The sequence below is a fragment of the Dyella nitratireducens genome (assembly GCF_014642835.1).
GTDB classification, from domain to species: Bacteria; Pseudomonadota; Gammaproteobacteria; order Xanthomonadales; family Rhodanobacteraceae; genus Dyella_B; species Dyella_B nitratireducens.
On the sequence record NZ_BMJA01000001.1, the window covers coordinates 286,744 to 344,414 of the forward strand.

Annotated in this window: 55 protein-coding genes, 1 tRNA gene and 1 pseudogene (2 of these 57 only partly in view); 27 read left to right on the forward strand and 30 right to left on the reverse strand. The window is 60.8% G+C overall.

The genetic code is table 11. The features are described 5' to 3' along the window. The 16 genes from IEX75_RS01395 to IEX75_RS24045 form a co-directional block, all read right to left on the reverse strand. On the reverse strand, nt 1-2,477 hold the 5' portion of the coding sequence (locus tag IEX75_RS01395) for a hypothetical protein (protein WP_188792475.1). 1,642 nt of this gene lie to the left of the window's left edge; 2,477 of the gene's 4,119 nt are visible here — the first part of the coding sequence; it begins with the start codon at nt 2,475-2,477; its stop codon lies beyond the left edge, outside the window. A gap of 138 nt (nt 2,478-2,615) precedes the next feature. After that, nucleotides 2,616-3,017, reverse strand: a complete 402-nt coding sequence (locus tag IEX75_RS01400) for a DUF6165 family protein (protein ID WP_188792476.1) — start codon at nt 3,015-3,017, stop codon at nt 2,616-2,618. A gap of 46 nt (nt 3,018-3,063) precedes the next feature. Continuing rightward, nucleotides 3,064-4,065, reverse strand: coding sequence for a tetraacyldisaccharide 4'-kinase (lpxK, locus tag IEX75_RS01405; RefSeq protein WP_188792477.1), 1,002 nt, complete (start codon nt 4,063-4,065; stop codon nt 3,064-3,066). Between the two features lie 2 nt (nt 4,066-4,067). After that, nucleotides 4,068-5,858: a lipid A export permease/ATP-binding protein MsbA gene (msbA, locus tag IEX75_RS01410; RefSeq protein WP_188792478.1), complete on the reverse strand. Its 1,791-nt coding sequence runs from the start codon at nt 5,856-5,858 to the stop codon at nt 4,068-4,070. After that, entirely contained in the window at nt 5,855-6,286 is a 432-nt protein-coding gene (locus IEX75_RS01415) for an ExbD/TolR family protein (RefSeq protein WP_188792479.1), read from the reverse strand. The genes msbA and IEX75_RS01415 overlap by 4 nt, the downstream gene beginning before the upstream one ends. A 3-nt stretch (nt 6,287-6,289) precedes the next feature. After that, a complete protein-coding gene (locus IEX75_RS01420) occupies nt 6,290-6,940 on the reverse strand; it encodes a MotA/TolQ/ExbB proton channel family protein (RefSeq protein ID WP_188794278.1) in 651 nt (216 codons plus the stop codon). A gap of 98 nt (nt 6,941-7,038) precedes the next feature. Next, nucleotides 7,039-9,369 (reverse strand): DNA internalization-related competence protein ComEC/Rec2, encoded by a 2,331-nt coding sequence (locus IEX75_RS01425; protein WP_188792480.1) that lies wholly within the window; start codon nt 9,367-9,369, stop codon nt 7,039-7,041. A 130-nt stretch (nt 9,370-9,499) separates the two neighbouring features. Beyond that, complete coding sequence (gene lolD, locus IEX75_RS01430) at nt 9,500-10,186, reverse strand: lipoprotein-releasing ABC transporter ATP-binding protein LolD (protein ID WP_229720588.1); 687 nt, start codon at nt 10,184-10,186, stop codon at nt 9,500-9,502. Nucleotides 10,187-10,190: 4 nt separating this feature from the next. Further along, complete coding sequence (locus IEX75_RS01435; protein WP_188792482.1) at nt 10,191-11,435, reverse strand: lipoprotein-releasing ABC transporter permease subunit; 1,245 nt, start codon at nt 11,433-11,435, stop codon at nt 10,191-10,193. Nucleotides 11,436-11,532: 97 nt separating this feature from the next. Then, nucleotides 11,533-11,964: a YgfX family protein gene (locus IEX75_RS01440; protein ID WP_188792483.1), complete on the reverse strand. Its 432-nt coding sequence runs from the start codon at nt 11,962-11,964 to the stop codon at nt 11,533-11,535. Beyond that, complete coding sequence (locus tag IEX75_RS01445; RefSeq protein WP_188792484.1) at nt 11,936-12,184, reverse strand: FAD assembly factor SdhE; 249 nt, start codon at nt 12,182-12,184, stop codon at nt 11,936-11,938. Before IEX75_RS01445 ends, IEX75_RS01440 begins: the two co-directional genes overlap by 29 nt. Before the next feature lie 90 nt (nt 12,185-12,274). Further along, entirely contained in the window at nt 12,275-13,057 is a 783-nt protein-coding gene (locus IEX75_RS01450) for a succinate dehydrogenase iron-sulfur subunit (protein ID WP_188792485.1), read from the reverse strand. Nucleotides 13,058-13,081: 24 nt separating this feature from the next. Further along, the gene (gene sdhA, locus IEX75_RS01455) at nt 13,082-14,869 is read right to left on the reverse strand and encodes a succinate dehydrogenase flavoprotein subunit (protein WP_188792486.1); all 1,788 of its coding nucleotides are present in this window, start codon (nt 14,867-14,869) and stop codon (nt 13,082-13,084) included. Nucleotides 14,870-14,874: 5 nt separating this feature from the next. Next, nucleotides 14,875-15,270 (reverse strand): succinate dehydrogenase, hydrophobic membrane anchor protein, encoded by a 396-nt coding sequence (gene sdhD / locus IEX75_RS01460; protein ID WP_188792487.1) that lies wholly within the window; start codon nt 15,268-15,270, stop codon nt 14,875-14,877. Further along, nucleotides 15,267-15,662: a succinate dehydrogenase, cytochrome b556 subunit gene (gene sdhC / locus IEX75_RS01465; RefSeq protein WP_188792488.1), complete on the reverse strand. Its 396-nt coding sequence runs from the start codon at nt 15,660-15,662 to the stop codon at nt 15,267-15,269. Before sdhC ends, sdhD begins: the two co-directional genes overlap by 4 nt. 100 nt (nt 15,663-15,762) lie before the next feature. Next, a complete protein-coding gene (locus IEX75_RS24045; RefSeq protein WP_229720589.1) occupies nt 15,763-15,930 on the reverse strand; it encodes a DUF1674 domain-containing protein in 168 nt (55 codons plus the stop codon). A 138-nt stretch (nt 15,931-16,068) separates the two neighbouring features. On the opposite strand from IEX75_RS24045, the gene ygfZ reads away from it, so the two are divergent. Continuing rightward, entirely contained in the window at nt 16,069-16,884 is an 816-nt protein-coding gene (gene ygfZ, locus IEX75_RS01475) for a CAF17-like 4Fe-4S cluster assembly/insertion protein YgfZ (RefSeq protein WP_188792489.1), read from the forward strand. 443 nt (nt 16,885-17,327) lie between these two features. After that, nucleotides 17,328-17,762, forward strand: a complete 435-nt coding sequence (locus tag IEX75_RS01480; RefSeq protein WP_188792490.1) for a cell wall hydrolase — start codon at nt 17,328-17,330, stop codon at nt 17,760-17,762. A gap of 83 nt (nt 17,763-17,845) precedes the next feature. Here IEX75_RS01480 and IEX75_RS01485 read toward each other — a convergent pair whose 3' ends face one another. Continuing rightward, on the reverse strand, nt 17,846-18,316 hold the full coding sequence (locus IEX75_RS01485; protein ID WP_188792491.1) for an outer membrane lipoprotein: 471 nt from the start codon (nt 18,314-18,316) through the stop codon (nt 17,846-17,848). 144 nt (nt 18,317-18,460) lie between these two features. Here IEX75_RS01485 and IEX75_RS01490 point away from each other — a divergent pair, with 144 nt between their 5' ends. The 20 genes and pseudogenes from IEX75_RS01490 to IEX75_RS01580 all read left to right on the forward strand — a co-directional run bounded on the left by IEX75_RS01490 (nt 18,461) and on the right by IEX75_RS01580 (nt 36,542). Continuing rightward, a complete protein-coding gene (locus IEX75_RS01490) occupies nt 18,461-19,228 on the forward strand; it encodes a TatD family hydrolase (protein ID WP_188794279.1) in 768 nt (255 codons plus the stop codon). Nucleotides 19,229-19,438: 210 nt separating this feature from the next. Then, complete coding sequence (locus IEX75_RS01495) at nt 19,439-19,936, forward strand: MarR family winged helix-turn-helix transcriptional regulator (RefSeq protein ID WP_188792492.1); 498 nt, start codon at nt 19,439-19,441, stop codon at nt 19,934-19,936. Then, entirely contained in the window at nt 19,933-21,468 is a 1,536-nt protein-coding gene (locus IEX75_RS01500; protein WP_188792493.1) for an efflux transporter outer membrane subunit, read from the forward strand. Before IEX75_RS01495 ends, IEX75_RS01500 begins: the two co-directional genes overlap by 4 nt. A 2-nt stretch (nt 21,469-21,470) precedes the next feature. Then, nucleotides 21,471-22,676: an HlyD/EmrA/EmrK family protein gene (locus IEX75_RS01505; RefSeq protein ID WP_188792494.1), complete on the forward strand. Its 1,206-nt coding sequence runs from the start codon at nt 21,471-21,473 to the stop codon at nt 22,674-22,676. A 21-nt stretch (nt 22,677-22,697) separates the two neighbouring features. Next, nucleotides 22,698-24,251, forward strand: coding sequence for a DHA2 family efflux MFS transporter permease subunit (locus IEX75_RS01510; RefSeq protein ID WP_188792495.1), 1,554 nt, complete (start codon nt 22,698-22,700; stop codon nt 24,249-24,251). Nucleotides 24,252-24,327: 76 nt separating this feature from the next. Then, entirely contained in the window at nt 24,328-24,828 is a 501-nt protein-coding gene (gene phaR / locus IEX75_RS01515; RefSeq protein ID WP_188792496.1) for a polyhydroxyalkanoate synthesis repressor PhaR, read from the forward strand. A 75-nt stretch (nt 24,829-24,903) separates the two neighbouring features. Next, the gene (gene phbB / locus IEX75_RS01520) at nt 24,904-25,665 is read left to right on the forward strand and encodes an acetoacetyl-CoA reductase (RefSeq protein ID WP_188792497.1); all 762 of its coding nucleotides are present in this window, start codon (nt 24,904-24,906) and stop codon (nt 25,663-25,665) included. A gap of 392 nt (nt 25,666-26,057) precedes the next feature. Next, a pseudogene (locus tag IEX75_RS01525) lies at nt 26,058-27,416 on the forward strand (FAD-dependent oxidoreductase); the annotation flags it as partial. 84 nt (nt 27,417-27,500) lie between these two features. Further along, a complete protein-coding gene (locus IEX75_RS24395) occupies nt 27,501-27,854 on the forward strand; it encodes a DUF3293 domain-containing protein (protein WP_425490524.1) in 354 nt (117 codons plus the stop codon). A gap of 21 nt (nt 27,855-27,875) precedes the next feature. Then, nucleotides 27,876-28,502: a cytochrome c biogenesis heme-transporting ATPase CcmA gene (ccmA, locus tag IEX75_RS01530; RefSeq protein WP_423373156.1), complete on the forward strand. Its 627-nt coding sequence runs from the start codon at nt 27,876-27,878 to the stop codon at nt 28,500-28,502. Beyond that, nucleotides 28,495-29,190 (forward strand): heme exporter protein CcmB, encoded by a 696-nt coding sequence (gene ccmB / locus IEX75_RS01535; protein WP_188792500.1) that lies wholly within the window; start codon nt 28,495-28,497, stop codon nt 29,188-29,190. Before ccmA ends, ccmB begins: the two co-directional genes overlap by 8 nt. 2 nt (nt 29,191-29,192) lie before the next feature. Further along, the gene (locus tag IEX75_RS01540) at nt 29,193-29,951 is read left to right on the forward strand and encodes a heme ABC transporter permease (protein ID WP_188792501.1); all 759 of its coding nucleotides are present in this window, start codon (nt 29,193-29,195) and stop codon (nt 29,949-29,951) included. A gap of 11 nt (nt 29,952-29,962) precedes the next feature. Further along, nucleotides 29,963-30,160 (forward strand): heme exporter protein CcmD, encoded by a 198-nt coding sequence (ccmD, locus tag IEX75_RS01545; protein ID WP_188794280.1) that lies wholly within the window; start codon nt 29,963-29,965, stop codon nt 30,158-30,160. Between the two features lie 8 nt (nt 30,161-30,168). Further along, nucleotides 30,169-30,639, forward strand: a complete 471-nt coding sequence (gene ccmE / locus IEX75_RS01550) for a cytochrome c maturation protein CcmE (protein WP_188792502.1) — start codon at nt 30,169-30,171, stop codon at nt 30,637-30,639. Next, a complete protein-coding gene (locus IEX75_RS01555; protein ID WP_188792503.1) occupies nt 30,636-32,609 on the forward strand; it encodes a heme lyase CcmF/NrfE family subunit in 1,974 nt (657 codons plus the stop codon). Before ccmE ends, IEX75_RS01555 begins: the two co-directional genes overlap by 4 nt. After that, on the forward strand, nt 32,606-33,148 hold the full coding sequence (locus IEX75_RS01560; protein ID WP_188792504.1) for a DsbE family thiol:disulfide interchange protein: 543 nt from the start codon (nt 32,606-32,608) through the stop codon (nt 33,146-33,148). Before IEX75_RS01555 ends, IEX75_RS01560 begins: the two co-directional genes overlap by 4 nt. Continuing rightward, complete coding sequence (locus tag IEX75_RS01565; RefSeq protein ID WP_188792505.1) at nt 33,148-33,597, forward strand: cytochrome c-type biogenesis protein; 450 nt, start codon at nt 33,148-33,150, stop codon at nt 33,595-33,597. The genes IEX75_RS01560 and IEX75_RS01565 overlap by 1 nt, the downstream gene beginning before the upstream one ends. Continuing rightward, complete coding sequence (locus IEX75_RS01570) at nt 33,594-34,643, forward strand: tetratricopeptide repeat protein (RefSeq protein WP_188792506.1); 1,050 nt, start codon at nt 33,594-33,596, stop codon at nt 34,641-34,643. Before IEX75_RS01565 ends, IEX75_RS01570 begins: the two co-directional genes overlap by 4 nt. A 226-nt stretch (nt 34,644-34,869) precedes the next feature. Beyond that, nucleotides 34,870-35,970, forward strand: a complete 1,101-nt coding sequence (gene metX / locus IEX75_RS01575) for a homoserine O-acetyltransferase MetX (RefSeq protein WP_188792507.1) — start codon at nt 34,870-34,872, stop codon at nt 35,968-35,970. 158 nt (nt 35,971-36,128) lie between these two features. Further along, the gene (locus IEX75_RS01580) at nt 36,129-36,542 is read left to right on the forward strand and encodes a DUF3597 domain-containing protein (RefSeq protein WP_188792508.1); all 414 of its coding nucleotides are present in this window, start codon (nt 36,129-36,131) and stop codon (nt 36,540-36,542) included. Between the two features lie 62 nt (nt 36,543-36,604). Here IEX75_RS01580 and IEX75_RS01585 read toward each other — a convergent pair whose 3' ends face one another. Next, nucleotides 36,605-36,940: a hypothetical protein gene (locus IEX75_RS01585; protein ID WP_188792509.1), complete on the reverse strand. Its 336-nt coding sequence runs from the start codon at nt 36,938-36,940 to the stop codon at nt 36,605-36,607. A 113-nt stretch (nt 36,941-37,053) separates the two neighbouring features. Between IEX75_RS01585 and IEX75_RS01590 the strand changes: the two genes are divergently transcribed. Next, nucleotides 37,054-37,641 (forward strand): cysteine dioxygenase family protein, encoded by a 588-nt coding sequence (locus IEX75_RS01590; protein ID WP_188792510.1) that lies wholly within the window; start codon nt 37,054-37,056, stop codon nt 37,639-37,641. Between the two features lie 26 nt (nt 37,642-37,667). After that, nucleotides 37,668-37,753 (forward strand) — tRNA-Leu (locus IEX75_RS01595). A 56-nt stretch (nt 37,754-37,809) separates the two neighbouring features. On the opposite strand, the gene IEX75_RS01600 is transcribed toward IEX75_RS01595, so the two are convergent. The 7 genes from IEX75_RS01600 to IEX75_RS24050 all read right to left on the reverse strand — a co-directional run bounded on the left by IEX75_RS01600 (nt 37,810) and on the right by IEX75_RS24050 (nt 46,846). Continuing rightward, nucleotides 37,810-38,667, reverse strand: a complete 858-nt coding sequence (locus IEX75_RS01600) for a LysR family transcriptional regulator (RefSeq protein WP_229720590.1) — start codon at nt 38,665-38,667, stop codon at nt 37,810-37,812. 384 nt (nt 38,668-39,051) lie between these two features. Beyond that, a complete protein-coding gene (gene pgaD / locus IEX75_RS01605) occupies nt 39,052-39,495 on the reverse strand; it encodes a poly-beta-1,6-N-acetyl-D-glucosamine biosynthesis protein PgaD (RefSeq protein ID WP_188792511.1) in 444 nt (147 codons plus the stop codon). Beyond that, the gene (gene pgaC, locus IEX75_RS01610) at nt 39,492-40,742 is read right to left on the reverse strand and encodes a poly-beta-1,6-N-acetyl-D-glucosamine synthase (RefSeq protein WP_188792512.1); all 1,251 of its coding nucleotides are present in this window, start codon (nt 40,740-40,742) and stop codon (nt 39,492-39,494) included. Before pgaC ends, pgaD begins: the two co-directional genes overlap by 4 nt. A 2-nt stretch (nt 40,743-40,744) precedes the next feature. Beyond that, complete coding sequence (gene pgaB / locus IEX75_RS01615; protein ID WP_229720591.1) at nt 40,745-42,613, reverse strand: poly-beta-1,6-N-acetyl-D-glucosamine N-deacetylase PgaB; 1,869 nt, start codon at nt 42,611-42,613, stop codon at nt 40,745-40,747. 2 nt (nt 42,614-42,615) lie between these two features. Then, nucleotides 42,616-44,691, reverse strand: a complete 2,076-nt coding sequence (locus IEX75_RS01620) for a tetratricopeptide repeat protein (protein ID WP_188792514.1) — start codon at nt 44,689-44,691, stop codon at nt 42,616-42,618. Nucleotides 44,692-45,070: 379 nt separating this feature from the next. Beyond that, nucleotides 45,071-46,270: an ROK family protein gene (locus IEX75_RS01625; RefSeq protein WP_188792515.1), complete on the reverse strand. Its 1,200-nt coding sequence runs from the start codon at nt 46,268-46,270 to the stop codon at nt 45,071-45,073. A 198-nt stretch (nt 46,271-46,468) separates the two neighbouring features. Next, nucleotides 46,469-46,846 (reverse strand): hypothetical protein, encoded by a 378-nt coding sequence (locus IEX75_RS24050; RefSeq protein ID WP_229720592.1) that lies wholly within the window; start codon nt 46,844-46,846, stop codon nt 46,469-46,471. 140 nt (nt 46,847-46,986) lie between these two features. Between IEX75_RS24050 and IEX75_RS01630 the strand changes: the two genes are divergently transcribed. After that, nucleotides 46,987-47,919: a glycoside hydrolase family 18 protein gene (locus tag IEX75_RS01630; protein ID WP_229720593.1), complete on the forward strand. Its 933-nt coding sequence runs from the start codon at nt 46,987-46,989 to the stop codon at nt 47,917-47,919. 105 nt (nt 47,920-48,024) lie between these two features. Beyond that, nucleotides 48,025-49,965 carry a glycoside hydrolase family 9 protein gene (locus tag IEX75_RS01635; RefSeq protein ID WP_188792517.1) on the forward strand — a complete coding sequence of 647 codons (1,941 nt, stop codon included), beginning with the start codon at nt 48,025-48,027 and terminating at the stop codon, nt 49,963-49,965. A 114-nt stretch (nt 49,966-50,079) separates the two neighbouring features. On the opposite strand, the gene lspA is transcribed toward IEX75_RS01635, so the two are convergent. The 4 genes from lspA to murJ form a co-directional block, all read right to left on the reverse strand. After that, entirely contained in the window at nt 50,080-50,562 is a 483-nt protein-coding gene (gene lspA / locus IEX75_RS01640; protein WP_188792518.1) for a signal peptidase II, read from the reverse strand. A 194-nt stretch (nt 50,563-50,756) separates the two neighbouring features. Continuing rightward, nucleotides 50,757-53,615 (reverse strand): isoleucine--tRNA ligase, encoded by a 2,859-nt coding sequence (gene ileS, locus IEX75_RS01645; RefSeq protein ID WP_188792519.1) that lies wholly within the window; start codon nt 53,613-53,615, stop codon nt 50,757-50,759. A gap of 177 nt (nt 53,616-53,792) precedes the next feature. Continuing rightward, the gene (locus tag IEX75_RS01650; protein WP_188794282.1) at nt 53,793-54,761 is read right to left on the reverse strand and encodes a bifunctional riboflavin kinase/FAD synthetase; all 969 of its coding nucleotides are present in this window, start codon (nt 54,759-54,761) and stop codon (nt 53,793-53,795) included. Between the two features lie 16 nt (nt 54,762-54,777). Next, complete coding sequence (murJ, locus tag IEX75_RS01655; RefSeq protein ID WP_188794283.1) at nt 54,778-56,370, reverse strand: murein biosynthesis integral membrane protein MurJ; 1,593 nt, start codon at nt 56,368-56,370, stop codon at nt 54,778-54,780. Between the two features lie 263 nt (nt 56,371-56,633). Between murJ and rpsT the strand changes: the two genes are divergently transcribed. Beyond that, nucleotides 56,634-56,897 (forward strand): 30S ribosomal protein S20, encoded by a 264-nt coding sequence (gene rpsT / locus IEX75_RS01660; RefSeq protein WP_188792520.1) that lies wholly within the window; start codon nt 56,634-56,636, stop codon nt 56,895-56,897. 147 nt (nt 56,898-57,044) lie between these two features. On the opposite strand, the gene IEX75_RS01665 is transcribed toward rpsT, so the two are convergent. After that, nucleotides 57,045-57,671: the 3' portion of a copper homeostasis protein CutC gene (locus IEX75_RS01665; RefSeq protein ID WP_188792521.1), read on the reverse strand. Its footprint extends 102 nt past the window's final position; the window shows 627 of its 729 coding nt (coding positions 103-729); the start codon falls outside the window, past its right edge; its stop codon occupies nt 57,045-57,047.

A 57,671-nucleotide genomic window follows, 5' to 3' on the forward strand; every position in this document is an offset into this window, starting at 1 on the left:
TTGGCATGACCATCCACCGCTACGCTGAGGAGTTGCAAGCCGGTATCAGCCTGCGGCAACGGCAGCGCAATCGGCGCGCCCACATGCACCTCCAGCGCGATGGCGACCTGGTCGTCTTTCGCCTGCATGGTGGCCGCGGCAACCACCGCGCAATCGGGCGCGCACTTGGGCGCTTCCAATAGACGTGTCTGCAATTGCCTGAGCAAATCTGCGCTCGGCATTGCTTGCGCCCGAGCCATATGCGGCATGCTTGCTAGCAGCAAGCACGCCGCTGCCGTGCCGCCCAAACGCCAGATTCGCCATGATGCATCCGACGGCCTGGTAAAACTTCGCGCAAGCCTGCCCAGCAATACCACCAACAAGCCGAGCATCAATACGCGCAGCAGCCGAACCAGCCAGGCCGGTGCAATCACCAGCCGCATGCTTTGTCCCGAGGTCACGGGGCCTGACCAACTTAGGTGGTAATTGTTGCCGACGTCCCAGCTTGGTTCACCCGCACCGGCCTGGATGATGCTGTGACTATCGACGGCAACCGCAGGAACAGAACTCGCCAGCGAACCTCCCAATATCCTGACATTCAAGCTTTGGCGCGGTGCCGAAGCTGGCGCAAACTGAAGGGCTGGAGCCGGAGCTGGAGCAGCCGGCTCAGGTGACGGCGGAGGTGCCGGTGCCGCACTCGTTTCGGCTTGCTCCTCCCGCGCAACCATCTCCTGTTTCGCTTCCTGTTTTGCATAACCAACAGCCGCCATGCGCTGCATCAACGCCGAATAAGCGCCATTTCCTTCCAGCTGAGGATGCAAAGCATTTTCCAACTGGGTCTTGGCAAACGGTAACGTCCATACGACGGCCAATGCCAATGCAAGCATGCTGGCCATCTGCGCCCACTGCCGCAAACGCCCCGCAGGCAGAGCACGCATCAACAAGGCAAACGCCAACGCCACACCCAGCGTCCAGCGTGGCGCGCCTGCTTCGTGCTGCGACAGGATCAAGAACAACGCAGCGATCACTGCCCAATGCCAACCGAGCAGTCGTCCAGCCAACAAAGCCATCAGTGCGACGACGAACAGATCCAGCAGGCTCCACTGCGCAATCCACGAATCCGGTGAGCGATCCACTCCGCCTGCACCGATCAGGCGATAGCCATAGGGCAGATGCAAAACAGCATTGATGTTTTCCAGCGGAGCAAGCCATCCTGCGCTAGGCAAGGAGCCGCTGCGATCAGCCACGCGCAAGCCGGCTTGCAGATTCAGATCCGAGCTTCGCAGCTCGACGCCCGTCCGCCCTTGACCCAGGTCGGTAATCAACAAGGGAGTTGCGCCCTGCATGGCGCGCTGCAATTGCCAGGGTGCCGCCACATCCAGACGCTGCGTATGCAGCAGGGTGCCGGTGAGATGATCGCTGACGTTGAAACCACGGCCATCGAAATCGAGCCAGATCTGGCGATCGAGCTGAATCTGATCGCCAGCCTCTCCCTCACCACCACGCGTACCTTGTTGGATGGCTAAACCATCGCTTTGGTCGAGTACATACGCTGGAAGTTCGCGCCAATCACCCGGCACACCCGCTTGCGCCGCATCGGTGGCGCGACCTTCAACACGCGTGCTGCGCAGCGACGGATCATCGCTATAACTCCAAATCTCCTGCTTCGGCCAGACGTTGTCGGCAGGTGCAGCCAGGCTCACGTCGCGCAACGTATCCATGCCGCGGGCAGCCAGGTGCACCGTCCACTGTCCCGGACGAAGCTGCAGGCGCAGGCGGCCATCGGGCTCCCATTGTGCGGGTACATCGCTATCCAGCGAGGTCGCCACGAAGCCCCTGGGCAAGGCAGGCCCCAGCAACTGCTCGCGCGCGCTGCCCGTGACGTTCAATTGCAGTTGTGTATCCAGCAGAGCAGGCATGCCATCGGTCAGATGACGATAAACACGCACCGACAACGCATCGGCCTGGCGCTGCGCTACCGCGGCCTCGCCCAGCGTAAGCTGATCGCCGTTGCGCTCGATGCGGTCGACCGCAGCACCATCCACACTGAGCGACACCAATCCAATCGACAAGGGGACGCGCAGACGTGCGGGACGCGTATCCCAGGGCAGGCTCCCTTGGATGGTGTAGTCGCCAGACTCCAGCCTGAGCGCCGGCTGCCCATCCCGGCTCAGCACCGGCCAGGCCTTGTTGTTCACCGCGACCTGCTGCGGCCAACTGTGCTCATCGCCGGGCAACGCGACCCAGCCGGGGGCATCCACCTGTACGTCGAGGCTGAAATGGCCGCCGCTCTTGCCGGCATCGATGCTCAGGCGACCGGGCCAGATGCACTGGCGGCTGTCCGCATCTGGAAGGCTATTGGCCAGGAAAGGACAGCCGTGCTGAGGGACGTCGTGCAGCACCCATCCCTGCCAATCGCGGAGCGCAGGAGGAACGTCCTGTGCCAACAAGGGTGACACGACAAACAGCAGCCCCAACAACCCCTTCCATCGGCGCATATGGTGAACTCCCCCGTGGCGTTTCACCCAGCCGTAGGTTGGGTTAGCGCAGCGTAACCCAACATCGTTCGGGGCGATATTGTTGGGTTACGCTGCGCTAACCCAACCTACGTCAACACCTTTGCTTACGCGAAAAACTCACTTCGCCGTACGGTAATCCTGATACGACTTCTCTTCCACCAGCTGCGAACCAAGCTTGAGATTGATCTCGCGCTTTACCGCCGCACGTTCGTCGTTCTGGAAATACACCGAACGCGCCAGTTCGATGAATTCGGCATCGAAAGCTTGCGCCTTTTCCTTCAAGCGAATGCGATCTTCGATATCCCACAGTGCTTCGTTCACAGCGAGCAGACGCGCACGCTCCTTGCTGATGTCCGCCTGTGAAGCGTGGTCATTAGCCCACGTGGCATTGAGCAGGTTCAGCTCGTTGTGCACATTGACGAGCTTGGCGGGATCGGAAATCTGGCGCGCCTTGATCTCAAGGATCGTGATCTTGTCGATCAGCTCGCCAAAGGAGACCGGTACCTGGATCAGGCTCATGCAAAACCTCACGAGAAAAGACCGGCAAGCCGCCGGGAAACGGCGCCTATGATAGCGCCATCGGTGATATACGTGCTTTGGCGGCAAGTCGTGTGTAGAAATCGTCGTAGAAACTCGTCGGCAGCTCAGCCTTGACCGGCACGCTCCACCAGTGCGGTTGAATGAACGCCCAGCACTTCACCGCGTCCTTTTCCGTCATCAGCACGGGCAGATCATCACCAAACGTAAGATCCGCCGGCATAAAAGCATGATGATCGGGAAATGGATGCGGGATCACATCCAGACCATGCTCGGCAAGGCTCGCAAAGAAGCGCTGGGGATTGCCGATGGCAGCCACCGCATGCACGCGTTTTCCCGAGAAGTTTGCAATGGGCTGCTCATGTCCATCCGATAGCGCACGCACCGAATCACCTTGGAGGCGCATGGGTATCTCACCAGTCTGCGGATGAACACCGTTGCAGATACGAAAATCCACCTGCGCCATGCGGCTCATCGGTTCGCGTAGCGGTCCCGCCGGCAACAACCACGCGTTGCCGAAACGTCGTGCACCATCGATGACGCAAATTTCGATATCGCGCGCCAGTCTGTAATGCTGGAGACCATCGTCCGCAATCACGACATTGCAACCGGCATCAAGCAGCAATTGCGCGGCAATGGGACGATCCTGACCAATCGCAACGGGAACACCGCTGGCGCGTATCACGCAGGGCTCATCACCCACTTCAACCGGGTCTGGCGAATCACCAAGCAGCATCGGTTCTTGGTTGCTACCGCCATAGCCGCGACTTACGACGCCGGGACGGTAGCCACGCGCACGTAATGCTTCAGCCAATGCCAAGGTAAGCGGCGTTTTCCCCGTACCGCCCGCTGTGATATTGCCAACCACGATAACGGGACATGGCAGCCGTACCGATCGGAACCAGCCATGCCGATACAATATCCACCGAACCTCAACGACAGCACCGTAAAGCTTCGACAGTGGATAACACCACCACGGCAGTGGTTTTCCCTCATACCAGCCGGCCTGGAGCGTGTCGGCCAGGCTCATCGTCAGTCGGCAGCAACCGCGGTAGGACGTTCGTTGAACTGCATGCGGTGCAGCGCGGCGTAATGACCGCTCAGGGCCATCAGCTCGGCGTGCGTGCCGCGCTCGATGATGCGGCCCTGCTCCATCACCGCAATCTGGTCGGCGTGTTCGATGGTGGATAGGCGATGTGCGATCACCAGCGTGGTGCGATCGCGCATCAGTCGTTGGAGAGCTTGCTGGATCAATCGCTCGGATTCGGTATCGAGCGCACTAGTGGCTTCATCCAGCACCAGGATCGGTGCGTTCTTGAGAATCGCGCGCGCAATCGCGATGCGCTGTCGCTGCCCGCCGGAAAGCATGTTGCCGCGTTCACCGATCGGACTATGGATACCCTTCGGCATGCGTGCAATGAATTCCATCGCATTCGCCGCTTCGGCGGCGGCAATGATCTCCTGCTCACTTGCGCCAGCCAGTTCACCGTAAGCAATGTTTTCGGCCACAGTGCCATCGAATAACACGACGCTTTGTCCCACCCAGGCGATTTGCCGGCGCAACGAAGGCAAGGTGTAGCTTTCGTAATCGGCACCATCGAGCAGGATGTGCCCGCTGCTTGGCGCATTGAACCGCGGCAGCAAGCTGACAAGGCTGCTCTTGCCGCTGCCGGAACGTCCCACCAGTGCCGTCACGCTGCCAGGAGGGCAATGCAGATTCACGCCGGCCAAGGCTTGGAAATCGCCACGCGGATAGACCAGGCGCACGTCCTCGAAACGCAGATCACCCCGGGTGCGTTCAAGCACCTGCATACCGTTGTCCACTTCAGGTGGTAGGTCCATCACTGCAAACAGGTTTTCGGCCGCTGCAACACCCGTCTGAATGGTCGATTGCACGTTGGCCAAGCGCTTTAGCGAAGGCAGCATACCGCCCATGGCGGTAAGGACGGCCACAAACATACCGGCCGAAATGCTGTCGATCACCGAAGGACGCGACGCCAGGAAAATCAGACCTGCCAGGCCGAACGAAGCGACTGTCTGGATAGAAGAGCTGGAAGTGGCCGCCGTGGCAACGATCTTGAGGTTCAGATAGCGCGCCCGGCTGGAAACGTCCTTGAAACGCTCCCCCGCCTGCTGCTGACCGCCATAGATGCGCACTTCGCGGTGCCCCTCAATGGCTTCTTCCACGGTGCCGGTCACCGAGCCCATCATGTTCTGGATACGTCGGCTGATTGAGCGATAGCGGCGGCTGACGAACATGGCGATCAGCATGATCGGCGGAATGAGCAGGAACAGCACCATGGTGAGATACGCGCTCTTGCTCAGCATCACATAGAACATGCCGAGCACCGTCACGCTTTCCGTCACCACTACCTTCAAGGCATCCGTGGAGGCGCCGGCCACCTGTTCGCTGGTATAGGTGATGCGCGAAATCTGATGGCCGGAATGTTCATGGCCAAAGAACGTGGCCGGCAAGCGCAAATAGGCACCGAACACGTCGCGCTGCATGGATTGCACTACATTGCGCCCGATGTAGCCGATGCCGTAGTTGCTGATGAAGGTGGCAAAGCCGCGCGCCACAAAGATGCCGATGATCCAGATGGGCATCCAGAAGATGAGATACGGATCTTTCTTGGCAAACAGATCGTCGATGATCGGCTGCAACTTATCGGTGAAAATCGCGAGGCAGGCGCCATCCACCGCAAAGCCGATGATCGTGATCAGCGCCACCGGCCAGTAGCGTGCGGAGTAGCCGAGCAGCCGCTTGTATGTGCGCCGGCTCTCCGCATCCCACAACACAACCTTCTTTTTGCTTTCGCTCATTTACCCGTTTCCGACTGGGTCGGCGTCGTAGCGATGGAAAGATGAGTAAAGCCGAGCTGGCCCAGCGCATCCATGGCGGTGACCACGTTCTGGTGCGCCGTCATCGCGTCGGCACGGATGGTGACGGTCTGGTTACGGTCGTCGCCGGCCACATGCGCAATGGCCTGCTTGAGCGCATCCACGCTGCCGCCCACCACTTCGTCGCTGCCGACGTAGAAATGCCCTTCGCGATCCACCATCACGGTGATTGCAGGCGGCTGCATGTCGCGGTCTTCCGCGCTGGCTTGCGGCAGGTTCACCTTCAAGCGCGAATGCTGCACGAAGGTGGTAGTGAGCACGAAGAACATCAGCAGGGTCAGCAGCACATCGATCAACGATACGACGTTGATCTCGAAATCGTCGCTGCGGCGGTCGTTACCGATACGCATGGTTCAGACCGAGGCCTTGTCGCCGGCAGCGACCGGTGTGCGGCGTGCACGCGGCGCAGTGCTGGGGGCGGAGAGCGTGAGATCGTCCAGTAGCAGCGTGGCCTGCTTTTCCATATCCACCACATAGCCGGCCACCTTGGAACGGAAATAGCGGTGCAGCACGTAGGCGGGAATGGCTACCGTCAAACCAGCAGCCGTGCAGATCAACGCCTCACCAATACCACCGGCCATCTTGGTGGGATCGGCCATGCCACCCACCATCACTTGCATGAACATGCGGATCAGGCCAATCACGGTACCGAACAGGCCGAGCAGTGGGCCAATCAGGGCGATGGTGCCGAGCGTGTTCAGATAACGCTCCATACGGTGCACCACATGACGGCCGGTATCCTCGATGCGCTCCTTGATCAGCTCGCGCGAGTGATGGCGCACAGCCAACGCGGCAGCCAGCAATTCACCCAGCGGCGAGCCGGTCGCAAGTTTTTCCAGATGGGCCGGATCGAGCTGATCGGAACGCGCCCATTCGCGTACTTCTTGTGCCAATCCGGGTGGCAATACGTAGCTGCGCCGCAAGGTCCAGCACCGCTCCAGCACGATCGCCAGCGCCACCGCCGAGCAGATCAGGATGGGCGCCATCGCCCAACCACCTGCCATCAGAATCTGACCTAAATCACCCACGGAAAAACTCCCGGCCCTGCCGCCTGCGCAAGCCAACATCATAGCAGTGATGCCGAAACGTACCGTGCGGCCAATCACTCCCGCCAATAGCGCCGTTGTAGCAAGCGCCAGCGTGCCGCTACATAGGTGGGCGCCGCAGCCGGAAACTCAATCTGAACGGCACCGTCCACCGCGGTATTGAATACCGGCACACCCGCGGCCGCGTAGCGCTGCATGACCTCCGGGCGCGGATGGCCGAAACGATTGCGCCAGCCGGCAGAGACCACGGCGAGTTCAGGCTGGACGGCTGTGATGAAGTCCGCGCTGGAGGAACCGTTGCTGCCATGGTGAGGCACCTGCAGCACCGGTCGCGGCCCTGGCCCCAATGACGTGGCGACCGATGGTTCCGTATCCATGGCGATATCGCCGGTGAGCAAAAGACGCCCCGCTCGCCCCTCGACCAGCAGCACACAGGAATGATCGTTCGCCGACGCGTTCGGCGTGGTCGCAGCGGGACTCAACACGCGAAAGCGCACGTCATCCCATATCCATTGCTGTCCAGCCAGGCATTGCGCCATCGATATCGACATGCGCCCAGGTTCACCGGAGTAGCGCTGCGCTGCTGGAAACGCCGCTGCCACGGCAGGCGCACCGCCGGCATGGTCGTTGTCGGCATGGCTGATCATCAGCATGTCCAGCCGATCGATACCCAGCGCGTACAGCGAAGGAATGACCACGGCGGCGCCCAGATCGTATTCCGATGGATAACGCGCGCCCGCGTCATAGACCAGAGCGTGATCGCGTGTGCGCACGATGACAGCAAGCCCCTGCCCTACATCCAATACCCAGGCTTGGAACGCACCTGCGCTAGGTAGATGACGAACTGGCCAAAGCAGCGGCAAAAACAGGAGCACGCCCAGCATGCGCAGTGGTACACCGCGCGGCATGAACAACCACACCGCGCCTAGCGTGGCGAACACGAGTGCCCAGGGTGCTACCGCCGGTAGATACCAATGCGCACCAGGCCATGTCGCGCTCTGTTCAAGCATCCACCATTGCGCATGCGTCAGCCATTCGGCCACGCGCAGCACCGGTGCTGCCAACGGCGGGCAAATCATCAGAAACAACATACCCAACAAGGCGCAAGGCACGATGACGAAACTCACGAAGGGCACCGCGACAAGATTGGACAAAGCACCCACCAGAGAAGCTTCGCCGAAGAACCACATCGTTAACGGCAGCAAGGCAACCGTCATCACGATCTGACCCAAGGTCAGTTCACGCAAGAAACCGCGCAGGCCACGTCCTTTTGCATCCATGCAAAGGATCAGGAACGCCACACCAACGAACGAGAGCCAGAAGCCTGCTTCCAGCACGGCAGTAGGGTTCACCAGCAGAATCGCGATCATCGCCATCGCCAGCGCGTGCGCCGAACCGGCGGCACGCCGGCTGCAACGTGCCAAGGCAAAAGCGCCGATCATCAGCATCGTGCGCACGGTGGGCATGCCCAAGCCGGCCAACGCACCGTAGGCGCTGGCCGCCGCCAATGCCGACATGGCTTGCACCTGTACGCGAGGGCATCGCAGCGCAAGCCAGGGCCATAGCCAATAAACGGCATAACACGACCACACGCCAAAGACGGCGGCAACGCCCACGTGAAAACCGGAAATGGCGATCAAGTGTGAGACGCCATTCGCACGCGCCACATCCCAGTCGTGCCGTTCAAGGCCACGCGTGTCACCGACCGTAAAGGCACGCAGCAAGGCAGCGTCATGTGGGTCTCGCACTCGTGCCTGGATGCCGTCAGTAAGCGAACCACGTAAGCGATCCAGGCACCATGGCGCCACGCTCAAGCGCCCGTTGCCTGGATCGTCACGCACGTAGCCAATCGCTGCGATGCCGTGCGCGAGTGCGCTGCGCTCGCTATCGGCGCCGCCCGGATTGATCGTTCCACGTGGCCTGCGCAGACGCAGCAGCAGTTGCCAGCGCGAACAAGGTTCCGGTTCCGCGGATGGCTTGCCATACCAACTAATGCGCGCGCGTCCTTGCCATGCCATGGTTTGCCCGTCGTGGGTGGCTTGCTCGATATCGAACTGCACGCTGGTGGCGCCTGCCTTGGTTTGCGCCAAACCCACCACGTGGCCAACCACACGGAAATCCTGACCTTCCCAGTCTTTTGGCAAGCGCGCATCCATCGCCGAACTGCCTTGCCATACAGCCCATGCAAATCCGAACAGCAACAAGGACACCCAGCGGAAACGCGGAAGACGCCAGGCAAACATCAACGCGCATGCCACCAGGCTTGCCATCAGCCAACGCGGAGGCAGTACGGGAAGCCATTGGACGATGGATATGCCAGCCAATAGCGCCAGCGCCGATGCGATTGCGCTTGGCCATGCTCGCGCTTGTATTGCTCCCTCTGCCATGCATGGAAGCTAGCGCAGGCAGAACGTGGAGCTTGTAGGGGCACGCGTAGGTTCGGGTGAGGTGCAGCCGAACCCCAACGTGGCGATAGGCATGGCAATGTTGGGGTTTGCACCCCAACCTACGATTGCTTTACGCCTTGTCGCGCAACTCGCCGTTATGCAATTCCAGCGTGCGGTCCATCCGCGCAGCCAGGCGACTATCGTGGGTGACGAGGATGAAGCTGGTGCCGATCTCGCGATTCAATTCCAACATCAGCGCATACACCTGCGCGGCATTGTCTTCATCGAGATTACCGGTAGGCTCATCGCCCAACACGCAGGAGGGGCGCGTCACCAGTGCACGCGCCACGGCACAGCGCTGACGCTCACCGCCGGAAAGTTCGGCCGGCTTGTGCTCCAGACGCTTGCCCAGTCCCACGCGTTCCAACAGGGCCTTGGCCTGCTTCTGCGCTTCGGGAATACCGGTGCCGCGGATCATCAGCGGCATGCATACGTTTTCCAACGCGGTGAATTCGGGCAACAAGTGATGAAACTGATAGATGAAGCCCATCGAACGGTTGCGCACACGCCCGCGTTCGGCGTCAGACAGCTTGGAAAGCACCTGACCTTCCACTTCCACCTCACCGTTGGTGAGCGTATCCAGGCCGCCGATGATGTGCAGCAGCGTGCTTTTACCGGAACCCGAAGCACCGACGATGGCCAGCGTTTCGCGCCGCTTGAGGGCAAAGCTGACGTCGGACAGCACCGGCGTGCGCAGATCGCCCTCCTCATAGGTTTTGGCAACGTGGCTGGCGCGCAGAACGATATCGTTGGTCATGGGATTACTCATAGCGCAGTGCCTGGGCCGGTTGCGTACGCGAGGCGCGCCATGCGGGATACAGCGTGGCAAGCAGAGAGAACAGGAAGGTGACCAGCGACACCCAGATCACGTCGTGCCAGTCGAGTTTGCTAGGCACTTCGCTGATGTAATAAACGTCCGGCGAAAGGAAGGTCACGCCCGTGACGTGTTCGATCCATTTGGCAATGGTGGGCAACTGCCATGAAAGCAGCGAACCCAGCCCCACGCCGAAACCGATACCGACAAACCCCACCAGCACGCCCTGCACCATGAACATGCCCATGATGCTGCGTGGTGTCGAACCCAAGGTCCGCAGGATGGCAATGTCCGCCTGCTTGTCGGTCACCAGCATCATCAACATCGAAATCAGGTTGATCACCGCCACCAGGATGATCAGCGAGAGGATGATGAACATCACCTTCTTCTCCATCGAGATGGCGGTGAAGAAGTTGGCGTGGCTGTCCATCCAGGTAGTCACCATGTAGACCTGGCCCAGCGAATCGGCCAACTGGCGTGCTACAGGTTGTGCGTTGTACAGATCATCCAGCTTCAGGCGAATGCCGGTCGGGCCATCGATGCTTTTCAGCTGTTCTGCGTTGTGGAGGTTGATCAGGCCGAGGCCGGAATCGAACTCCTCCATGCCCATCTCGAAAATACCGCTTACGGTGAAGCCACGGATGCGCGGTACCGCGCCCAATGGCGTCGCACGCAGCTCCGGTACCACCATGGTGACCTTGTCGCCCACGTTTAAACCAAGCTGCAAGGCGAGATCCTTACCGAGGACGATATTCCAGTCATCCGACTTAAGCGAATCGAACGAACCGGCAATCATGTGCTTGTTGATATCCGACACATCCGGTTCTTTTGCGGTATCAATGCCGCGCACGATCGCGCCGCTGGAGCGCTGTCCTTGCAGGAAGGACTGAATCTCTACATAAGGCGCGGCGCCACGCACGTGCGGGTTGGCTTTTACTTGCTGCAAGGCGTACTGCCAGTTCTGCACCGGCTCGCCCGGCAGGCCGGACACCGTGGCATCGGAAATCGCACCGAGAATGCGTGAACGAAGCTGGGAATCGAAACCGTTCATCACCGACATCACCGTGATCAAGGCCATCACGCTGATGGTGATGCACACAATGGACACGGTGGAGATGAATGAAATGAACTGGTTGCGCCGCTTGGCGCGGACGTAGCGCAGGCCGATGAAAAGCTCGAGCGGTCGGAACATGGAGGCTTCGCTTGTGGGATATGGGCGGCGGGCCGTAGGAATCCGTGAGACCGCGCCGCGCGCGCAGAGTGCCCGAAGCGGGGCAATGCGGCAACCGTCAGGCCGGTTCCTCGGTGGCTTTCCGCATCACGGCTAGTCGCATTCGCAGACGTCGCCGGATGTCCGAATCGGTGTTGTCGGGCATCAGCCAGAGCGTGAGCTTGCCGTAGCGGCTACTGGTCAATCGAAGCAGCACCAACTGGCGGACGATTCGGAACGACACCAGCGTGGCCACATCATCCCCGCCATCCAGCCCTCGCAAGGTCCAACCGCTTTGGTCGGCCCAGCCTACCGCGTAAATCGGCAATGACAGGCGGCGGATGGCGTGCACACACCCCGCAACCGACGCCAACATCAGCACCAAGCGAGCAAGCAACGGTAGGCCCGATACGACTGTGGCCAGTAGCGCCAGACCCGTGACACCTGCGAACAGACGCGGCACCCAGCGCGAAGGCCGGTATTCAAAGCCGATGGCGGGCGCGGATGTCATCGATGATCGCCTGCCAATCAGCGCGTGACGGTTTGGCGTGGCCCATGACCCAGTCCCACAGGTCCGGGTCTTGCACGTCGAGCAGTTCGTCGAAAGCTTGTTGCAGGGCTGCGTCGGCAGTAGGAAACGAGGTTTCCAGCCAGCCGCCGAATAGGGCGTCCAGTTCGCGCGTGCCGCGGCGGGTGCGCCAGCGCAGGCGTTTTAGGCGGGCTTCGTCCATCTACCCTCATCCATTAGGAGTTGAGGCATACCCTCAAACTTCCGTGCCGTCATTCCCGCGAAAGCGGGAATGACGGCACGGGGATACCCATCAAGTTGACCGCCGCTCGACCAGCAACTTCTTGATCTCCGCAATCGCCTTGGCCGGATTCAATCCTTTCGGGCACGTGCGCGCGCAGTTCATGATGGTGTGGCAGCGATACAGCTTGAACGGATCTTCCAGATCATCCAGACGGGCGCCGGTGTCTTCGTCGCGCGAGTCAACGATCCAGCGGTAGGCCTGCAGGAGGATCGCTGGGCCCAGGTAACGGTCGCCGTTCCACCAGTAGCTCGGGCAGCTGGTCGAGCAGCAAGCACACAGAATGCACTCATACAGGCCGTCGAGCTTCTTGCGATCTTCCGGCGATTGCAGGCGCTCACGATCCGGCGCCGCACTCTGCGTACGCAGCCACGGACGGATCGAGGCGAACTGAGCGTAGAAGTGCGTGAGATCCGGTACCAGATCCTTCACCACCGGCATATGCGGCAGCGGGTAGATCTTCACATCACCCGACGCGCACTCTTCGATGGACCGGGTGCAGGCCAGCGTATTGGTGCCATCGATGTTCATCGCGCAGGAACCGCAAATGCCTTCACGGCAGGAGCGGCGCAGCGTGAGCGTGGGATCGATCTCGTTCTTGATCTTCAGCAGTGCGTCCAGAACCATCGGGCCGCACGCGGCCAGATCGACCTCATACGTGTCGATACGCGGGTTCTGGCCATCGTCCGGCGACCAGCGATAAATGCGGAACGTCCGCGGTTTCTTCGCGTCCTTCGCCGGATAGTGCTTGCCCGGCTGGATTTTCGAATTCTTGGGTAGCGTGAACTCGGCCACGATTGCCTCTCCAGTCGGTAATGCTTAATAGACGCGCTTCTTCGGCGGCACAACCTCGACCTCACCGGTCAAGGTGTACATGTGCACCGGGCGGAAATCGAAGCTGACCTTGCCATCGTTATCGACGCTGGCCATGGTGTGCTTCTGCCAGTTGTGATCGTCGCGGTCAGGGAAGTCCTCATGCGCATGCGCACCGCGGCTTTCGTGACGCTGTTCGGCCGAATACATCGTGGCGACCGCCTGGCCCAGCAGGTTGGACAGTTCCAGCGTTTCGATCAGGTCCGAGTTCCACACCATCGAACGATCGCTGACGCGCACGTCCTGGAACGAGTCGTATACCTGTGAAATTTTCTTGCAGCCCGCCTGCAGCGATTCGCTGGTGCGGAACACCGCGGCGTCATCCTGCATGGTGCGCTGCATGTTGGCGCGAATCTTCGCAGTCGGCGTGCCGCCATTGGCGTGGCGTAGGCCGTCAAAGCGCGATAGCGCCTTGTCCAATGCACTGGATGGCAGATCCTTGTGAGCCTGGCCCGGCTTGACGATTTCAGCGCAGCGATGCGACACGGCGCGGCCGAACACCACCAGGTCGAGCAGCGAGTTGGAGCCGAGACGGTTGGCGCCATGCACCGATACACACGCAGCCTCGCCGATGGCGAACAGGCCCGGCACCACGGCGTCGACGTTGTCGCCCTTCTTCTGCACGACTTCGCCGTGATAGTTGGTCGGGATGCCGCCCATGTTGTAGTGCACGGTCGGCAACACCGGAATCGGCTCCTTGGTGACATCCACGCCCGCAAAGATGCGCGCGGATTCGGCGATGCCCGGCAGGCGCTCGTGGATCACTTCCGGACCGAGGTGCATCAGGTTCAGATGCACGTGATCCTTGTGTTCGCCTACGCCACGCCCCTCGCGGATCTCCATGGTCATCGCGCGGCTGACTACGTCGCGCGAGGCGAGATCCTTGGCGCTCGGTGCATAGCGTTCCATGAAACGCTCGCCCTTGGCGTTGGTGAGGTAACCACCTTCGCCACGCACGCCTTCGGTGATCAGGCAGCCGGCGCCGTAGATGCCGGTGGGATGGAACTGCACAAACTCCATATCCTGCAGCGCGAGACCGGAACGCAGCACCATGCCGCCGCCGTCGCCCGTGCAGGTATGCGCGGAAGTGGCGCTGAAGTAAGCGCGACCGTAACCGCCTGTTGCCAACACGACGGACTGGCCACGGAACAGGTGCAAGGCGCCCTCATTCATGTCGAGCGCCAACACACCGCGGCACACGCCCTCGTCGTCGAAGATCAGGTCGATGGCGAAGTATTCGATGAAGAAGGTAGCGTCATGCGCCAGCGCCTGCTGGTACAGCGTGTGCAGGATCGCGTGACCCGTGCGGTCAGCCGCGGCGCAAGTGCGCTGTGCAGTGCCCTTGCCGTAGTGCGTGGTCATGCCGCCGAAGGGGCGCTGGTAGATACGGCCGTCGTCGGTGCGCGAGAACGGCACGCCATAGTGTTCCAGCTCCAGGATCGAAGGAATGGCCTCGCGGCACATGTATTCGATGGCGTCCTGATCACCCAGCCAATCCGACCCTTTGATGGTGTCGTAGAAGTGGAAGCGCCAGTCGTCCTCGCCCATGTTGCCGAGGGCGGCAGCGATACCACCCTGCGCTGCGACCGTATGCGAACGGGTCGGGAATACCTTGGTAATGCACGCGGCCTTCAGGCCCTTTTCGGCCAGACCGAACGTGGCGCGCAGGCCGGCGCCGCCGGCACCCACCACGATCACGTCATATTTGTGCTGCTGAACTTTGTAGGCTTCCATCGACCTCAGGCTCCCAGTGCGATGCGCAGCACGGCCAGCGTGCCGCCCAGCACGCTCAACACGGCGATAAACTTGATGGCCACCATCAGGAAAATTTCCTTCCAGCGGGTATGTACGTAGTCTTCGATGACTACCTGCAGCCCGAGCACGGCGTGCCAGAACATAGTGATAAGGAAGGCAATCAACAGCACCGCGTTCCACGGCCTGGCGACCACAGCGCGCATGGTTGCGTAATCGCTGTGCAAGTGACCCAGCACCAGCACCACAAACCACAGCCCCAACACCACCAGGCCAGTGGCGGTGGTGCGCTGGGTCCACCAGTGGCTCACGCCGAACTGAGCCGAACCCAGGCCACGTGCCCGCTTTAAGGGATGCCGCAAATCTTTCGCGTTCGCACTCATGCAGCACCTCCGGCGGACAGCGCGTAGCCAACAACAATAAGCGTGAGCAGCAAGCTGACGATCACCGATGCCCAGCTGGATCGCACGAACTGGACGATGGCGTAGCCCGCGCCCGCATCCTGCACCAGGTGACGGATGCCGTTGCATAGGTGATAGAAGAACGACCAGGTCCAGCCAATCAGCAGGATGATGCCGATCGGGCTGCCCATGCAGATCTTGAACTGGTTAAAGGCGTCCTCGCCGGCAGCCAGGGCGCCCAGCCACCATACGAAGATCAAGGCCCCCACCGAAAGGGCAATGCCGGTGGCGCGATGCAGGATGGAGGTCACCATCTGCACTTGCCACTTATATATCTGTAGATGCGGTGAAAGCGGTCGTTGCGTCTCTGCCATGGCGGCTATCCTGGGGTGGAATCGCTAATGCCCGCGCACTACCCCCGCTCCGCTCACCGGTGCCTCGCGCCAACACCGTGGCGCAAACGGCGCAACAGTGTCAGAAGTCGATGCAGCGCCCGTTCTTTTCCCAATCGCCGTAGCGCGTGGGATCCGGCGCCGGCCGCTCGTTCTGTTCCTTGCCCGGCACGGGCGAAACGGGCGTTGCTGCCCGCTCTTTCTCGGCGGGTTCGTTCGGCGTTGCGGGTTTGGAGGACGTGTCGGGCATGTTCGTATCGGTAAAAGCGTAATACTTGCGGCATAGCGGCACAACCAGTTGACGCCAAGCGCCTGGCGTTGCAGGCAGGCAAGATGAGCGCTGCCGTGCCTCTTGTATCAAGCCCCTGCCACCCCCACCCCATCGCGCATGCCAACATCTCATACCGCCCACGCCATTTTCATCGAAGGTCCGGACGCCATCGCCTTCGCACACACCCAGTTCACCAGCCAAGTCACAGCGCTGGCAAACCAGCGCTGGCAGTTCAGCAGTTGGCTCGACGCACAAGGGCGCGTGCGCAATCTGTTTCATCTTGCACGTATCGGTGATGACCGATTGCTGGTGATTTTGCGCGGCGGTGATGCAACGAGTTTTGTTGAAAACTTGCGTCGCTTCGTATTCCGCTCACGCGTCAAACTTTCTGCAGTGGAAGGATTGCTCTCAGGCGATGCCGCTACGACATTGCACGAAGTCGAAACACACGATGATGTCATTCGTCTTGGATGCGGAACGCATACCATGCAGTTCAGTACAAACTTGCAGAACAGCAACAACCATAACGTTGCGTGGCAACTGCAGCAGCTGCGCGACGGCTGGGCGTGGCTTCCAAACAGCGCATTGAACGAATTGCTTCCGCCTGCTCTATCGCTGCATCGTCTTGGTGCTGTCGCACTCGACAAAGGTTGTTATCCAGGACAGGAAATTGTTGCGCGCTTGCACTATCGCGGTGGAAACAAACGGCATCTGCATCATGTTGCGTTATCGAAATACACAGAAGATGGTGCGTTGCTCGAACGCGAGAATCGTGAGTTCATGCGCTTACTCCATGTCATCGCACACGAAGAGCACATAGAAGCATTAGCTGTCATGACTGACGAAACAGCAGAGCAATTCGGACAACACGATAAACATTTCGTCAGCGACGAAGGCATTGACATACAATTGCTAACTACTTGGCCAGCTTGACGTTTACATCATGTTTGCCATGTCATGATGGTGAGCGGATTGTGAATCTTGCCGCGCTAGCACTTGCAAAGACGGGCGCGCCCCACTAGATTCCGCCAAACTTTTCTCAGCACCCACCAGCCCACAGGGTGCTGACATACGCGACGAACCGGAGGGGTCCGGATCGGCGCGACCCGGCAAGAAGAATGCCGGAGTACAACTCGCCGTATGCGCGAACACGCTGCACTCAACCTACTTAGTGCACGCAGCGTTGAGCCAAAAGCTTTCCCGGTCGGCATCGGACATGTCGATCGATTTCACCGCATCACAGCGGTTAACACTCGTTTGCGCCTCGGGTTTCGACGCAAGCGATACATCCAGGTGGAACGGCCTGCCCGCCCGTCCACCGCAACGGCGTTATGGCGCGTATGTGCGCCCGTACGTACAGCAAGCTGGAGGCAGATATGAAACTTTCCATGTTGTTGTGGTTGATGTCCGTACTGCCCCAACCGCTCGCAGACCAGACTTGTCTGGCGACCACCGTCTATCTGGAAGCACGTAGCCAGTCGACGGTCGGCCAGATGGCCGTGGCGGAAGTCGCCATGCGTCGACGCGAACGCGGCCAGTGGGGCGGTACGGTGTGCGATGTGGTCAAGGCGCCGCATCAATTCGCGTTATCAACCACGTCGCCCAATCAAGACATCGACAACGTCGTTGCGTTCCAGAAAGCCTGGGATATCGCCGGCAAGTCGATTCTAAACTGGGGCCTTCCCGTCGACGAACGCCGTTTCTTCGTGCCGCACGCGGACCACTTCGCCACGGCTTCGGTGGCACCGAACTGGTCACGCAATCAGCGCGCCGTCACCATCGGCGATCACAAGTTCTATTCCATAAACTAATTGGCACGCAAAAGCATAAAAAAGGCCCTCAAAAGAGGGCCCTTTCCTTTCTGGACGTCTAGACGTCCGTTTTAAAATGCTTGTCAGCGCGGATAAACCTGATTGTTGCTGATTACGACATAGTCGCCAGGGCGCACCCCAGGATTGGGAACCTGCGTCACCGTCGCGTACTGACCATTGTCCATGCGCACCACGATCTGCCACGCTGGTGTCGTACCGGCAGGCTGGCTGTTCGCCTGGCCAACCTTGTTACCCACCACGCCGCCAACGACGGCACCACCCACGATAGCTGCCGTATTGCCGCGTCCGTGGCCGATGGTGCTACCCAGCAGGCCGCCAGCCACTGCGCCGATCACTGTGCCCAGGCCGCTGTTATTGCTGCCCTGTTGCTGGATGTAGATCTGCTGCACCTGCTGCACGACACCGCAGTTCTGGCAACCGTGGTAGCCGTAGCTCGTCTGATAGGTCGTTGGCTGCGTCTGGCAGCCCGACAAAGCCGCAATGGCGATCAGCACCGCTGCCACCGCACCGAATTTGAACGATTTGCTTTCCACAACGACCTCCTGTTTATGTTGATGTGCGCAAGCGCGCCGCCCGGCGAGACTTGATGTGGCGCATTGAAGCGCCAATACGCTGAATGACGGCTAGACCAATTCATGCCTATCAGAACAGCCTCAAGATAACGCATCATGACAGCCATGCTTACGCTTGCCGACAGCCACGTACACCTGGATGACGTCTCGTTCGATAACGACCGCGACGCCGTCATCGAGCGTGCCCGGAAAGCTGGTGTAACACTGCAAGTCATCCCGGGCGTCGATGCCGCCAGCTGGCCGCGCATCCAAGCATTATGCACCGCCGGCAGCGGGCTTTTTCCTGCCTATGGCATGCACCCGATGTTCATGGACCAGCATCGACCGGAACATCTCACGACGCTGTCGCATTGGCTTGCGACACAACGCCCCGTTGCCGTGGGGGAAATCGGCCTTGATTTTCACGTCGAGGGCCTGGACGCAGAGGACCAGCGCCATTACTTCCTGCAGCAGCTAAATCTGGCGCGCCAATTCGATCTTCCCGTCATTCTCCACGCGCGCGCGGCCATGGATGAAGTGGCTGCCACCCTGCGCCGCGTCGGCGGCCTGCGTGGTGTCGTGCACAGCTTTGCCGGCAGTCAGCAACAGGCGGAACAGCTATGGAAGCTTGGCTTCCACATCGGCATCGGCGGCCCGGTGACTTACGAACGTGCGCAACGCTTGCGGCGCATCGTCGCCAACATGCCCATCGAATATCTATTGCTGGAAAGCGATGCGCCGGATCAACCGTTATCGACGCACCGTGGCGAGCGCAATGAGCCAGCGCGCGTCGCTGAGGTTTTGCGGTGCGTCGCCGGCTTGCGCGATGAAGCATCTGAAACGGTCGCTGCCGCAACGACCGCGAACGTAAAGCGGCTCTTCGCCATCGCCTGACCCAACGCGAATCGTCAGCCCGGCGAACGCTGGAGCCGAGCGCCCTGCTTCGCAAACAAAGTCACTGAGCCCCGGCACTCCCACCTCCTCCAATAGTTGGCAGGAGATTGGCCGCCAGCACTTGCCAAGCGGCCGCCTTACGCTCCATCATTTTATTTCACCAGTGAAATATGCACCGATGAAATGTTTCTGAGCGACAAAATCAAGTGCATGGACGAGGGGATCGCAGGGGTACGCAAGGCCATTCCCGAAGTGCCGGCGGACGTCGGGCTATGCCGGATCATGCTGCTTATCGCCGAGCGCCTGCAGGCGGAACTCGAACACAAGCTGCGGCCACACAAGCTCAATGACAGCGAATTCCGCACGCTGATTGCGCTATTTGCACACCCAAATGGCACGTCCACGCCGGGCGAGGTGTGCCTATTCACCTCGTTGGGGGTCACCAACATGACACGCATTGCGAATGCGCTGGTGAAACGCGGACTTATCACGCGCGGCCCCAGCGCAGAGGATCGCCGTCGCGTGGTCATGCAGATCACGCCAGCCGGCAAGCGCTTCGTGCAAAAGATGCTGCCGAGCATGCTGCCGCGCCTGAAGCTGCTCTTCGACGGCTTCACCCACAACGAGCGCAGCACCTTGAACCGCCTGCTGCGCAAGCTGGCGCACAACCTCAGCAAACTTGAACACACAGCGGGTGATTCGCCATGAACGCTGCATCCTTTCCGTACGCGCGGCTTCGTCCACTTGCGCTGATTGCCGTGCTGAGTCTTGCCGGTTGTTACATTCCGGCCAAAGTGCAACATCCTGCGCTGCGCGATGATGTGCCGTTAGCCGGCTTGCCTACGAAAGCAAACGCGGACTGGCCCGCCGCCGAATGGTGGCACGTATACAACGATCCGCAACTGGACCAGGTGATGGCGCTGGTCATGAAGCAGTCGCCTGATCTGGAGCAGGCGCGCACGCGTGTGAAAACCGCCGAGCAATCGGTACGCGTGGCCGCAGCACAGGCCGGCCTAAGCATCGATGCCAACGGCCAGCTCACGCGCCAGCGCATGAGTGACCATGGGTTGATTCCTCCTTCCCTGCTCGGCTTCAACTGGTACAACCAGGCGGACCTGAGCGTGCAGCTCGAATACGATTTCGATTGGTGGGGCAAGAAGCGCTCGGCGATCGAATCGGCGCTCGATCAGGCACACGCTGCCGAAGCGGAACGCAGCGCTGCGATGCTCACCATTCAGAACGCGGTGGCGGATGCGTATTTTGGCTTGCTGGCCGATGAAAACCGCCTTGCACTTACCCAGCAGGCCGTCGGTGTGCAACAGCACCTGCTGCACATCGCCGAACTGCGCGTACGACAAGGCGTGGATCTGCCCGATACCGCGCAACAAGTGCGCTCGCAGCTCGCCAGTACGGAGCAGATGCAGGCCACGCTGGAAGGCTCGATCCAACTGCGCAAAGTGGTGCTCGCCGCATTGGTGAACGTGTCGCCAGCCCAATTGCCGCCGCTGGAACCCCGTGCATTGCCCGAGCTCGAAGGCGCGATTCCCGATGATGCGCACCTGGACTTGATCGCCCGCCGCCCCGACATTGCCGCCAGCCGCTGGCGTGTGGAAGCCGCCCTCAAGCAGATCGATGTAGCACGCGCCGAATATTTCCCCGACTTCAGCATCAAAGCGATGGCGGGTCTTTCCAGCACGGATCAGGGTGCCCCGAGCTTTGGCGGCCTTTCAACCGGCAGCAAGGGTGACCTGGGCAACCTGTTCATGGCCGGCAGCCGCGTGTTCGGCATCACGCCAGCTGTGCATCTACCCATCTTCGAAGGCGGTCGCCTGAAAGCCAACTACGGCTCCAGCCGCGCACAACTCGATGCCGCCATCGCGGATTACAACGTGACCGTGACAGACGCCGCGCGCGACGTCGCCACCCAAGCCGTTACCGCACAGCAGATTGCTGCGCGCCGCGAAAAGCAGGACGCGCAAATCAAGGCCAATGAGGCGTTGCTCGCCAACGCACAGGCACGTACCGCGCGCGGCACCCAGGATGCACGCCAAAGCCTCAACGCCGAAGCACAGCTGCTGCAACAGCGCGATCAGGCCATCAGCCTGCAAGCCCAGGCGATCAGTACCGATCTATCGCTGATCAAGGCGCTAGGCGGCGGCTATCGCTCCGACATGGATAACAAGACAGCGCAATCCCCCGCTGCTCCCTCCCCCACTTCGAATCCCGCAGGAGCCCCCTGACCATGAGCGCCTCCGAGTCCGCCCTCTCCAACGACGCCAATGACAGCGGCCTGGCCGCGAAAAATCCTGCAAAGCGTAGCCGCGCACTGCTGATTGTCGGTGCGATTTTCGTGCTCGCAGCGCTCACCTGGCTCCTGCTGTGGTTCTTCGTGTTTTCCACACGCGAGAGCACGGACAATGCTTATGTCGGCGGCAATCAGGTTGCACTTTCCTCGCAGGTGCCCGGCACCGTTATTGCCATCCTCACCGATGACACACAGCACGTCACCGCCGGACAGGTGCTGGTGAAGCTGGACCCCACCGACGCGGACGTGCGCCTGCGCCAGACCAGCAGTGCCCTGGCGCAAGCAGTGCGGCAGGTTCGCCAGCAGAACGACTCCGTCAACGAAGCCGATGCCACGGTGGCTGCGCGCGAAGTCGATCTGCGCAAGGCCGAAGCTGATTTGAAACGTCATCTACCCTTGGTTGCCGCCCAAGCCGAATCGCCGGAAATTGTGCAGCACATGCGCGACAGCGTGGCGCAAGCGCAAGCCGCACTGAATGCTGCAAAGGCGCAGGCACAATCCGCACGCGCGGCTGTGGAAGGCACCGATATCGCCAACAATCCGGCAGTGATGCAGGCACGCGCGAACTTCCGTGCCGCCTGGATCGCCGCGCAGCGCAACATCATCGTTGCGCCGGTCAGCGGTTACGTCGCACAACGCAGCGTGCAACTTGGCGCAAGCATCTCGCCCGGCCAACAGTTGATGACTATCGTGCCGCTGCATGATCTGTGGATCGATGCGAACTTCAAGGAAAACCAATTGCGCCATATCCGCATCGGTCAGCCGGTGAAGATCACGACGGATACCTACGGCAGCGGCGTGGAGTTCCATGGCAAGGTGATCGGGTTGGGGGCAGGCACCGGCAGCGTGTTCTCGCTGCTGCCGGCACAAAACGCCACCGGCAACTGGATCAAGGTCGTACAGCGTGTGCCGGTACGCATCGCGCTCAACAACGATGAACTGGACAAGCATCCACTTCGCGTCGGCCTTTCCACCGATGTGACCGTCGACATCAGCAACGATCAAGGTCCGGTGCTGGCTTCTGCGTCAACACAGCCGCCTGCGCAGACCTCGGTGTATGACCAGGTAGCTGCGCAAGCCGATACGGAAGCGGAGAAGATTATCCGCGCCAATCTCGGCGTCTCCGCCGATACGTCGAACTGACGCCTGTCTAGCGAGCCCACCATGGCTGCCACACCCGAAAACGCCACGCCGCTGAAACCGCTGCATGGCACGCCGCTGGTTCTGCTGACCATCGCCGTTGCGTTCAGCACCTTCATGGAGGTGCTGGACATGACCATCGTGAACGTCTCGGTGCCGCACATTGCCGGCAGCCTCGCGGTGAGTCCGAATGAAGGCACCTGGGCGATCAGCTCGTACTCGCTGGCCAGCGCCATCATGCAGCCGCTTACCGGCTGGGTCGCGCGACGTTTCGGTGAGGTGCGTACCTTCGTCATGTCAGTGATGCTGTTCGTGCTTTTTTCGATGTTCTGCGGCCTGTCCACCACCATGCCGATGCTGGTGTTCGGCCGCCTGATGCAAGGCGCCGGCTCAGGCCCGATGGTGGCGCTCTCGCTCACCTTGCTGCTGTCCAGCTATCCGAAGGAAAAACAGGGCATCGCGTTGGCGATGTGGGCGATGACGGTGGTGATCGCGCCGATCTTCGGTCCAATCCTCGGCGGCTGGATTACCGACAACTTCTCCTGGCCGTGGATTTTCTACATCAACCTGCCGGTAGGCATTCTGGCCGCCATCATCACCTGGACGTTGCTGCACAAGCGCGAGACCAAAACGGTAAAAGCACCGATCGACATCGTGGGCCTGATACTGCTGGTAGCGGGCGTAGGCTGCTTGCAGTTCATGCTGGACAACGGCAACGACCATGACTGGTTCGCCTCGCCGCTGATCCTCGCGCTAGGTCTGATCGCAGTGGTTTGCCTTACCTTTCTGGTGGTGTGGGAAATCCATGCCAAGCATCCGGTGATCGACCTGTCGCTGTTCAAGGAACGCAACTTCACCGTGGGTGTGATCAGCCTGTCGCTCGGCATGTTTGCCTTCTTCGGCATCAACGTGGTGTTTCCGCTATGGCTGCAAACCACGTTGAACTACACCGCTACCTGGGCGGGCCTCGCGGCAGCACCGGTGGGTGTGCTGGCATTCCTGCTCTCGCCAATCGTTGGGCGCAACATGCACAAGATCGACCTGCGTTTACTGGTGAGCGTGGCGTTCATCGTGTTCGCGGCGACTTCGTACTGGTTTTCCACTTTCGATAGCGCTGCGTCTTTCGGCACGCTGGTGGTGCCACGCTTCGTGATGGGGGTGGCCATTCCCTGCTTCTTTATCCCGCTCAACCAGATCTACCTCTCCGGTCTGCCCGCTTCGGAGATCGCCAGTGCGTCGGGGCTATCCAATTTCTTCCGTACGCTGGGCTCCAGCGTGTCCACTGCAGTGATGGTGACGCTGTGGCAGCACCGGGCCATTTCCCATCACGCCAACCTTACTGAGTACGTTAATTCGGCTCAGCCGGGTGCTGCGCAATATCTCCAGCAGCTTTCGCACTTGGGCTTCGGTGCGACACAACGCACCGCTTATATCGATCAAATTATCAACCGGGAGGGCTATACCCTGGCGGTTAACGACATTTTCTACGGTTGCGCCATTCTGTTCATCGTATTGCTGCCCGTCCTCTGGTTCGCCCGCCCGCCGTTCGGTAGCGCGGGTGGCGCTGCGGGGCACTGATTGCTGCACCCGGTCGTGCAGCATAAAAAGTGAACACCGACTGGTGCGACGCAATACCTTCTGCTAGTTTGTGTGCATGGCACAAACTATCCGCATTATCAAGAAGTACCCGAACCGTCGGCTCTACGACACGGAAATCTCCAGCTACATCACGCTGGAAGAAGTCCGTCAGCTGGTTCTGGATGGCGAAACCTTCGAGGTCCGCGACGCTAAAAGCGGCGAGGACCTGACCCGCTCCGTGCTGCTGCAAATTATTTCCGAGCACGAAGAGAAGGGTCAGCCGATGCTGTCGCCCCAGCTCTTGAGTCAGATCATCCGCTTCTACGGCGATTCCCTGCAGGGATTCATGGGGCCGTACCTGGAACGCAGTCTGCAAGTGTTCCTCGACCAGCAGCAGCAGTTCCGCAACCAGCTCAACAGCCTGATGGGGCAAACCCCCTGGTCGCTGCTCAACGAGCTGACGGAACGCAACATGGATGCGTGGAAGAACATGCAGCGCGGTTTCCTGGATGCTGCTTCACAGGCCACGACCCCTCCGGGTCCGGCCGGCCGCGGCACCACCACCAAGAAACCCTGATCGCGCTGCTCGGGCACGCCAAACCGCTGCAGCACAACACGTGCTGCCGCGCGGCATGTGCTTAAGGAATCTGTCATGAGCTCGTCACACTCTGCCCCGCGCACCGCTTTGGTGACCGGCGGCATCGGCGGCATCGGCACTGAAATCTGCCTGCAGCTGGCGCAAGCTGGGCGCGCCGTGATCGCCGTAGATCTGGCCACCCGCAGCGATCGCATCGAGGCCTTTCGTGAACACACCTCGGCCTTGAATGGCGCCATCCGCTTCGAACCCTGCGACGTCAGCGATTTCAAAGCCTGTGGCTCACTGGTCGAACACGTCGAGCGCAACATCGGTCACGTCGACATCCTGGTGAACGCTGCCGGCATTACGCGCGATACCAGCTTGCGCAAGATGGACCCGCAGCATTGGCATGAACTGATGCGCGTGAACCTCGACGGCGTATTCAATACCTGTCGGCACGTGGTCGAAGGCATGACCTCGCGCGGTTTCGGCCGCATCGTCAATCTGAGTTCGGTGAATGGCCAGACCGGCCAATTCGGGCAAACCAATTACTCCGCCGCCAAGGCCGGCGTGCATGGCTTCAGCATGGCACTGGCCCGCGAAACAGCGCGCAAGGGTGTCACGGTAAACACCGTTTCGCCCGGCTATTGCGATACGCCCATGGTGGCCACGGTACCGCAGGAGATTCGCGAACAGATCGTGTCCGATATTCCGGTGGGGCGGCTTGGTACGCCTGCCGATATTGCGCGCGCCGTGGTGTTTCTTACGGCGGATGATGCCGGCTATATCACTGGTGCAAATTTGCCCGTGAATGGCGGCTATTTCATGAGTTTCTAGCGTCGTAGGTTGGGGTGCAAACCCTGAGCTATCCCCACGTTATTCTGCTTGATGATCTGAACAAAATCAGCAAGCTAGCCAATATCTATTAAATGACCGAGCCGTCATTCCGGCGAAGGCCGGAATCCATGCTTCGCATTCACCATGGATTCCGGCCTTCGCCGGAATGACGCCGAGGTAAAAATGCTAAGTATTGGCAGCGAAAAAGTCCATTCTTGAACAGCTCGAAAAACGTGGGGATATATCAGGGTGCAAACCCCAACGTTGCTCTCCTGATCAACATGGCGATGTTGGGGTTTGGTTTGCACCCCAACCTACGAACTGCGAGCCCCACCCTTGCAGTAAACGCCCAGTTGCGGAACATTGTTGCGTTCCCACTAATGGCACGCAGCATGACGCAACAAACCATCACCCTGATCGGCGGCGGCTTGGTAGGCGCCCTGCTCGCGCAGTTGCTGGCCAAGCGCGGGTTCGCCGTCAAAGTCTTCGAAAAACGCCCAGATCCTCGCCGCGAGGGTTTCGTCGGCGGACGCTCGATCAACCTCGCGCTGGCCGAGCGCGGCTTGCAGGCGTTACGTACCGCCGGTCTTGCCGATGACGTATTGCAACGCGCGGTGATGATGCGCGGCCGCATGGTGCATCCCCTCCAAGGTGTGTCAGGTCTGCAACGTTATGGCGTGGACGACAGCGAAGTGATCTGGTCGGTCTCGCGCGGCGGGCTCAACATGCTGCTGCTTGATGCCGCGGAAGCAGCGGGCGTCACGTTCCATTTTGGTCAAGGTCTGGCTGCTGCCGATCTCGACACGCAACGCATCACCCTGGTCGACGAAACCGGCACGCAGCGCCAGCATGAAGCAGCCGTATTGGTCGGAGCCGACGGCGCCGGCTCCGCACTGCGCGCCGCCATGAATGACTACATGCCGCTCGGCCAGCGCGTCGAGCCCTTGGGCCACGGCTACAAGGAACTGGAAATTCCGCCCGCCACCGGTGCAAGCCACTTTGCAGTCGAACCACACGCCCTGCATATCTGGCCGCGCGGCGGCTACATGTGCATCGCGCTGCCGAACACCGAAGGCAGCTTCACCGTCACGCTGTTCCTGCCTGCGCATGGCCCGCATCCCAGTTTCGATACTTTGCCCGATGCCGCCGCAGCCAGTGAATTCTTCCGTCAGGATTTCTCCGACCTGTTGCCGCTGATCCCGAACTTTGCCGAGGATTACGACCAGCATCCGGTCGGCAGCCTGTCCACGCTTTATCTGGATCGCTGGCATATCGACGGCCGCGCCTTGCTGATCGGCGATGCGGCGCACGCCATCGTGCCGTTCCACGGTCAAGGCATGAATTGCGGTTTCGAGGATACGGTTGTGCTCGCCAATCTGCTGGCCGAAGCCGGCCGCGATACGGCCAACGCCTTCAGCGAATTCCAGCGTATCCGCAAGCCGAATGCCGATGCCATCGCCGCGATGGCGCTGGAGAACTACATCGAGATGCGCGACTCGGTCGCCGATCCACGCTACCTAGCCAAGCGGGAACTCGGCGCGCGGCTAGCCGAACGCGCACCGCACTACTTTATGGCGCGCTACCGCATGGTCACCTTCACCCACCTGCCGTATGCCTACGCTTACGACCGCGGGCGCGCACAGGACGTACTGCTCGATCAACTGCTGCGTGATTCTTCAGATGTGGAAAACGTGCCGTTGGACGCCGCCGTGAGCGCGCTGCGCGCCACCCTGCCCCCGCTGCCACCGTTGCGTCTGGATAGCGGGTTGATCGCCGCCTATCGCAGCACAGACTATCGCGTGCGCCTGGCGAAGGGTGGTTTTACGTCCATCCGCGTGGATGCGCCGGTACCCGATGCCTTGCGCGCGTTAATCGGATCGCACAGCTGGGCCTTCATCACGGCATGGCACCCTTTTTCGCAGACGCAGCCACGCGATCAAAACCATGTTGCGCAACAAGCCCTGCTCGCAGCCTTGCGAAAATTACCGTCTACGGCAGCCATTTACCCCGCTATCGGCGTGGGCCAGGACTGGCGCGAACCCAGCTTTTTCGTCGTGGGTCCAGCGCTGGCACAGACCGATGCACTGGCGCAGCAATTCCATCAGAACGCCTACGTCCATGGTCTGGCCGAAGGCCACGCACGCCTGCGCCTGACCAGCGGCGAGCCGCCGCGTGGACAAGCCGGATAAGTCATCCCCACAATGCCGGCGATGACTTCCCATGCCCCTTTACTCGAAGCCCGCGCCCTCGCCTTCCACCGCCAGGAAGAACCCGTGTTCGGCCCGCTGGATTTCCACCTGGACGCCGGCGAGCTGATGCTGATCGAAGGCGACAACGGCAGCGGCAAGACCACCTTGATGCGCGTCCTCACCGGTTTGCTGCGCGCGGAGGAAGGCGAGCTGCTATGGCGCGGTGAGCCGCTCACCTGGGATCGCTGCAGTGGCGAGGTTGTGTTTCTCGGCCATCAGCTCGGCCTGAAAGCGGAACTGAGCGCACGCGAGAACCTGGCATTCACCATCGGTCTGCACGGCCATCGCAACCAGAGTGGCATCGATGGCGCACTCACACAGGTTGGATTGACCGGATACGAGGATGAACCCGTACGCAAACTTTCCGCCGGCCAGAAAAAGCGCGTGGCGCTGGCGCGTTTGCTGCTGATTCCCGCCGCGCTATGGCTGCTGGACGAACCCTACGCCAACCTGGACCGCGCCGGCATCGAGCTGGTGGACGCACTGCTGGAGGCGCATATCGCGCACGGTGGTGCGGCGCTGGTCACCAGCCATGGCGCCGTGCAGTTTCATGGCGGCGAGCCGCAGCGGATTCGGCTGCATGCTTGATACGCAACGTCCCGGTCTCACTCACGCCTGTGTGGCGGTGTTGCGCCGTGACCTCACGCTGGCTTGGCGCCAGCGCGGCGATATGGTGCTGCCCGTGCTGTATGCGCTGATCGTCACATCGCTGTTTCCGTTTGCGCTCGGCCCGGAAAGCGCATTGCTGAAACGCATCGCCGGTGGCGTGGTGCTGGTGACGGTATTGCTGGCCATGCTGCTGGCGCTGGATGCGATGTTCCGCAGCGACATCGAAGATGGTTCACTGGAACAGCTAATGCTGGCGCCGCAACCGCTGGCGCTCATGCTGGGCATGAAAATCCTCGCACACTGGCTGGCCACGGCCCTCCCGCTGATCGTGGTAGCGCCGATGCTTGCCGGCATGCTGCATCTGCCCGCCGCGGTGATGCCCGTGCTGATGGCAGCACTGCTGCTCGCCACGCCACTGCTGAGCCTGCTGGGTGGCATCCTGGTGGCGCTGACGGCCGGCACGCGACGCTCTGGTATGCTGCTGGCCTTGATGCTGCTGCCGCTCTGCGTGCCGGTGGTGATCTTCGCCGCCGGGGCACTGGCAGCCGCCCAGGAAGGGCTGCCGTGGATCGCCCCCGTTGCATGGCTGGGCGCAGCGCTCGTCCTGGCCGTGGTGCTCGCCCCTCTGGCTTGCGCGGCCGCTCTCCGCATAGCGCTGGATTCGTAGCAATGGCCAACTGGATCCCTCTGTGGTTGCACAAGCTCAGCTCGCCACCGGTGTTCTACCGCTTCGCCGGCACGCTGCGGCCATGGGCTATCGCACTTGCACTGGTGCTCGGCCTCGTCGCGCTGTACGGCGGCCTGGTGCTGGCGCCGCCGGATTATCAACAGGGCGATGACTACCGCATCATCTTCATCCACGTGCCCTGCGCCTGGATGGGCCTGTTCATCTATGGCGTGATGGGAGTTGCCGCATTCATTGCGCTGGTTTGGCGCATCAAGCTGGCCGAAGTGGTGGCGATGGCTTCCGCACCGATCGGCGCTGCGTTCACCTTCATCACCCTGGTTACCGGTTCCTTGTGGGGCATCCGCATGTGGGGCACGTGGTGGACCTGGGATGCACGGCTCACGTCCGAACTGGTGCTGCTGTTTCTGTACCTAGGTGTGATCGCGCTGTACCACTCGTTCGAGGATCGCCGCCAGGGTGCTCGCACCGCGGCATTCCTGGCGCTGATCGGTGTTGTCAATCTGCCCATCGTGCATTTCTCGGTGGTCTGGTGGAACACCTTGCACCAGGGCTCCACCATCAAGTTGCTTGGCCCATCCACCATTGCACCATCCATGGTGTGGCCGCTGCTGACGATGGTGGTTGCCACCAAGTTGTATTACGTCGCCAGCCTGTGCAGCCGGGTGCGTGCAGATCTGCTGTCGCTGGAAGCCGGCAAGGATTGGGTGCGGCAGATTGCCGAGAACGAGGTGCGCGGATGAACGCTGCATCATTGCCATCGTTTCTGGCCATGGGCGGCTATGCGATCTATGTATGGCCTGCCTATGGTGTGTTTTTCATCGTGCTGCTGATCGATTGGCTCGCGCCGCAGTTGCGCCGTCGCCGGCTGTTGCGCGAATTGCGTGCGCGCATGGCGCGGCAAGATGCGCGTAAAGAGCGCGCGAGTCGACCTTCTGCAGCTTCAACTTAAGCGTATCCATGAACCCCACGCGTCAACGCCGCCTGACCATCGTCCTCGCCATCCTCGCTGCCGTGATCGTGGCGGCGGCGCTGGTGGTGTACGCGCTGCAGCAGAACATGAATTACCTGTTTACGCCGAGCCAGGTGCAGGCGGGTGAAGCGACGTCCTACAAAACCTTCCGCCTCGGCGGCATGGTCAAGGCCGATTCGATTCAGCGCAGCAACGATTCGCTGAAGGTCACCTTCACCGTCGTCGATGCAGGTGGTGCGATGCCTGTGGAATACACCGGCATCCTGCCCGACCTGTTCCGCGAGAACCAATCGGTGATCGCGACCGGCCATATGGATGGCGCCCGCTTCATCGCTACCGAAGTACTGGCCAAACATGACGAAACCTACATGCCGAAAGAGCTGAAGGATGCGATGGCCAAGGCCCATGCCGGCAAGCACATCGACGAAGCCGCCAATCAGGACAAGCAACAGCTATGACGCCCGAACTCGGCCAGCTTGCACTCATTCTTGCGTTGTTTCTCGCGCTGGCGCAAAGCGTGCTGCCATTGATCGGCGCATGGCGCGGCAATCGAGCATTGATGGCAGTGGCGCGTCCGGCCGCCACCGGGCAGGCCGTATTTGTAGCGCTGGCGTTCGCGATTCTTGTATCGGCGTTCCTGCGCTTCGATTTTTCGGTGCAGTACGTGGCTGACAATTCGAACCTGCAACTGCCCTGGTATTACCGCATCGCAGCGGTGTGGGGCGCGCACGAAGGTTCGATGCTGCTGTGGGTGCTGATTCTCAACGTGTGGACCGTGGCGCTTACGCTATTCAGTCGTCGTCTGCCGGATGCGTTTCTGGCACGTGTGCTCAGTGTGCTTGGCATCATCTCGACCGGGTTTCTGTGCTTCATCCTGTTCACATCGAATCCGTTCGCACGTTTGCTGCCGATGCCACCGGATGGCGCGGACCTCAATCCGGTCCTGCAAGACCCGGGCATGACCTTCCACCCACCCGTGCTGTACATGGGTTATGTCGGTTTCTCGGTAGCGTTTGCGTTTTCCATTGCTGCCTTGCTCGGCGGCTCCATGCAACAGAGCTGGGTACGCTGGGCGCGGCCGTGGACGAATGCAGCATGGGGATTTCTTTCCTGCGGCATCGTCGCCGGCAGTTGGTGGGCGTATGCGGAACTGGGCTGGGGCGGTTGGTGGTTCTGGGATCCGGTAGAAAACGCCAGTTTCATGCCGTGGCTGGTGGGCGTAGCGCTGATCCATGCGCAGGCCGTCACGGAGAAGCGCGGCTCGCTGCGCGCGTGGACGATTTTGCTATCGCTGTTCGCATTCTCGCTGTCGCTGCTGGGCACGTTCCTGGTGCGCTCGGGCATTCTTACTTCGGTGCATGCGTTTGCATCCGATCCGCGCCGTGGCACTTTCATTCTTTGTTTCCTCGCCGTCGTGGTCGGCGGTTCTTTGCTGCTGTATGCACTGCGCGCACCAAAGGTGGCCGGCGGCAAAGCGTTTGCACTGGTCTCGCGCGAAAGCGCGATCCTGGTCGGCAACCTCATGTTCACCGTGGCCGCGGCCATGGTGATGCTCGGCACGCTGTTCCCGCTGCTGGGCGATGCGCTGAACCTGGGCAAGATCTCCGTTGGCCCACCCTATTTCGGTTTGCTGTTTCCCTTGCTGATGCTGCCGGTGGTGCTGCTGCTTCCGTTTGGTCCCTATCTGCGTTGGGGTAACAGCGAAGCGCCGATGCTCAAGCAAGTACTGGTGCGCGCGGGCATCGCCGCGGCGGCCTGTGCAGTGATCGCTGCGTTCCTGGTGCAGGGCCAATTGAAGGCGATCGCCGGCGTGGCCAGCGCGGTATGGGTGGGCATGGGCGTGGTGTTGTACGTACTCAAGCGCTGGCGCGACATGCCACGCGGGCGCCGTTATCCTGCCGAGATGGCCGGCATGCTGCTGGCACACTTCGGTGTAGCGATTTTCCTGATCGGCGTGCTGCTATCCGAATCGTTGAGCGTGACGCGCGACGTACGCCTGTCGCCCGGACAAGTCGCCACGGTCGGCGGTTATGAATTTCGCTTTGACGGCGTGACACAAGCCACAGGCCCGAACTGGACCGCACAGCAAGGCGTGGTGACCGTGACGCGCAACGGCGCACCGGTGGCCGTAATGCATCCGCAGAAACGCACCTACGCACATGAGCAGGTGCAGACCACGTCTGCGATCGATCCGGGCGTCACCCGCGACATCTACGTCGCATTGGGCGAGCCGATGGACCCGAATCACGTGGAAGGCGCGTGGGCTCTGCGCTTGTACACCAAGCCGTTCGTGCGCTGGATCTGGGGCGGTGGCCTGTTCATGATGCTGGGCGGTTTCGTCAGCGCAGCCGATCGCCGTTTCCACGTTAAGCGCGAAGCGGAAGCCGCGCAGACTGTCACCGCTGTGCTGCAGGAATCGCAGGCATGAGCCGATTGCTGCCTTTCTTCGCCTTCGTACTGCTGGCGGCGTTGCTAGGTTTCGGCATCTGGTGGAACAGCGCGCACGATCCCACTGCCGTGCCCTCACCATTGATCAACAAACCCGCGCCGGCGTTTGCACTGCCGATGCTGGACCAACCCACCAAGACAGTGAGCAAGGAATCGCTGCTGGGCAAGCCTTACCTGGTGAATGTGTTTGCCAGCTGGTGCTTTGCCTGTGGTGAGGAACATCCGGTGCTGATGGAAGAATCCAAAGGCCTCGGTGTTCCGGTAATCGGTTATGACTACAAGGACGATCCCAACGATGCGAAGTCATGGCTGGCGCAACACGGCAATCCTTACGACATGGTGATCGCGGATACCAGTGGCCATACAGCGATCGATTTCGGCGTGTACGGCGCACCAGAAACGTTTTTGATCGACGCCAAGGGTGTGATCCGCTACAAGCGCATCGGCCCGTTGACGTCGGACGTGATTGCGCAGCAGCTGAAGCCGGCGATCGAGGCCTTGCAGAAGGAGGCGCCGTAATGGCGAAGCTTCTGCGCACTATCGTTCTGCTGATGCTCATCGCCATCACCGGGATCGCAGCAGCCCAAGCCATCGATCCGCTCCCCTTCCGCGACCACGCCGAAGAGCTACGCTTCCAGCACCTCACCAGCGAACTGCGCTGCCTGGTCTGCCAGGACGAAAACCTCGCCGACTCCAACGCCGACTTCGCCCGCGATCTGCGCCACAAAGTGTTCGAGCTGATGCAGCAGGGCAAGAGCGATGCCCAGATCAAGCAATACCTGGTGGATCGCTATTCCGACTTCGTGCTCTACGATCCTCCGGTCAATGGCCGCACCTGGCTGTTGTGGTTCGGCCCGCTGCTGATTCTGATCACCGGCGGCGTGGTCGTTGCCAGCACCATCCGCAAACGCAGCCGGTCCGGCGCATCCGCCGCCTCTGCACCAACCGAGAACGGGGACGATTGGTGAAACCGCTTTTCTACATCGTCGCCGCAGTGATGATCGCTGTGGCGTTGGCCGTGTTGTTGCTGCCGTTGCTGCGACATGGACGGCAAGCTGGTCGTCCGCGCGGTTTGTTCGTATTGATGCTGTGCATGGCACTGGCCGTTCCGATTGGTGCAGCGCTGCTGTATTGGAAGATCGGCACACCTGTCGCGCTGAATGGCGTACCCAGTCAGGCGCAGACCATCACCGACGTCAACAAGGCGCTGGACGAACTGCGCGCGCACCTCGCTGCCCAGCCGAACGACGTGCAAGGCTGGCTGCTGCTGGCGCAGGCCGACATGGAAATGCAGCAGCCCGATCAGGCGCGCGATGCCTACGAGCGGGTACTCAAGCTCAAGCCGGACAACACCACCGCGATGGTCGGCTGGGCACAGGCGGAATCCACCGCAAGCCCAGACCACCACATCAGCGATCGTGGACGCGCGATGTTGGAACGCGCCGTAAAGCTCGAGCCGGACAATCAGCGCGGACTGTGGCTGCTTGGTATCAGCGATTTCCAGCAAGGCCGCTTCGCCGATGCAGCGTCCACCTGGCGTACCTTGCAGCCGATGCTGCAGCCGGGCTCCAACGTGGCCCAGGCGGTCGCGCAGCAGATCGCCATGGCGGATGCGCGTGCCGGTGCACCGGCTGCCTCCTCCAGTGTGGCAGCTCCGGCGTCGTCCGAGACTGCCTTGCACGTGGAGGTGTCTCTGGCCCCGGCGCTCAAAGCCAAACTCACCACTAGCGATACGCTATTCGTCTACGCCCGCGCGGAAAATGGCCCGCCCATGCCGCTCGCCATAGCCCGGCTCGATGCCAGCCAGTTGCCTGCCACCGTCACGCTGACCGATGCCATGAGCATGCTGCCATCAATGAAACTGTCCTCCGTGCCGCGTGTGGTGATTGGCGCACGCATCAGCCATAGCGGCAATGCGACGGCCCAGGCAGGGGATCTGGAAGGTGATGGCGGCACGGTCGAGGTGGATAGCAAGGCGCCGGTGAAGGTGGTCATCGACAAAGTGCACGACTGAGCATCGGCCAGGATTTATGCACTTTTGTGCTGACTGACTCCCTCACTGTCATTCCGGCGCACGCCGGAATCCAGTAAAACATGTTGTGCGAAGCACACCGAACAAGGTTTAGTGTGCTTCGCACGGTTGATTGACACTGGATTCCGGCCTTCGCCGGAATGACAACTGGGCGAGACCAGCACTTATGTTCAATCGAGCGGAACCTACTACTACGCAAGGCCCCGCAATGAGCGACGCACGCCAATACTTCAACCTGCCCTCCCCATTCGCCATGAAACGCGGCGGCAGCTTGCACGGCGCACGCATCGCCTACGAAACCTGGGGCAGCTTGAACGCGGCACGCGACAACGCCGTGCTCATCCTCACCGGCCTTTCGCCCAGCGCGCACGCTGCGTCCAACGCACACGATCCCTCGCACGGCTGGTGGGAGGGTATGCTCGGCCCCGGCAAGGCGATCGATACCAACCGCTGGTTCGTGATCTGCGTGAATTCACTGGGCAGCGACAAGGGCTCCACCTGCCCCGCCTCCCTCGACCCAGCCACCGGTGAACCGTATCGCCTTAGCTTTCCCGATCTTTCACTGGAAGACGTGGCCAATGCCGCACATGGGCTGGTCAAAAGCCTGGGTATCGAACAACTCGCCTGCCTGATCGGTTGTTCGATGGGCGGCATGAGCGCACTGGGCTACATGGTGCTGCATCCCAATAGCGTGCGCACGCACATCAGCGTGGATACCGCACCGCAAGCGCAGCCATTCGCGATTGCCATCCGCTCATTGCAACGCGAAGCCATCCGGCTCGATGCGGATTGGAACGGCGGCCAGTACGACGACGAGCGCTATCCGGACATCGGCATGAGCATCGCGCGCAAGCTTGGTGTGATCACCTATCGCTCCGCGATGGAATGGAATGGCCGCTTTGCGCGCATTCGCCTCGATCCCGAGCAGCGCGAAGAACAACCCTTCGGCTTCGAATTCCAGGTGGAGTCCTACCTCGAAAGCCACGCACGACGCTTCGTGCGCACCTTCGACCCCAACAGCTATCTCTACCTCTCGCGCGCCAGCGACTGGTTCGATATTGCCGAGTACGGCAACGGCAGCGTGCTGGAAGGCTTGAAGCACATCCGCATCGAGCAAGCACTGGTGATTGGCGTCAGCACCGACATCCTGTTTCCGCTGGAACAGCAGGAACAGATCGCCGAAGGCCTGGAAGCCGCCGGCGCCAAGGTGGAATTCGTAGCCCTGGATTCGCCGCAGGGCCACGACGCCTTCCTGGTGGATATCGAGAACTACAGCCGCGCGATCGGCGGGTTTCTTGCGCGGTTGTAACGAATACGCCACGAAGCGAGAAGCTTGACGCTGCCGTTACGCCGCACGTGTTGATCTGTAGAGCCGGCCTGATGTCACTTCACTGTCAATGCAACGACATCAGGCGGGTGTCTGCTTAGTCCCTGCACTCCCTTCAACTGACAAAGAAGGATTTAGACATGGGTCTGTTCAACGCCATTCTCAGCAAGCTCGGCTTCGGTCACCACGACGACACTGCACAAACACCTGCAGCCGCAGCACCCACGGCAACCGTGCCAGCGGCGGACACTCCCACGGTGGTGACGACTGCACCGTCTGTCACCACCATGCCGGAAGTGGACGTGGTAGCCAAGCTGGATCAATGGGCTGCTGCCAATCCCCAAAAGCTCAATTGGAAAGTATCGATTGTCGACCTGCTTAAGCTGCTGGATCTCGACAGCAGTTTGGACGCACGTAAAAGCCTCGCCACAGAACTGGGTTGTCCACCGGACTTGATGAGCGACTCGGCGCAAATGAACATATGGCTGCACAAGATGGTGCTGAAAAAACTCGCCGAAAACGGCGGCAACATTCCCAAGGACCTGTTGCAATAATGCTTTTATGGGGCACAGCGGCCGTACGCCGCTCCCCCAACCTACAGCACCAGCTTTCGCACCTATGACAGCGCCTGGGCCGGCAGCTCCAGCGACCTGAACTCTGCAAACATCTTCTCCGCCTCAGGCAGCTCGCGCAGCGGCACATAGTCGCAGACGGCGGCAAAGCGCTCCCACAGATCCACGACACGCGCGCTTGCATGGGCATCCTCGATGGCGCCGTCCTTCCACTCGAACACCTCGACGATGATGCCGTCCAAGCCCCGCATCGCCTGTGCAGGCCGATCGGTAACCAGCCCTAGCGTACGCAGGCACGGCACATGCTCACGAACCAGGGCCTCCAGGTCCTCCGCGCACCCCGGCTTCGGACGGTACGCTACAATCACCATCACACCCATGTGACGCTCCCCCTCGGATTGGTTCGGGGCAAGGCTAGCAGAGAAGCTTCAAGCCGGCGTCAACACCCCGGCCTTCATGGGTGGCAAGCCTTTCAGATTTACTGAGACCTTCGATGCTCACCACAGAATTCCCCGGCTGTCGGAAACTCATTCAGGCGATCGACACGGCTGTCGCCAAAGGCTCCACGCCTGCCATCACCGACAGCCTGCGCAACAGCCTATGCAAGTTGATCCAAAGCCAGGAAATCATCCTGCCCGCCTGCGTGTTCGAGACCGCCGAAAACCGCTACGCGCGCCGCGAGCTCTATCACAGCGACGAGTACGGCTATTGCGTGGTGGCCATGACCTGGGCGCCCGGCCAGGGCACCCCGATCCACGACCATTGCGGCATGTGGTGCGTGGAAGGCGTCTGGAGCGGCGCACTGGAAGTGGTGCAATACGAACAACTGCCCGCCGGCGGCCATGAGGACCTGTACCGCTTCCAGCCGGTCGGCTCCATCCAGGCCGGCCCTGGCTCCGCCGGCAGCCTGATCCCGCCGCACGAATACCACACCATCCGCAATCCCAGCGACGACACCATTGCGGTCAGCCTGCACATCTACTCCGGCAACATGACCCACTGCGCCGTGTTCCAGCCCAAGGACGGCGGCCACTGCTACGAGCGCCAGGATCGTAAATTGAGTCTCGACCCGGTGAACTGAAACCGGCATAATAGGCGTTCGCACTTGCCGGTGTGGCGGAATGGTAGACGCGGCGGACTCAAAATCCGCTTCTGGCGACAGAGTGTAGGTTCAAGTCCTATCACCGGTACCAATCGATAAAAGGCCGCTTATGCGGCCTTTGTCTTTTTCAGGCGCTTCAACACTCAATCAAGCAGAAAGACTCTTGAATGCCTCCGCAAGCGTACGCATCGCATTGCGCGAGCGGCGGTCATTGAGCGCGGAGTACAGCACTACTTCCTGACTCGGCAGTGATGGCAATGACAAGGCCGGCCCGATATCGATGGTGCCGCTTGGTGCCGTACGCCGTGCCATCACGGCGATTGCCAATCCTGCCGCGGCGGCTGCACCAACCACCGCTGCGCCCTTGCCGATAAATACCTCCGTCCATGCAATGCCGGCTTCATCAAGCGCACGTACTGCCGCAGCGCGGATACCGCATGACTCACCTTGGGTCGATAGCGGCAGAGGCTGACCGGGGCGAAGCGCCCAGTTCGGCGCGCCGATCCAAACGAAGTTTTCGGTGAAGATGGTTTCGCCTTGATGGCGGCGGTTGTCCGCCTGCAACACCAGCGCCGCATCCAGCGTGCCTTCCTCATACGCCTGCATGACTTCGCGCGAGCCGGCCACGCGCATTTCGATCAGCAGTTTGGGATCATGCTCGTTCATGCGGCGCAGTAGCGCCGGCAGCTCGCTACCGACGATCAATTGGCTGATGCCGATCGTCAGCCGGCGCTGCTCCACCTGGAACGACGCCATGGCGCGTTCATGTGCCCCGACCAGAGAACGCGCCGCGTCGAGAAACACACTGCCTTCCGCCGACAAGCGCACTTGGCGTGGCGTACGCTCCAGCAAGCGGCGGCCAAGCTGCTCTTCCAGGCGCCGCAGCTTCAAGCTAACTGCGGATTGCGTGGTATCGAGCACTTCCGCCGCGCGCGTGAAGCTTTGCAGGTCGGCAATAAAGACGAAGGCTTTGACGGCATCGAGGTCGAGCGCTTTCACGGGCATCAGCGATCACTAGGGATGCTCTGATCTATTCCACGCACCCGGCATGACGTCCAGAAGGCCCGCAGGGTGTGCCGTGTGGCGCAGGGCAGACTGGCCGTCTGTTCAAGCCGCACGGTGCAGCCTGCGGGCCTTCTGGACGTCACCCCATCTTTTAAATTCAACCTGTTGGGGCCGCACGGTATGCGCCTCTCACGGTGTCCCGTCGTCTCGACAGACAGCCAGTCTGCCTTCACCGCCGGAACACCGTGAGAGGCGCATACCGTGCGGTGACGGGTACGTGGAATAGATCAGAGCATCCCTAGGGAATCGCCGGAATATACGCGGTTCCGATGCGATAGCCAGCCTGGACCTTTGCCCCCGTTTGGGCGCTAGACCGAGCCCGTTTCAGTCGCAACCGGTATCCACGAACATCTCGCCATGCTGTCCAAAGCGGATCACCGAACGCTGCCTCGCGCGCAGCTCCTTCGCGGTTTCCAGCGATGCCGACAACACAGGCGCCATTTCCGCGATATCCAGCGCACGGTTGCCGCGGCGGCGTTGCTTGCCTGCAAAACGAAAGCGATTGTATTGCGACCATGACCCCATCATCAGCACGCAGACCGCCGCGATGGTGATGACCATGCTCAGGTCGTTGGCCGCGTGCAGTGGATGCATCAGGCCCAACTGCTTGTACGCATCGCCCAGGCCGAACAGCCAGGCGAAGAAAGTAATCACCGGCAGCCACAGCGATATCCATAGCGTCCACGCCACGATAGTGACGACGGCGAACAGGCCACGCTGCAGCGGCTGCTGCCGATGTGGCCGGTTGATGATGAAGTCAGCTTTCATTGGATCCCCCTATCAGGACTGGTCCAGATCGCCAGCGTGCCTTTGCGCTTCAAGATGGCTTTGGGCAACGCCACGATGGACGTAGCGGTCGTCAACATCCAATAAACCAGCGGATACCAGATCATCCAGTAGTAATTGCGGCCGATGCGCGCTTCGTAGCGCCGATCGATCAGCAGGCTGATCATGAACTGCAGCATGCACACCATGCCCAGCACCACGCCGTTCCATTCCGGAAACAGCGCAGGCACGTGCAGCGCAGGCGGCATGTGAATCACCTGGCCAAGCAGCCACAGCACGACGATTGCCGCCATATCGAACGACCACGCCAGGCTGACGAGGTACTCGAACGCCACCAACCACATGCGGCGCTGGCGCCAACGCAGCAGTTTCAGGCCATAGCGCAGCAGTACTTCGGAACCACCTTGCGCCCAGCGCAGGCGCTGCTTCCATAAGCCGCGAAACGTTTCGGGCATCAATATCCAGCACAACGCATTGGGTTCGTAGCGGATTTCCCAATGCCGCATTTGCAGGCGCCAGCTCACGTCGATGTCTTCGGTCACCATGTCGGTGTTCCAGTAGCCGACATCGTGCAGTGCCGACTTGCGGAAAGCGGAGATCACACCGGAAACAGTGAAGATGCGCCCGTACACACGCTGGGCGCGCTTGATCAGCCCGATGATCGACGAGAACTCGCCCACCTGCAGCCGGCCCAGCAAGGTCGTGCGGTTGCGGATGCGCGGATTGCCAGTGACCGCGCCCACGCGCGGGCTTTCCAGCATGTGCATCACCAGCCAATGCGTGGCGTAGCTATCGAGCAAGGCATCGCCATCGATGCACACCAGGTAATCGCCCTTGGAAGCCAGCGCGGCGGCACGCAAACCCGTGGCTTTGCCGCGGTTGGTCGCCAGATGCAGCACGCGAAGCTCCGGAATTTCCTTCATCAATTGATCGAGCTGTGCGCCGGTGTCGTCGGTGGAACCGTCGTTTACCGCGATGATCTCGAAGTGAGGGTACGTCTGCTTCGCCAACTGCTCGATGGTTTCGCGTACGTGCGCGCCTTCGTTATGGCAAGGCACGATCAGCGATACCAGCGGGTACGACGGCAACGGCGGCGGCTTCACGCGCGACGGCTCCCTGCGTTCCCAACGGAAGAAATAGATCAGGCCGCCGCTCATCCAGATCAGCGACATCGCCAGCGGATAGAAGAAAGCGAAATTGAGCAGCGTTTGGAGCGCATGGGCATGCATGGTTATCGCTCCGGATAGGGGTAGTCAGCGATGGAAATCGCCGGGCGGACCGCTTCGAGCTGCGGATGGTTCTGAATGAAATCGTCCGGGTAGTAGCCGAGGTGACGCGCGCCCTCGATCTGCAGCAGGTGGAAACGCGCATCGATGTCTGCGTTGGAAATCGGTTGGCTGGTTCGCCAGTCGTGTGTAGCCAGCTCGAACAAGGCACCGTCCATCGCATGTGGGCCTGCGGCAGAAACACGTGCGGCCAGAGCGCGATACCAGCGTGCCGTATCGTCCTGTTTGTCCAGTTGCGGCATCGCCATGATGGCGGTGAGGTTGTAGCTGGCCAGGAATGCAGGAAGGCTCTGCGCGAACCATGCTTCTGACTTCGGATCGAAGATCGGCCGTGTGTAAATGTTGCGCACGGTTTTCGCTTCCGGCCGCCAACGCCGGACTCGTGAGGTGAGTTCCTGCGTGAAGTCGATCAGCGCAGCCGTGCGTTCGGCAGGCGATTGGTTCGACCACGGACCAAGATTATCCGTATCGCGGATATAGGCATCGTCGGAGAACAGCAGCCCAGCTTCGTCGGCGTGCATGGCGAGGTCTTCATACACATCGCCAATCATCTGCCGCACGCGCGGATCCCATGGCGCCAGGCGATAGTGATCACCACCCGGCCTGGGTTCACCACCCAGCGACGGCAGATTCGGCGCATCCGGAAAGCGGAAGGCGAGCACCGGCATCCAGGCATACACGCGTACTCCTGCGCGCGTGCGCAATTGCCAGGCAACGCGCGAGAACAGATCCGCGCGCATCGGCAGATGGCGATTCGGGAAATACACCGACTCCGCGACGCCATCGCCTTTCGGATCGGCATACGCCTGCAACCACACCTGAGTCGGATGCATGCGGCGGATGCGATCGAGCAGATGCGACAGATTGCGTTCCTGCTGTGCCGGATCCGGATCGTAGACGTAATCGAGATCGACCTGTACGGCGCGCACGGGATCGACACGAGTGTGATGGCGGATCAGCCATGCAAGACGATTGGCGCTGATGTTGCCGCTGATCAGCAGACGCGGCAGCGTGTGATCGTCCGGCGTCACCGGAATGGCATCGTCCAGGCTGAAGGACACGCTCATGCCTTCGCTGGCGGCTACCTGCGTGGCAATCTGGTTATAGGCGCCGTAGGGCCAGACGACCGCGCGCGGACGATGGCCGGTGGCCTGCTCGATTTCCTCGGCGCTATGCGCCAAGTCCTTGCGCACGCGAGCCGTGTAGGCCGCCACGCTTTCATAGCTTTTCGTGTGCGGGTCGTACTCGAGAGTCACCACCGCAGGCAGTTGGTTGCCTTGCGGGTTGGCAGTGATGCCTTCGTGCAGATCCCACGTATGCGAGGCAAATTCGACCAGACCGGAACGCTGTATCTCGCGCACCTGGTCCCAGGTCAAGAAGCAATCCCGCGAGCATGGCCCGCCGTTGTACGGCATCTTCTGGCCGGCCGGCATGTCCATCCACGAACCGACCAGCGCCGATACGGCTGGATAGTTGTAGGCACGCAACAACGGATACACGCGCGTGTAGAAACTCTCCAGGCCATCATCGAAAGTGAGCAGCACGGCATGCGGCGGCAGCGGCGCACCGCCCTGTTTCGCCTTGATCACTTGATCGAGGCTGACCACGTGATAGCCGTTGGCTTTCAACCAATCGAAATGCGCGATCAAGTGATCCGTGCTGGTGGCATCCGGATCGCGATCGCCCTGCAAGCCGACGTCGTCGCGCACGTCGTGATAGGTGAGCACGATCACGGATGAATCCGGCACGAACTCATTGGCATACGCCAGCGGTGCGATGATGAACAGAAGCAAGGTGAGCAGGACCAAGCGCATCGCTACTCTCCCCAATGCATGGATACGTCCAGCACGACACGCGATTCGTGCCGGCCGTCGTAGGGTTGCCAGTGCCAGCTCACACCCCAGCCGAAACGCAGGCCGGCATGTGGCTGGAAGAGTTGCCCGTAGCGCGCGCTAGCCATCCAGCCGGTCGCAAAATTGCGCTCCTGGTAGCGGCCGAAGTTGAAGTCGAAACGTTCATTCCAGACGCGGTCGTCGTACTGGTTGAGCACGTTTTGCAGTACGCCGGTCAGCGCGTAGGAACGATCCCATGCGGGATTGAAATACGGACGATTCGTTTCACTATTGGTGGAGCCGCCGATTTCCACGCCACCGTCGAAGGTCAGGTTGGGTCCGGTATGCAGGCGCTGTACGAAATCTCCCAACCAACCTTTGCGCAGGTTGCCATCGGTGAATGAATCGCGATACAGCGCCAGGCGCGCAGAGGTGAGTTCGCTCGCACGCCACTGCACGGCGGTGCTCAAGGTCTTGCCGGTAATGCCGTAGTACTGCGCACGCAACGGAACATCCTGACCGGCGCTGGCCCAATCGGTGGACCACGACCACTGATCGCTGATCGCCCAATTGAAACCCGCTTCAAAATCGGTGCGACGCACGTAGCGATCTGCCGCAGGCAACGCCTGCACGTAGAACGACAGATCGGTCATGAAACCCTGCAGGCCGAGGCCGCCGCGATCCCTCGCGACGTGGCCCTCGGGTAAAGCGGCGGACGAAGCGCGCGCTAACGCCAGCACGCGCCAGTGATCGTCGATCAATGGACTGGCCAGCGTGGCCTGCGTTTCCTGATCGCGATCGCCGTAGTCGGGGCTGTTGCCCCAGCCGTTGTCGTGCGTGAGATCGAATTGCCAGCCAAGCTGGCGATGCCATGCGTCGATCGCATCCTGCACGCGGCCACTACGACCGGCTTGCTGTTGTGCCTGGTCGAGCGCTTTCTGCGCATCGGCGTAGTCGTACACCGCGCTCCGTACAGCAACGTCGTCCAGCTCGGCGTTGGCGTCGTGTTCGTCTTCGAGTGTATCGGCGATCTTCAAGGTTTCCGCGGCGCGGCGCGGCCAGCCGCGCGCGAGTTCCGCCATGGCCAATTGGCGCCGCAGGTCGGCATTGCCGGGCGCTTCGGCGCACATGGCGGCCAGATGCGTATAGGCGTCGGCAAGCTGGCCCGCGTCTTGATGCAACTGAATAGCATTGGAGTCGGCATCGACCCTGCGCGAATTCTGCCTGGCGCCGCGAACGCCAGGTGTGTGCAGCCAGCGTGGTTCGTCGGCTGCCAGCGTGTCGATCATCGCGAGCGCTTTGCGTGTGCGTCCCGCATCGAGATACGCCGAAGCCAGGCCGATGCGTGGATCCATGTCGCCCGGCGGGTATGGGCCTGGATCGCGGCGAATGCTGTCTTGGTATAGCGCCACGGCCTCACGCGGCCGGTGTTCCTGCAGCATGGCATCGGCCACGGCGTTTTCCGCATAGGATGGCAGCTGCACGCCTTGTTGCTTCAGTTGGGCGTAGTCGGCCAATGCTTCCTTGGCGCGATCCCCCTGATCCAAGGCCACGAGTAAATCGAGTTGCGCACGCTGGCGAATATCCGCCGGCGCAGCGGAATCGTCCGCAATGCGCTGGATGTCGGCGGTGGCATTGTCGTCATCCGCATAGGGCTTGGTGGCATCAGCGGGAATGCCTTTGGCCCAACGCACCTCGTGCGAGGCGTAATCGGCCTGGAGCTTTTCGCGCTCGGCTGCGCTGAGCGGCGGCGAAAGCGTTGCTGCCAGTTCCCTGGCACGCGCGGCGCCACCCAGCTCCGACAGCAATTGGATGGCCAGCAGTTGCGCATGGCGGTCGTTGGGCCAACGGGCCAGTACATCCTGGCAATGCGCTAGCGCTTCCACGCGATGCCCGGCAGCGCGCTCGGAACGGGCCTGGGCCAGCAGGGCCTCGCGATCGGGCGTAGCTTGGGCGGTCACGGCTTCGCAAGCCGAACACAACGCAAGCGCAACGAGCACCGCCAGCGTCGCACGCCGCAACGTCGCTGCCCGCGTCGTGGATTCCTTTTCGTTTTGCACGCGCTTTCCCATCGCCAGTGCCGCTCTCGCGCCCAACGTGAAGAATCAAAAGTCCGGTGAAGCATTGAGTCCCCTGCTCCTTCGAACCCCCTTTGTTACAGGAGTAGTGCGGCAAGAATCAGGCCAGGGAAAAGGGAGAGCTTTTCAGGGGGCAGACGTTTCAGACGTGAAACAGTGCATGCCTGGAGACTGGTTTATGCAACGCGAAAAAGCGCCCGTAAATGGCTGTTTTGGCGGGCAAAAAGGTACTATTTCACAATGCATTCACAAACCAAAACACGCAGAAGATTGTGACGCTACTCACATGCCGCAATAGGGCAATCGACTGTTTATGTCACTTTCGTGCAAGGCGGCCGGTCATGGAACGCGGCCATCACGACTAGGCCTTCAGCAAGGCATGGTAATCAGGGCTGAGTTCTGCCAACACGACCAGCGCGGCAGCACCAAGGGCGACGCAATCATGTCCTGCCGTGCCTAACTGCAGACGAGCTAGCGTGCGTTCTTCCCGGACGCTGACTGAGGGGAATAAGGGATGCGCCTGCACGACCAGGCGTCCGAGGATGTCGTCGGAAAGCGTGCCGCCGACCAGCACGGTTTCCGGATCAAGCAGGGATTCGAGCATGCCGACGGCGTGACGCAGCGCAGGAGCCGCTTCGGCCAGCCAGCGGTCGACACCCGCGGCATGCTGGCGCTCGGATAGATCAAGGTCGCTCAGATTGCGATCGGCCCCTGTGCCCAAATGCTCCAGCAAGGACGCACCTGACACATAACGTTCCAGGCAGCCCTGTTTACCGCAATAACAGGGCTTGCCGTTGGGTGTAAACACGACGTGGCCGATTTCGCCGGCGTTGCGCCAATGCCCCGAATAGAGCCGGTTGTCCAGGTAAAGGCCCGAGCCAAGGCCATGGCCCACGAACAGATAGCCAAAATCCTTCAGGCCTCCGGCCACACCGTAGAGGCGTTCGCCCATCGCGGCGGCGGTGGCGTCGTTCTCCACCAACACCGGCAGCCCGCTCATGTCGCGCAGGGCGGCGAGGCTTTGCGGATCATCCCATCCGGGCATGCTGGTCGGGCCAACCGCACTCATCCCCTGCACGCCAAACGGACCCGGCAGCGCAATGCCGATGCCAAGCAGACGCTCTGTCGACACTTTGCGCCGAAAACCATCAACGCCTTTCATCAGCAACGGCAGCGCTTCGGCAAACGTGGGATAGCTCACGGCGAACACCCGCCGGCCGCGCGTTGTGCCCTTCAAGTCCAGCAAGACCGCGACGACCTGGTGTTGCTCGACATGGAAGCCGATGGAGTAGCCGCCATCCGGATTGATCGATAGCGGAATGGGCGGTTGGCCACGAGCGGTCTTTTCCGGTGCGTGAGCGAACAACTTCGCCTCGTGCAGCAACTCGGCAACGATGTTGGAGATGGTCTGCGCGGTCAGTGAGGTGATGCGCGTCAAGTCAGCGCGGGTCAAGCGGCCGGCTTGCCGGATGGCCTCCAGGACCACGCGCCGATTGTGCAGCCGTGCGTGTTCGAGATTGGTACCGGTGGTGGGCTTGTTGGGCTTGGAAGGCGTGTGCATCGCTAGGGATGTTGTCCTGCTGGGATGAACGTTACTTCCATCACCGTCGCCCCGGGGAACGCCGGAGCCCAGTGCCTTTGAGAAGCCGAAGGTCGCGAGGGCTCGCTGTCCGCCGGGACGACGAGTCGTGAGCACCGCGACTTCCTTGGCGACGCCGGCATCTTCACGCCAAGGATGGCACCTCGACAATTAATTTCTTCAACTTGAATTAATATAAAAGATGTGCTCTGCTTGGGGCGCGGGCTTGCTTTCGCAGGAATGACGGCCGTGAGGGAGCACGTACTTCCATAACCACTGCGTCCCTACGCGAGTATCGACATGAGTCATGCGAGTACGCACCACCCTCTTTTGCGCACTTTTCTCCTTTTCGTGCCTGACCCATGCCGTCGGCAGCGGGCCGCCGCCAATCTCTCTGCCCTCAAAAGTGGACCTGAGGTACGTGCAAAGCGTCGCCGTGAGCGAGCGCATGCTCGACAAAATCACCAGCGCTGAAATTTCCGCAAAACCAAAAACGATAAAGGGAGCTTTGTAGATCCAAACAAAACGTGGCCGGACAACCATGACCACGCATGACATGCGCCAGATCGATGCCAGGGTGATCGGCGTACCGCCTTTATGGGACGGGGATACGTAGCAAGGCAACACGTTTCCACGGCATTCGCCGGTGTTACTCGCAATGCGTCATTTCTATCAACCCACTACGAAGGATGTCAGCGATGTCCAGATCAAACTGCTCCATGGCTTTCACACGGCGTGTTCGCTTCATGTCTTTCGCGAGCCTGCTCTTGGCCGCACCAAGTTATGCGGTCAATTTTCCTTCGCACTATGCCGCGCCCTATCTGCAAATCGACAGCAGCGATACGGGTGACATGAAAGCGGATATGCATGCAACGGGCGATAAGTTCTATACATTGGCATTTCTCACCGCTTCATCGGGCTGCCAACTTCAATGGGAAGCGGGCTCCGATTCACCCAATACCTTTGTTTCAGCTGTAAAAACGCTGCAATCGGCCGGGGGCAACGTGATCCTTTCTTTCGGTGGAGAAGGAAGCACGGAACTCGCTCAATCCTGCACATCGGTCAGCAAGCTCACCACGGCCTATAACCATGTGATCAGTGCCTATGGCGTGACCAGGCTCGATTTCGACATTGAAGGTGACGCTGTCGACGACACCGCCGCCAACACCCGGCGCAACAAGGCGTTGGCTGCTTTGCAAGCCAAAAATTCATCGCTCAAGATCGATTACACCCTTCCGGTAAACCCGGACGGTCTTCCCGGTGACGAGCTTGATATCTTGAAAAATGCCATCGACAACGGCGTCAAGGTCAACCTGGTCAACATCATGACCATGGATTTCGGTGATGGTCAAAACCCGCTCAAGGATGCGGAATCCGCGGCTAAAGCGACGGCCGCGCAATTGGCCAGCCTCTATGGCATCTCCACCTCGGCGGCTTACGCCAAACTCGGGCTCACGCCGATCGCCGGGCAAAATGATGACAACGAATTCTTCTCGTTGTCGGACGCTCAGTCGCTGGAAAACTTCGCAGCATCCCATGGCGTGCAAGAGCTGGCCTTCTGGGAAGTAGATGGTTACGACAAAGGAGATGGCTACGCCTACTCCAGTGTTTTCAACCAGATCACCCAGTAGCGGACGCCTCGCCCAACGCGAACGGATAACGGCCGCGCTGCGGCAAGCGTAGCGCCACCTATTCCAGAGGCGTCATTACGCCATCAAGAATGAGGAGAATTCATCATGTTTTTCGATGCGCGCAAAAACCACCAGCGGCTGATACGCCGCGCCGTAAGCGCGGCACTGGCAAGTGTGCTGATCCCCTTGGCCGCCAACCCGGCGCAAGCGGCGTCGTATATCCGAGTCAATCTGATCGGTTATCAATCGACGCTTAGCGCCGAAGCCTATCTGATGACCACATCGTCCATAAGTGGCGAAACCTTCGCGATAAAGAATGCCAGCGGCAGCACCGTTGCTACCGGGAACGTTAGCGCGACCTCCGGGAAGTGGGGCAGCTACAACGTCTATCCCATCAGCTTCACTCTTTCTACGCCCGGCTCGTACCATATTTCCGTGAGCGGAACCGTTTCTGCCAATTCGCCGCCATTCAGCGTCAACACTACCAGCAATCTCTACTCGCAAGGCGTGGCGAATGCGTTGTCGTTTTATCAAAACGAACGTGACGGTGCGAATTACATCTCTTCGGCTTTACGCACGGCCCCTGGGCATTTGAACGACGCCAATGCGACGGTCTACAAAACACCGGCCTTCGACAGCAATGACAACATCACCAGCAGCTTGAGCGCCACCGGCGCGACGATCGATGCGTCAGGCGGCTGGTGGGACGCCGGTGACTATCTGAAGTTTGTGCAAACCCATAGTTACGTCGTCGCCCTGATGCTGGTGGGGATTCGCGACTTCCCCGCGCAAATGGGTGCGAGTTCCAACTCCGATTTCACCAATGAGGCGAAATTCGGCCTGGATTGGCTGCAAAAAATGTGGGACGACAATTCCGAGACGCTGTACTACCAGGTAGGCATCGGCACGGATTTCACCAACGCCAATTACCAGAGTGACCACGACATCTGGCGACTTCCGCAAGCCGATGATACGTATGGCGGATCGGATTCCACCTATCAGTACATTCGCCATCGGCCGGTTTTTGTTGCAGGGAGTGCGGGATCAAAGATCAGCCCCAATCTGGCAGGTCGCCTGGCCGCCGATTTTGCGCTTTGCTACTACGTTTTCAAAAACACGGATACGTCGTATGCAAATCAATGCTTGAGATCGGCCGAGCATATTTTCGATCTCGCCAATACGTCGCCAGGAACCTTGCTTACTGTCGCCCCCAACGATTTCTATCCCGAAACCGAATGGCGTGACGATATGGAACTCGGTGCAACGGAACTCTATTTTGCACTTCAGAGCGGCGGGCTCCCATCGGGGCTACCCCACACGGACCCGAGTTACTACCTGCAGCAAGCTGCCACTTGGGCGCACAACTACATCACCGGGCCGAACGACGGTTCGGACACCCTGAATCTCTACGACGTCAGCGGATTGGCGCATTTTGATCTGTACCGCGCGATAACGCTGGCGGGCAACCCGAGTGGATTGGCCGTGACGCAATCCGATCTGCTAAGCGACATCGCCAATCAGATCCAGACGTCGGTGTCGCAGTCGAAAGATCCATTTGGTACACCATGGGCCTGGGGCAGCAGTGACACGGTTTCGCACGAGGCCGGCCTTTCCATCATGGCACGCGAATATTATTCGCTCACCAAGACGGGCAGTTATGCGACCGATGCCCGTCGCTGGATGGCCAACGTGCTTGGTGCCAACCCATGGGGATTGTCGTTCATCGTCGGGGATGGCTCGCTGTTCCCCTATTGCATGCAGCACCAGGTAGCGAACATCGTCGGCAGCACGAACGGCATGTCGCCGATACTTAGTGGCGCCGTCGTGGAAGGGCCGACGAATGCCGCATCTTCCGGTTCACTGGATGGCATGGTTACCTGCCCTCCCAATGGCGAAGATTCGTACAAGGCATTCAACGGTAGTGGTGCCGTATACAAGGACAATGTGCAGTCCTATTCGACCGATGAACCCGCTATCGATCTCACCGCAACATCGTTCCTGATGTTTTCATGGCAAATAGCAGGTGCGCCCGCCACGACGCCTTGATTAAGAACCGGCGCGGTGTTCGCAGTCGTGATTATTCTCCCCTGCGACCCGCGCCGGATTTTCCTCACCGCTTGGACGTGATCAGCATGACGATATTGGGGTTTGCACCCCAACCTACTTGGCAGACCGCAAACCAAACAGGATCAGCAACACGGCACCGACCGAGATGCCGCAATCAGCGACGTTGAAAGTCGGGTAGTACCAATCGTGGTAGTACACCTGGATGAAGTCGGTGACCTGCGAGGCGTGCAGGCGGTCGACCAGATTACCCAACGCTCCGCCGATCACCAGCGACAATGGCAAGGCAGTACGCCATTCGCGGCGCGCCGTACGCGTTAGCCACACCAGCAGCGCGGCGGTAATCGCCACTGCCAGTACCACGAAAAACCAACGCTGCCAGCCGCTGCTCTGCGCGAGAAAGCTGAAGGCGGCCCCGGTGTTGAAAGCCAGCGTCCAGTTGAGGAAGCCGGGGATGACTGGATGCGGCATGCCCTCCGGCTGCAGTGACGTCAAAGCCCACCACTTGGTGAGCTGGTCGAGGACGATGGTTAGGGCGGAAACCAGCAGCCAGGGAAGTGCGTTGGGTTTGGGGTGCATGGGTGTTCTCTAAAAGACTTCCGGAGGCAAAGCTGATCTTCTACACACTACCTCGAAGCGCCATTTTTACCTTGCCGTCATTCCCGCGAAAGCGGGAATCCATTGCCGCCTTTCGCCGAGGAGCAAAATGGATTCCCGCTTTCGCGGGAATGACGGCGCGGAGAAACAACGCCGTAAGGAGCAGTGGACGGCAATCAGAACCAGCGACGATCTTCGCCCGGCCCGTCCACATTGCTCACGCAGCGCCCGCAAAGTTCCGGGTGCTCCGCATGGCTGCCCACATCCTCGCGACGATGCCAGCAGCGAACACACTTCGCCGCATCGCTCACGCTGGCGGACACATACACCTCACCACCACCTTCGAGCTGCAACACCGTCGCATCCGCCGGATGCGGCTGCAGCGGCGCAAAACTCAGCTCGGAGGTGATGAAGAAGAAGCGCAGTTCGTCCACCGTCGCCGCATAGCGCTCCGTCGTCGCAGGATCCGCATGCAGCACCAGCTTCGCCTCCAGTGCGGCACCGATCTTTTCGGCCTTGCGCATGTCCTCCAGCACGCGTGACACCGTGTCACGCATCGCCAGCAAGTCGGCCCAGTAACGGCGCTGCTCCGGCGAGCCCTGCGTATTCGCCAATCCGCCGTACCAGGTTTCGAACAGTACGCTCTCGCCGCGTTCACCCGGCATGAGCTGCCAGATTTCTTCCGCGGTGAAGCTCAAGATGGGCGCCAACCAGCGCACCAGCGCTTCCAGGATGCGATACATCGCGCTCTGTGCACTGCGCCGGCCGAGGCTTTCCGTCGGCATCGTGTAGAGACGGTCCTTGGTGATGTCGAGGTACAACGCACCCATCTCGTTGGTGCAGAAGTTCTGCACACGCTGCACGATTTCGGGGAAGTCGTAGCGCTCGTACGCAGCCAGCACGGCTTGCTGCAGCTCATAGGCTTGCGCCACCGCCCATTGATCGAGCAGCAGGCTCTGCTCCACCGGCACAAGATGCTTGCCCGGATCGAAGCCATCGAGATTACCGAGCAGAAAGCGCGCGGTGTTGCGGATGCGGCGATACATATCCGACACGCGCTTCAGGATTTCCTCCGACAAGGACATCTCGTAGCGGTAATCGGTCGACGCCACCCACAAGCGCAGGATGTCCGCGCCAAGGCGATTCATGATGTCCTGCGGCTCGATGCCGTTGCCCAATGACTTGGACATCTTGCGGCCCTGCGCATCGACGGTGAAGCCGTGCGTCAGCAACTGCTTGTATGGCGGCTTGCCGTCGAGCATGGATGCGGTGAGCAGCGAGGAATGGAACCAGCCGCGATGTTGGTCCGAACCTTCCAAGTAAAGATCGGCCGGGAAATGCTGCACGTCGGCATGCGAGCCGCGCAGCACGTGCCAGTGCGTGGTGCCGGAATCGAACCACACATCCAGCGTGTCGCGGTTCTTCTCGTAGTGCTCGGCATCCGCACCCAGCAGTTCCGCGGGATCGAGGCTTTGCCACGCTTCGATGCCATGCTGCTCGACACGTTTGGCCACTTCCTCCAGCAACTCCGGCGTACGCGGATGCAGTTCGCCGCTTTCGCGATGAACGAAGAACGCCATCGGCACACCCCACTGTCGCTGGCGCGACAGCGTCCAGTCGGGACGATCGGCAATCATGTTATGCAGGCGCTGCTTGCCCCACGCCGGGAAGAACTGCGTGACCTCCACGCCTTCCAGCGCCGTCTCGCGCAGCGTCTTGCCACCGTCCTTCGGCGTGATGTCCATGCCGGCGAACCACTGCGAGGTGGCGCGATAGATGATGGGCGTCTTGTGGCGCCAGCAATGCATGTAGCTGTGCGCGTATTTGTTCTGGTGCAGCAGCGAACCGGCCTGGTCCAGCACTTCGACGATCTTGGGATTGGCCTTCCATAGGAACATGCCGCCGAACAGCGGCAGCCAGGAGGCATAGACGCCATTGCCCATCACCGGATTGAGGATATCGGCGTCCTTCATGCCGTAGGCCTTGCACGACTGGAAGTCTTCCACGCCGTACGCGGGTGCGGAGTGCACGATGCCGGTACCGGTATCCAGCGTGACGTAGTCACCGAAATAAACCGGCGAAAGACGCGCATAACCAGGATCCACCGCATACAGCGGATGCCGGAATTTCAGATCACCCAACTCATGGCCTTCCACGGAGGCGACGATATGGCCGTCCACGCCGTACGTCTTCAAGCACTCTTCGACGCGATCGGTGGCGAGTATCAGCAAGCCTTTCGGCGTGTCGACCAGGCTGTAGCTGAATTCCGGATGCAGGTTGAGCGCCTGGTTGGCGGGAATCGTCCACGGCGTGGTGGTCCAGATCACGAGTTGGCCGTTGGGCTTGGGCAATTTCTCCAAGCCGAATGCCTTGGCCACCGCAGCAGGATCGTCGAACGCAAAACCGACGTCGATGGCGATGTCGGTCTTGTCTTCGTATTCCACTTCCGCTTCGGCCAGCGCGGAGCCGCAGTCGAAGCACCAGTTGACGGGCTTCAGGCCGCGATAGATGTAGCCCTTGCGCAGCAGCTCGGCCAGCGCGCGGATTTCGCCCGCTTCGTTCTGCGGCGCCATGGTGAGGTAGGGACGATCCCATTCACCCAGCACACCCAGACGCTTGAAATCGCCCTTCTGCTTCTGGATCTGCTCGTTGGCATAAGCACGCGCCTTGCTCATCACCTCGCCGGTGGGGAGGTTTTTGCCGAACTGCTTTTCGATCTGGATTTCGATCGGCATGCCATGGCAATCCCAACCCGGCACATACGGTGCGTGATAGCCGGCCAGCAGCTTGGACTTCACCACCACGTCCTTGAGGATCTTGTTGATCGCGTGGCCCAGATGGATGGCGCCGTTCGCGTACGGCGGGCCATCGTGCAGCACGAACATGGGACGTCCGGCCGTCTTGGCCTGGATCTGCGCGTAGCGGTTTACCTTTTCCCATTCGGCCAGCCAGCCCGGTTCGCGCTTGGGCAGGTCGCCGCGCATCGGGAAGGTGGTTTGCGGCAGGTTGATGGTGCTCTTGTAGTCCTGGGTCATCGCTCGGGTGCCGTGGTTACGGTGATTCCGCTTCGATGCCCGGAGGGAACCGAAGCCTCGTGCTATCTGCCCGCCGCGCGCGGCGGCAAGCGCACGCGCTTCGGCGGGTGCGTCAAATAATAATGATCGTCGCGGCGGGTGCCGTGGACGGAGTGTGCAAGCTGGACATGGTGCCTTTCATGATGCGGCCTGGTTCGCGTCGATCAATGCCGGGTTCATCCCAAGGATCTCCCGGGCGGAACGCGCATCATGCCGCATTTGTTCCTTCAATGCGTCGAGTCCGTCGAATTTCATCTCGTCGCGCAGCTTGGCCACCAGCTCTACCGCCATGCGCTGGCCGTAAAGATCGCCCTCGAAATCGAACAGGTGCACTTCCAGCAGGGGCTCCGCCACTTCGTTGACGGTGGGCCGCGTACCCAGGCTGGCTACGGCCGGCCAGCTGCATTCGCCCTCACCCAGCCCCACGCGTACGGCAAAGATGCCGTGCACCGGGGTCACGCGGTCGCGCAGATGAATGTTGGCAGTGGGAAAGCCCAACTCACGGCCGAGCCGGTTGCCGTATTCGACCTTGCCCTCGATCACGAAGGGCCGGCCCAGCAGCGGCGTTGCGGCGCCGAAATTGCCGGCTGCCAGCAATGCTCGCACCCGGCTGGCAGAAACGCGCTCGCCGTCCAGCAGCACAGCGGGCATGGTGTGCGCGACAAAACCGCGTTCCTTGCCGATGCGTTCCAGCATGGCTACATCGCCGGCGCGCTTGTGGCCGAAACGGAAATCCCCGCCAACCCAGACCTCCCGCACCTTGAGGCGGTCGATCAGCACGCGCTGCACGAAGTCCTCCGCGGACATGGCCGTCAACGCCTGGTTGAAGCGCAGCAGCAGCGTGTGTTCCATGCCGGCCGCAGCGAAGCCCAGCAGCTTTTCACGTACGCTCGACAGGCGTGGCACCGGCTCCTTGGAGAAATAAGCGCGTGGCAGCGGTTCGAAGCTCACTACGATCGGCGTGCAGCCGAGTGCCTGCGCACGTTGGCGCACTTCGCTGAGCAAGGCTTGATGGCCGCGGTGCAGGCCATCAAAAGCGCCGACCGCAACCACACTGCCGCCGGGGGCCAGGCACGGCCCCGCGACATCCCGGGACAGTTTCATCATCCGGCGATTATAGCGTTCAGTCATGTTGCAAATCGCGCAGACGAAAACCGGTAGCAAACAACACCATGACATAGGTCGCACCGCCCGCACTGACCAGCAGGGCCAGGCGCCAGACGCGTCCGGCCACCGAAAGCTGCGTCCAATCCGGCCAGTACCAGCGCCCCAGCAACAAGAGCGCGACCATCGCCGTGCAAGCCAGCGTCAGCCGCGTAAGGTGACGCCCCCATCCCGGCTGCAGCTGATAGATATCCGCCCGCCGCAGCCAACGCCACAACAGTGCCAGGTTGACGTAGCTCGCTATCGCACTGGCCATGCCCAATGCCAGATGCAGTCCTGGCACTTTCGACAAACCATCCAGCAATGAACCGGCCTTCAATGCCACAGGCGCCCAAAGCGTGTAGAGCGTCAGCAGAAACACACCATTGAGCAGCATGTTGGAAAGCAGCGATGTGACACCGGCGCGCACTGGCGTGCGCGTGTCCTTGCGCGCATAGAACGCGGGCAGCAGCACTTTCACCAGTGCGTAGGCCGGCACACCAAAACTCAGCGCAGTCACCGATAGCGTGGTCATGCGCGTATCGAACGGTCGAAACTGGCCATTCTGAAACAGCGTGGCAACCAATGGCTGGGCCAACAGCATCAGCCCAAACATGGCCGGCACGGCAATCAGCAGCGTGGTGCGCAAGCCCCAATCCAATGCCTTGGAAAAGCCTTCGTGATCCGTAGCGACGTGATGGCGCGACAGCGATGGCAGTATCACCGTGCCTAGTGCCACACCGAACACGCCCAGCGGCAGCTCAAGAAAACGATCGGCTTGCGACAGCCAGGTTTGCGAACCGGAAATCAGCAGCGAAGCGATCACCGTGTCGAACAGCAAATTGATCTGCGATACCGAGGAACCGAACAGCGTCGGCACCATCTGCCGCATGATCCGCTGCACCTGCGGATGGCTCCAACCCCAGCGCGGCAAAGCCAGCAGATCGAGCTTGCGCAACGCAGGAAGTTGAAACAGCACCTGGAAAACGCCTGCGACGAGCACCGCCCAACCCATCGCCAGGATCGGCGTCTGCAGACGCTTCGACAGCCACCATGCACCGGCGATCATGCATAGGTTGAGAATCACCGGCGTAAGCGCCGGCAAACCGAAGCGATGGAAGCTGTTGAGCGCGCCACCCGCCAACGCCGTCAGCGAGACGAACAGCAGAAACGGAAAGGTGAGCCGCAGCAGTTCGACAGTGAGCGTGAACTTGTGCGGCTCATCCACCGCCCCCGGCGTGAATACAGTCGCCACCTGCGGCGCGAACAGCACGCACAGCGCGGCGACCACCAGCAGCACGCCGCCCAGCGTTCCAGCCACGCGCGACATCAGCTCCTTCAACTCGGCGTGCGTGCCCTTTTCCTTCACCTCGGTGAAGACCGGCACGAAGGCGGTTGAGAATGCACCTTCCGCGAACATGCGGCGCATGAAATTGGGAATACGGAACGCTACCCAGAACGCATCGGTGGCGACATTGGCACCGAACACGTGGCTGATCGAGATATCCCTGAGCAGCCCGAGCACGCGCGAAACCATGGTCATGCTGCTGAAAGAGAGCAGCCCGCGTAACATGCTGGGGGATTTCATGCGGAGGCAGGGTCCTGGGCTCTTCCCCCTCTCCCCTTTGGGGAAGAGGGTTGGGGGTGGGGGGCGAATCTTGCCAGGATGTTATCTGTGCTCCTTATGAAAGCACGAGAGGTCACGGCAAGATTGCCCGCCCGCTCCGCAGAGGGAGAGGGAACAAAGAGCGCCGCGCTTAACCACTTGACCCATCGGCAAAATGACGCCATAATTGCCGCCTTTTTCCAGCCCAGTATTCATTCCGGAGTTCTACCTTGGCCAACATCAAGTCCGCGAAGAAGCGCGCGCGCCAGTCCGAGCAGCATCGCCTGCGCAACGTCAGCGCCCGTTCCATGGTTCGTAGTGCCCTGCGCAAGGTCGTCAAGGCGATCGAGGCGAAGGATAAGGCTGCCGCCGTGGAAGCGTTTGCGGCTGCCCAGCCGGTGATGGATCGTTACGCCGCTCGCGGCCTGATCCACAAGAACAAGGCCGCTCGCCACAAGAGCCGCCTGAACGCCAAGATTCGCGAGCTGGCCTAAGGCCTGGCGAGCATCGGGTTGGTACAGAAAAAGCCGGCGGAAACGCCGGCTTTTTTCATTGCCGGGATATCCGCTTCTCGTAGGTTGGGGTGCAAACCCCAACATGGCGGGATGACAGGCATGGCGATGTTGGGTTTGCACCCCAACCTACCCGGCAAGCTGCGCCTTCATCGCCCGCACTTCCTCCACACTGCTCTGCTCGATATCCGGCGCAAGATCCTTCAAGGCCAGATTGAGATACCGCATCGAGGACTTCACCACCGCACGCGCCGAGCCATGAAATTCATGCGCGCCGGTCAGTCGGACCACCTCGGCCAAGTTGCCCGAGCGAATGCCCGCCCCGGCCATCACTTTGATCCGCTCACCGGCCTGCCTCACCAGACCCGCAATCACCTGCGCACCGGCCAAGGCATTCGCGCATCCACCCGACGTAAGCACACGCTCGCAGCCCAACCCCATGATGTCATCCAGCGCGCGATTCAAATCTGCGCTGGCATCGATCGCACGATGGAACGTCACGCCCAGCTTGCCAGCTGCGTTCATCAATTCGCGGCAACGCGGATCAACGTACCCCTCCGCATTCAGCGCGCCGATCACCACGCCGTTAAAACCCAAGCTGGCACACGTTTCGATGTCACGCTGCATGATGTCGAAATCAACATCGTCATAAAGAAAATCACCGCCGCGTGGCCTCACCAGCACATACACCGGAATACGGACACGTTCGCGCACAACAGCCAGCATGCCGTATGACGGCGTGATACCACCCTCGGC

Bases quoted from the DNA above. Each gene is read 5' to 3' on its own strand.
- IEX75_RS01400 (WP_188792476.1), bottom strand. From the start codon at position 3,017: ATGAGCCTGATCCAGGTACCGGTCTCCTTTGGCGAGCTGATCGACAAG.
- lpxK (WP_188792477.1), bottom strand. From the start codon at position 4,065: ATGAGCCTGGCCGACACGCTCCAGGCCGGCTGGTATGAGGGAAAACCA.
- msbA (WP_188792478.1), bottom strand. From the start codon at position 5,858: ATGAGCGAAAGCAAAAAGAAGGTTGTGTTGTGGGATGCGGAGAGCCGG.
- IEX75_RS01415 (WP_188792479.1), bottom strand. From the start codon at position 6,286: ATGCGTATCGGTAACGACCGCCGCAGCGACGATTTCGAGATCAACGTC.
- IEX75_RS01420 (WP_188794278.1), bottom strand. From the start codon at position 6,940: ATGGCAGGTGGTTGGGCGATGGCGCCCATCCTGATCTGCTCGGCGGTG.
- IEX75_RS01425 (WP_188792480.1), bottom strand. From the start codon at position 9,369: ATGGCAGAGGGAGCAATACAAGCGCGAGCATGGCCAAGCGCAATCGCA.
- lolD (WP_229720588.1), bottom strand. From the start codon at position 10,186: ATGACCAACGATATCGTTCTGCGCGCCAGCCACGTTGCCAAAACCTAT.
- IEX75_RS01435 (WP_188792482.1), bottom strand. From the start codon at position 11,435: ATGTTCCGACCGCTCGAGCTTTTCATCGGCCTGCGCTACGTCCGCGCC.
- IEX75_RS01440 (WP_188792483.1), bottom strand. From the start codon at position 11,964: ATGACATCCGCGCCCGCCATCGGCTTTGAATACCGGCCTTCGCGCTGG.
- IEX75_RS01445 (WP_188792484.1), bottom strand. From the start codon at position 12,184: ATGGACGAAGCCCGCCTAAAACGCCTGCGCTGGCGCACCCGCCGCGGC.
- sdhA (WP_188792486.1), bottom strand. From the start codon at position 14,869: ATGGAAGCCTACAAAGTTCAGCAGCACAAATATGACGTGATCGTGGTG.
- sdhD (WP_188792487.1), bottom strand. From the start codon at position 15,270: ATGAGTGCGAACGCGAAAGATTTGCGGCATCCCTTAAAGCGGGCACGT.
- sdhC (WP_188792488.1), bottom strand. From the start codon at position 15,662: ATGGCAGAGACGCAACGACCGCTTTCACCGCATCTACAGATATATAAG.
- IEX75_RS24045 (WP_229720589.1), bottom strand. From the start codon at position 15,930: ATGCCCGACACGTCCTCCAAACCCGCAACGCCGAACGAACCCGCCGAG.
- ygfZ (WP_188792489.1), top strand. From the start codon at position 16,069: ATGCCAACATCTCATACCGCCCACGCCATTTTCATCGAAGGTCCGGAC.
- IEX75_RS01480 (WP_188792490.1), top strand. From the start codon at position 17,328: ATGAAACTTTCCATGTTGTTGTGGTTGATGTCCGTACTGCCCCAACCG.
- IEX75_RS01490 (WP_188794279.1), top strand. From the start codon at position 18,461: ATGCTTACGCTTGCCGACAGCCACGTACACCTGGATGACGTCTCGTTC.
- IEX75_RS01495 (WP_188792492.1), top strand. From the start codon at position 19,439: ATGGACGAGGGGATCGCAGGGGTACGCAAGGCCATTCCCGAAGTGCCG.
- IEX75_RS01500 (WP_188792493.1), top strand. From the start codon at position 19,933: ATGAACGCTGCATCCTTTCCGTACGCGCGGCTTCGTCCACTTGCGCTG.
- IEX75_RS01505 (WP_188792494.1), top strand. From the start codon at position 21,471: ATGAGCGCCTCCGAGTCCGCCCTCTCCAACGACGCCAATGACAGCGGC.
- IEX75_RS01510 (WP_188792495.1), top strand. From the start codon at position 22,698: ATGGCTGCCACACCCGAAAACGCCACGCCGCTGAAACCGCTGCATGGC.
- phaR (WP_188792496.1), top strand. From the start codon at position 24,328: ATGGCACAAACTATCCGCATTATCAAGAAGTACCCGAACCGTCGGCTC.
- phbB (WP_188792497.1), top strand. From the start codon at position 24,904: ATGAGCTCGTCACACTCTGCCCCGCGCACCGCTTTGGTGACCGGCGGC.
- ccmA (WP_423373156.1), top strand. From the start codon at position 27,876: ATGACTTCCCATGCCCCTTTACTCGAAGCCCGCGCCCTCGCCTTCCAC.
- ccmB (WP_188792500.1), top strand. From the start codon at position 28,495: ATGCTTGATACGCAACGTCCCGGTCTCACTCACGCCTGTGTGGCGGTG.
- IEX75_RS01540 (WP_188792501.1), top strand. From the start codon at position 29,193: ATGGCCAACTGGATCCCTCTGTGGTTGCACAAGCTCAGCTCGCCACCG.
- ccmE (WP_188792502.1), top strand. From the start codon at position 30,169: ATGAACCCCACGCGTCAACGCCGCCTGACCATCGTCCTCGCCATCCTC.
- IEX75_RS01555 (WP_188792503.1), top strand. From the start codon at position 30,636: ATGACGCCCGAACTCGGCCAGCTTGCACTCATTCTTGCGTTGTTTCTC.
- IEX75_RS01560 (WP_188792504.1), top strand. From the start codon at position 32,606: ATGAGCCGATTGCTGCCTTTCTTCGCCTTCGTACTGCTGGCGGCGTTG.
- IEX75_RS01565 (WP_188792505.1), top strand. From the start codon at position 33,148: ATGGCGAAGCTTCTGCGCACTATCGTTCTGCTGATGCTCATCGCCATC.
- metX (WP_188792507.1), top strand. From the start codon at position 34,870: ATGAGCGACGCACGCCAATACTTCAACCTGCCCTCCCCATTCGCCATG.
- IEX75_RS01580 (WP_188792508.1), top strand. From the start codon at position 36,129: ATGGGTCTGTTCAACGCCATTCTCAGCAAGCTCGGCTTCGGTCACCAC.
- IEX75_RS01585 (WP_188792509.1), bottom strand. From the start codon at position 36,940: ATGGGTGTGATGGTGATTGTAGCGTACCGTCCGAAGCCGGGGTGCGCG.
- IEX75_RS01590 (WP_188792510.1), top strand. From the start codon at position 37,054: ATGCTCACCACAGAATTCCCCGGCTGTCGGAAACTCATTCAGGCGATC.
- IEX75_RS01600 (WP_229720590.1), bottom strand. From the start codon at position 38,667: ATGCCCGTGAAAGCGCTCGACCTCGATGCCGTCAAAGCCTTCGTCTTT.
- pgaD (WP_188792511.1), bottom strand. From the start codon at position 39,495: ATGAAAGCTGACTTCATCATCAACCGGCCACATCGGCAGCAGCCGCTG.
- pgaC (WP_188792512.1), bottom strand. From the start codon at position 40,742: ATGCATGCCCATGCGCTCCAAACGCTGCTCAATTTCGCTTTCTTCTAT.
- pgaB (WP_229720591.1), bottom strand. From the start codon at position 42,613: ATGCGCTTGGTCCTGCTCACCTTGCTTCTGTTCATCATCGCACCGCTG.
- IEX75_RS01625 (WP_188792515.1), bottom strand. From the start codon at position 46,270: ATGCACACGCCTTCCAAGCCCAACAAGCCCACCACCGGTACCAATCTC.
- IEX75_RS24050 (WP_229720592.1), bottom strand. From the start codon at position 46,846: ATGTCATGCGTGGTCATGGTTGTCCGGCCACGTTTTGTTTGGATCTAC.
- IEX75_RS01630 (WP_229720593.1), top strand. From the start codon at position 46,987: ATGTCCAGATCAAACTGCTCCATGGCTTTCACACGGCGTGTTCGCTTC.
- IEX75_RS01635 (WP_188792517.1), top strand. From the start codon at position 48,025: ATGTTTTTCGATGCGCGCAAAAACCACCAGCGGCTGATACGCCGCGCC.
- lspA (WP_188792518.1), bottom strand. From the start codon at position 50,562: ATGCACCCCAAACCCAACGCACTTCCCTGGCTGCTGGTTTCCGCCCTA.
- ileS (WP_188792519.1), bottom strand. From the start codon at position 53,615: ATGACCCAGGACTACAAGAGCACCATCAACCTGCCGCAAACCACCTTC.
- IEX75_RS01650 (WP_188794282.1), bottom strand. From the start codon at position 54,761: ATGATGAAACTGTCCCGGGATGTCGCGGGGCCGTGCCTGGCCCCCGGC.
- murJ (WP_188794283.1), bottom strand. From the start codon at position 56,370: ATGTTACGCGGGCTGCTCTCTTTCAGCAGCATGACCATGGTTTCGCGC.